Source organism: Kitasatospora sp. NPDC002040 (genome assembly GCF_040296785.1).
In the GTDB taxonomy this organism is placed as follows: domain Bacteria; phylum Actinomycetota; class Actinomycetes; order Streptomycetales; family Streptomycetaceae; genus Kitasatospora.
The window spans coordinates 114,990-157,205 of sequence record NZ_JBEOXV010000016.1 but is presented as its reverse complement, the minus strand read 5'-3'; the positions used below and the strand labels follow the sequence as shown (position 1 = coordinate 157,205).

The 42,216-nt window shown below is 73.5% G+C and carries 31 protein-coding genes and 1 rRNA gene (1 of these 32 cut by a window edge); 20 read left to right on the top strand and 12 right to left on the bottom strand.

Features of this window, described 5'->3' with window-relative positions; all coding sequences use genetic code 11:
• Both rrf and ABT118_RS27215 read left to right on the top strand, forming a co-directional pair.
• Positions 1-86: ribosomal RNA gene (gene rrf / locus ABT118_RS27220) — 5S ribosomal RNA — on the top strand; the annotation flags it as partial.
• Positions 87-149: 63 nt separating this feature from the next.
• Entirely contained in the window at positions 150-983 is an 834-nt protein-coding gene (locus ABT118_RS27215) for a phosphatase PAP2 family protein (protein ID WP_350674350.1), read from the top strand.
• A gap of 11 nt (positions 984-994) precedes the next feature.
• Here the strand turns inward: ABT118_RS27215 and ABT118_RS27210 are convergent, their stop codons facing one another.
• Together ABT118_RS27210 and ABT118_RS27205 are read right to left on the bottom strand one after the other, a co-directional pair.
• On the bottom strand, positions 995-1,696 hold the full coding sequence (locus ABT118_RS27210; RefSeq protein WP_350674347.1) for a response regulator: 702 nt from the start codon (positions 1,694-1,696) through the stop codon (positions 995-997).
• 40 nt (positions 1,697-1,736) lie between these two features.
• On the bottom strand, positions 1,737-3,380 hold the full coding sequence (locus ABT118_RS27205; protein WP_350674342.1) for a sensor histidine kinase: 1,644 nt from the start codon (positions 3,378-3,380) through the stop codon (positions 1,737-1,739).
• 142 nt (positions 3,381-3,522) lie between these two features.
• Here ABT118_RS27205 and ABT118_RS27200 point away from each other — a divergent pair, with 142 nt between their 5' ends.
• Complete coding sequence (locus tag ABT118_RS27200; protein ID WP_350674339.1) at positions 3,523-4,650, top strand: YncE family protein; 1,128 nt, start codon at positions 3,523-3,525, stop codon at positions 4,648-4,650.
• Between the two features lie 125 nt (positions 4,651-4,775).
• Here ABT118_RS27200 and ABT118_RS27195 read toward each other — a convergent pair whose 3' ends face one another.
• Both ABT118_RS27195 and ABT118_RS27190 read right to left on the bottom strand, forming a co-directional pair.
• Positions 4,776-5,330 (bottom strand): GPR1/FUN34/YaaH family transporter, encoded by a 555-nt coding sequence (locus ABT118_RS27195; protein WP_350674336.1) that lies wholly within the window; start codon positions 5,328-5,330, stop codon positions 4,776-4,778.
• Positions 5,331-5,634: 304 nt separating this feature from the next.
• Positions 5,635-8,187: a SpoIIE family protein phosphatase gene (locus ABT118_RS27190; RefSeq protein ID WP_350674333.1), complete on the bottom strand. Its 2,553-nt coding sequence runs from the start codon at positions 8,185-8,187 to the stop codon at positions 5,635-5,637.
• A gap of 508 nt (positions 8,188-8,695) precedes the next feature.
• Here ABT118_RS27190 and ABT118_RS27185 point away from each other — a divergent pair.
• The 8 genes from ABT118_RS27185 (at position 8,696) to ABT118_RS27150 (ending at position 21,121) form a co-directional block, all read left to right on the top strand.
• Positions 8,696-13,195, top strand: coding sequence for a HAMP domain-containing protein (locus ABT118_RS27185; protein ID WP_502884685.1), 4,500 nt, complete (start codon positions 8,696-8,698; stop codon positions 13,193-13,195).
• Positions 13,196-13,443: 248 nt separating this feature from the next.
• Positions 13,444-14,064, top strand: coding sequence for a response regulator (locus ABT118_RS27180; RefSeq protein ID WP_350674330.1), 621 nt, complete (start codon positions 13,444-13,446; stop codon positions 14,062-14,064).
• 134 nt (positions 14,065-14,198) lie between these two features.
• Complete coding sequence (locus tag ABT118_RS27175; protein ID WP_350674325.1) at positions 14,199-16,838, top strand: DNA translocase FtsK; 2,640 nt, start codon at positions 14,199-14,201, stop codon at positions 16,836-16,838.
• A gap of 184 nt (positions 16,839-17,022) precedes the next feature.
• A complete protein-coding gene (locus ABT118_RS27170; protein ID WP_350674321.1) occupies positions 17,023-17,883 on the top strand; it encodes a RodZ domain-containing protein in 861 nt (286 codons plus the stop codon).
• Positions 17,884-17,953: 70 nt separating this feature from the next.
• On the top strand, positions 17,954-19,408 hold the full coding sequence (gene rimO, locus ABT118_RS27165) for a 30S ribosomal protein S12 methylthiotransferase RimO (protein WP_350674317.1): 1,455 nt from the start codon (positions 17,954-17,956) through the stop codon (positions 19,406-19,408).
• On the top strand, positions 19,405-20,037 hold the full coding sequence (gene pgsA / locus ABT118_RS27160; RefSeq protein ID WP_350674311.1) for a CDP-diacylglycerol--glycerol-3-phosphate 3-phosphatidyltransferase: 633 nt from the start codon (positions 19,405-19,407) through the stop codon (positions 20,035-20,037). Before rimO ends, pgsA begins: the two co-directional genes overlap by 4 nt.
• Before the next feature lie 11 nt (positions 20,038-20,048).
• Positions 20,049-20,510 (top strand): CinA family protein, encoded by a 462-nt coding sequence (locus ABT118_RS27155; RefSeq protein WP_350674379.1) that lies wholly within the window; start codon positions 20,049-20,051, stop codon positions 20,508-20,510.
• Positions 20,511-20,749: 239 nt separating this feature from the next.
• Positions 20,750-21,121: a helix-turn-helix domain-containing protein gene (locus ABT118_RS27150; RefSeq protein WP_350674309.1), complete on the top strand. Its 372-nt coding sequence runs from the start codon at positions 20,750-20,752 to the stop codon at positions 21,119-21,121.
• A gap of 209 nt (positions 21,122-21,330) precedes the next feature.
• Here ABT118_RS27150 and ABT118_RS27145 read toward each other — a convergent pair whose 3' ends face one another.
• Complete coding sequence (locus ABT118_RS27145; protein ID WP_350674307.1) at positions 21,331-25,935, bottom strand: ATP-dependent helicase; 4,605 nt, start codon at positions 25,933-25,935, stop codon at positions 21,331-21,333.
• Between the two features lie 156 nt (positions 25,936-26,091).
• Between ABT118_RS27145 and ABT118_RS27140 the strand changes: the two genes are divergently transcribed.
• The 4 genes from ABT118_RS27140 (at position 26,092) to ABT118_RS27125 (ending at position 30,425) form a co-directional block, all read left to right on the top strand.
• Entirely contained in the window at positions 26,092-27,648 is a 1,557-nt protein-coding gene (locus ABT118_RS27140; RefSeq protein ID WP_350674302.1) for a S8 family peptidase, read from the top strand.
• Between the two features lie 41 nt (positions 27,649-27,689).
• Positions 27,690-28,886: a PucR family transcriptional regulator gene (locus ABT118_RS27135; protein ID WP_350674299.1), complete on the top strand. Its 1,197-nt coding sequence runs from the start codon at positions 27,690-27,692 to the stop codon at positions 28,884-28,886.
• A gap of 24 nt (positions 28,887-28,910) precedes the next feature.
• Positions 28,911-29,105 carry a DUF3046 domain-containing protein gene (locus tag ABT118_RS27130; protein ID WP_350674297.1) on the top strand — a complete coding sequence of 65 codons (195 nt, stop codon included), beginning with the start codon at positions 28,911-28,913 and terminating at the stop codon, positions 29,103-29,105.
• Between the two features lie 126 nt (positions 29,106-29,231).
• On the top strand, positions 29,232-30,425 hold the full coding sequence (locus ABT118_RS27125; RefSeq protein ID WP_350674293.1) for an AI-2E family transporter: 1,194 nt from the start codon (positions 29,232-29,234) through the stop codon (positions 30,423-30,425).
• A gap of 38 nt (positions 30,426-30,463) precedes the next feature.
• Here the strand turns inward: ABT118_RS27125 and ABT118_RS27120 are convergent, their stop codons facing one another.
• On the bottom strand, positions 30,464-31,114 hold the full coding sequence (locus ABT118_RS27120; RefSeq protein WP_350674290.1) for a GmrSD restriction endonuclease domain-containing protein: 651 nt from the start codon (positions 31,112-31,114) through the stop codon (positions 30,464-30,466).
• A 214-nt stretch (positions 31,115-31,328) separates the two neighbouring features.
• Between ABT118_RS27120 and recA the strand changes: the two genes are divergently transcribed.
• The 3 genes from recA (at position 31,329) to rny (ending at position 34,581) form a co-directional block, all read left to right on the top strand.
• A complete protein-coding gene (recA, locus tag ABT118_RS27115) occupies positions 31,329-32,447 on the top strand; it encodes a recombinase RecA (protein ID WP_350674287.1) in 1,119 nt (372 codons plus the stop codon).
• Positions 32,448-32,454: 7 nt separating this feature from the next.
• A complete protein-coding gene (gene recX, locus ABT118_RS27110) occupies positions 32,455-33,147 on the top strand; it encodes a recombination regulator RecX (protein WP_350674284.1) in 693 nt (230 codons plus the stop codon).
• A 108-nt stretch (positions 33,148-33,255) separates the two neighbouring features.
• Positions 33,256-34,581, top strand: coding sequence for a ribonuclease Y (rny, locus tag ABT118_RS27105; protein WP_350674281.1), 1,326 nt, complete (start codon positions 33,256-33,258; stop codon positions 34,579-34,581).
• 12 nt (positions 34,582-34,593) lie between these two features.
• Here rny and ABT118_RS27100 read toward each other — a convergent pair whose 3' ends face one another.
• The gene (locus ABT118_RS27100; RefSeq protein WP_350674278.1) at positions 34,594-35,244 is read right to left on the bottom strand and encodes a response regulator; all 651 of its coding nucleotides are present in this window, start codon (positions 35,242-35,244) and stop codon (positions 34,594-34,596) included.
• On the bottom strand, positions 35,241-36,431 hold the full coding sequence (locus ABT118_RS27095; protein WP_350674272.1) for a sensor histidine kinase: 1,191 nt from the start codon (positions 36,429-36,431) through the stop codon (positions 35,241-35,243). The genes ABT118_RS27100 and ABT118_RS27095 overlap by 4 nt, the downstream gene beginning before the upstream one ends.
• Positions 36,432-36,564: 133 nt before the next feature.
• On the opposite strand from ABT118_RS27095, the gene ABT118_RS27090 reads away from it, so the two are divergent.
• Positions 36,565-37,470 carry an ABC transporter ATP-binding protein gene (locus ABT118_RS27090; protein ID WP_350674268.1) on the top strand — a complete coding sequence of 302 codons (906 nt, stop codon included), beginning with the start codon at positions 36,565-36,567 and terminating at the stop codon, positions 37,468-37,470.
• Positions 37,467-38,285, top strand: coding sequence for an ABC transporter permease (locus ABT118_RS27085; RefSeq protein ID WP_350674265.1), 819 nt, complete (start codon positions 37,467-37,469; stop codon positions 38,283-38,285). The genes ABT118_RS27090 and ABT118_RS27085 overlap by 4 nt, the downstream gene beginning before the upstream one ends.
• A gap of 7 nt (positions 38,286-38,292) precedes the next feature.
• Here ABT118_RS27085 and ABT118_RS27080 read toward each other — a convergent pair whose 3' ends face one another.
• The 4 genes from ABT118_RS27080 to ABT118_RS27065 all read right to left on the bottom strand — a co-directional run.
• A complete protein-coding gene (locus tag ABT118_RS27080; RefSeq protein WP_350674262.1) occupies positions 38,293-39,939 on the bottom strand; it encodes an FAD-dependent monooxygenase in 1,647 nt (548 codons plus the stop codon).
• Between the two features lie 152 nt (positions 39,940-40,091).
• A complete protein-coding gene (locus tag ABT118_RS27075) occupies positions 40,092-40,922 on the bottom strand; it encodes an amino acid ABC transporter permease (protein WP_350674260.1) in 831 nt (276 codons plus the stop codon).
• On the bottom strand, positions 40,919-41,569 hold the full coding sequence (locus ABT118_RS27070; protein WP_350674258.1) for an amino acid ABC transporter permease: 651 nt from the start codon (positions 41,567-41,569) through the stop codon (positions 40,919-40,921). The genes ABT118_RS27075 and ABT118_RS27070 overlap by 4 nt, the downstream gene beginning before the upstream one ends.
• A 31-nt stretch (positions 41,570-41,600) precedes the next feature.
• On the bottom strand, positions 41,601-42,216 hold the 3' portion of the coding sequence (locus ABT118_RS27065; RefSeq protein ID WP_350674254.1) for a glutamate ABC transporter substrate-binding protein. The gene runs 278 nt beyond the window's last position; only the last 616 of its 894 coding nucleotides appear in the window; its start codon lies beyond the right edge, outside the window; its stop codon occupies positions 41,601-41,603.

The following is a 42,216-nucleotide window of genomic DNA, read 5'->3' as shown; positions in this document are numbered from 1 at the left end:
GTTACATTCCGAACCCGGAAGCTAAGCCTCATAGCGCCGATGGTACTGCAGGGGGGACCCTGTGGGAGAGTAGGACGCCGCCGAACAATCATTCAAGAAAAGCCCCCCTCCCATTCGGGAGGGGGGCTTTTCTGCGTTACCCTCTGCCAATGCAGAACCTGACCCTGACCTGGCAGACGGCCGGCGGCGCCGCGGTGGCGCTGTACGGTGCCGCGTACGCCGCCAAGCGGGTGGCGCGGCCCGGAGTGGCGCTGGCCTTCCGGGAGGCGGGGACGCTGTTGGCGCTCTTCACCTTGTGGCAGTTGGTCGGGCATCTCTCGGTGATGAGCACCGATCACGCGCTCGACCGGGCGGATTGGATCCACCGGACCGAGTTGGCCTGGGGGCTGCCGGACGAGGCGGTACTGCAGCGGTCGGCACGGGAGCATCCGTGGCTGATCTCGGCGTCCAACTACTACTACGCGGTGATGCACTTCGGAGTGATGCTGGCGCTGCTGGTGTGGGTGTTCGTCCGGCACCGGGCGCGGTACGCCTGGCTGCGGAACACCGTGGTGCTGACCACGGCGGCGTGTCTGCTGGTCCAGTTCCTGCCGGTGGCGCCGCCGCGGATGCTGCCGGGGAACGGCTTCGTCGACGTGGCTGCGGAGTACGGGCAGTCCGTCTACGGCGGCGCGGTCGGCGGGGTGGTGGCGGACCAGCTCTCCGCGATGCCCTCGGTGCACGTGGCCTGGTGCGTGATCGTGGCCGTCGCGGTGGTCGTGATCGCACCCGGGCCCTGGCGCTGGCTGGCCGTGCTCCACCCGGTGGTCACCGTCTACGTCGTGGTGGTGACGGCCAACCACTTCTGGGCCGACGGCCTGGTGGCGGTCGCCCTGCTGCTGATCGTCTACCTGGTCCAGCACGCAGCCTCCGGCTGGCGCGGCGGCAGCGGTCCGCACGCCGACGCGGGCGCTGTGCAGCAGCGGGACCGTGTGGCGAGCTGAGACCGGCGCTCCTACGCGCTCTCGGGGGTGAGGCCGGCCCGGGTGGCGAGCAGGGCGGCCTGGACGCGGGTGTCGGCGCCGGTGCGGTCGAGGATGGTGTCGATGACCGTCTTCACGCTGTCGGGGCTGATGCCGAGGCGGAGGGCGATCTCCAGGTTGGGCATGCCGGCGCCGAGCAGGGCCAGGGCCTCGCGCTCGGGTGGGGCGAGCGCGGCGATGCGGTCGGCGGCCTCGGTGGCCGGGTCGGTGGTGCCGACGGGGTCACCTTCGAGCATGCGCTTGACGACCAGTCCGGTGACGCCGGGGGAGAGGACGGCGTCTCCGGCAGCTGCGGCGCGGACGGCGCTGATGAGCTCGTGCGGGCCGTCGTCCTTGAGCAGGAAGCCGCTGGCTCCGGCGCGGAGGGCGCGGGTGACGTTCTCCTCCTCGCCGAAGGTGGTGAGCATGACGACCGCGGGCCTGGGGTCGAGCCGGACCAGCTGGTCGATCGCGGCGAGGCCGTCCAGGACGGGCATCCGGATGTCGACCAGGGCCACGTCGATCGGCGCGCGCGCCGCCTCGGCCACCGCTTCGGCGCCGTTGGCGGCCTCGGCCACCACCTGGATGTCCTCGGCATGCTGGAGCACCAGGCGCAGGCCGGCCCGGATGCCGGGCTCGTCGTCGGCCAGGAGTACCCGGATCGGTGTGGTCCGCTCACCGCTGTCGTCGGTCATGCGCAGCTCCCGGTCGGAAAGTGGCTCGGATCGGTGGTCTTCAGGGCGCCATCGGGGTGGTGAAGTGGGAGATTTCGGTCAAAACGTCGTCAGTGAAACAGTATCGGGTGATGTGCAGCCGGTCGTTCTCCGTGGTCCAGCCGGTGTACGGGTACACGCACTCGGTGGTCCTCGCCGGGCGGGCCGGTTCGCGGCCGGCGGCGGCCGAGCGGACGGGCGCGCTGTCCGGGCCGACCACCGAGACGACCTGATTCCGGCTCATCCCGGTGTGCACGGCGCTGACCGGTGGGGGGCCGTCGTACGGGCGGGTCTGCTGGACCAGGCCGAGGCCGAACAGCAGCATCACCCCGAGCCCGGCCAGGGCGAGCGCGGCCGACACCGTGCTGGCGAGTTGGCGGCGGACCCGGCCGCCGGGCTCGGGCAGGAGGGGCGGCAGGGCGGGTCCGTCCCCGGCGGCCTGTTCGGCGCGGGCGCCGGGAGCGGCCGGGTCGGTGGGGAGGATCGCGCGGACCTCGAAGTCGCCGCCCGGGACGGGGCCGACGGTGAGCCGGCCGCCCAGGACGGCGACGCGTTCGCGCAGGCCGTCGAGGCCGCGTCCGCTGCCGAGGCCGGTGGTGACCGTGGGCGGTACAGGCGGTGGGCCGTTGACCACCAGGACCTCGACGCTGCCGGGCAGCTGCGCGACCGTCACCTCGACGGTCGCGCCGACCGCGTACCGGTGCACGTTGGTGAGGGCCTCGCGGACCACCCGGTTGACGGCTCGTCGGACCTGGGGCCTGACATCGGTCAGGTCCTCGCCCTGCCAGTCGAAGGAGACCGGGATGCCGGCCGCGCGGGACTCCTCGACCAGGGCGAGGATGTCGGCCCTGGTCCCGGTGGCGTCGGTCAGCGCGTCCGTCCCGGTGTCACGGCCGAGCGGGCCGAGTACGCCGAGCACCTGGCGCAGCTCGTCCATCGCGTCGCGGCTGGCCTGCCGGAGCTGTTCGGCCTCACCGCTCAGTTGGGGGGCCTGCCGGTCGAGGGCGAGTTCGAGGCCGCCGGCGTGCAGGGAGATCAGGCTGAGCCGGTGGCCGACCAGGTCGTGCATCTCGGCGGCGATCCGGGAGCGCTCGTGGATCCGCGACTCGCTCTCGGCGGAGCGCTTGGCCCGTTCGGCGGCGGCGGTCCGCTCCCGCAGGGCGCCGACCAGCTGGTCCTGCTGGCCGGCGGCGGTGCCGACCAGACCGGGGATCAGAATCGCCACGACCGCGAGCACCCCGCCCTGGGCGAGTGCGTACTGCCAGCGTCCGCCCTGCCAGTAGTCCAGCCGGATCTCGCTGACCACGAGCGGGAGCACGGCGGCGCTGACCAGGACCAGGTCGCGGCGCCAGGGGTGCCCGACCCGGCGGGAGGCGGTGTAGCTGACGATGGCGGTGAGCATGGCCGCGCTGGGCAGGACGCCGACCAGGGCGGCCAGGCCGAGCAGGGCGGCGTTGGGGTAGCGGTGCCGGGTCAGGCTGATGGCGAGTGCCAGGGCGCCCAGCACCAGCAGGGCCTCCCGGTCGAGGGTGCCGGAGAGCCCGACACTGCGCAGCACCGTGAAGGTGATCAGCAGCACCACGCCGCCGACCGCCGCCTCCAGCAGCCACCGCCCGGGTACGGGGGTGGCCGGGCGGTCGGAGGGCAGCAACGGTACGAAGCGCATCTCCCGATTGTGCCGGAGTGGAATCCGGTATTCCGACTGGCGCAACAGCCGATCGGATGACCCGGCTGTCGGCCGATCGCGGTCCGGGCCCGGGCGCCGTCCGCCGGAGGATGGCGGTAGGGCGACGGAAGGCGGTACGGAGATGGGCGGGCGCAGGCTTGCGGTCGGGCTCGCGGCGCTGGCGGTGCTGGCCGCCTGCGGGGGTCCGGCCCCGGTGGCCGAGGAACCGCGACCGGTCCAGCAGCAGTCGCAGCAGCAGACGGAGCAGCAGCAACCGACGGACCCGGCGGGCGGAGCGCCCCGGCCCGGGAGCCTGCTGGTGGCCGACTTCGGCGGCGACAGTGTGACCTTCGTCGACCCGGCGACCGGCCCGACCGGCTCGGTGCGGGTCGGCACCGCGCCGTGGGGCGTCGCGCTCGGTCCGGACGGCCGGGCCTGGGTGGCGGCGGCCGAGGGTGTGGCGGTGGTGGACACCCGGGAGCGGCGGCTGCTGGCGCTGGTGCCGTACCGGACCGCGACCGGGCCGGCCACCACGGGCGAGTACCGGGGCGGCGGCATGGGCATCGCGCTCTCGCCGGACGGGCGGCGGGTGTACGTCGGGGTGAACGTGCCCGGTCGCTCGGGCGTGCTGGAGGTGATCGACACGGCCGGGCAGCAGGTGACCGACGTGGTGCCGGTCGGGCGGCGCCCGTTCGACGTGCTGGTCTCCCCGGACGGCCGGGAGGTCTATGCGGTCGGGCACGACTCCTTCGACGTGACGGCCGTCGGCACGGACGGTCTGCACCCGCGCCGGATGGAGGTGGCGCCGTACGGGACGGAGGGCGGGCTGGGCTCCTGGCTCAAGCCGCACTACGCCGAAGTCCGTTCGGACGGACGGCTGTTGCTGCCCTTCGAGGGGGAGCGGCTGGCGGTGCTCGACCCGGCCACGGGCGCGGTGACGGTCGAGCGGATGACCGCCGACACCCATCAGCACGGCACCGCGCTCACCCCGGACGGCACCCTGCTGGTGGTCGGCACCGGCCCGATCGGGGCCGAGGACCACGGGCCGTCGCTGACGGTCCGCAGCCCCGGCGGCGCCGAGCGGCTGATTCCGCTGGACGGCCCGCACGAGGACGTCGCGGTCTCCCGGGACGGCCGGACGGCGTACGTCACCGGGGGGTTCAGCCGCCCGGGCGGCTGGGACGGGCTCACGGTGGTCGACCTGGCCACGGGCCAGGCCAGGAAGCTGGCGGCGGGCCGGCTGCCGCTCGGCGCGGTGGTGCTCCCCTGAACCGCACGGGACCGGCCGAGTCGAAGCGACCGGACGGCCCCGGACAAGGCCGCAGCCGGGCCGCCCGGTGGGGCGGGCGGCCCGGCTGCGGTGCTGCGGTGAGTTGAACTACCCTGCGGCGAGCCTCACTTGGTCGGCAGGAGGGCCCGGCCCCAGCCGCTCTCGGTGAGCGAGGCGGTGGCGGAGTACCAGGCGGCCAGACCGGCGACGGCGGCCAGCCAGGCGCCCGCCTTGCCCAGGCCCCCGCTGCTGTTCAGCACGCCGAGCGCGCTGAGCACCAGCGAGAGGGTGAACAGGCCGTAGATGAGGCGGCCGATCAGGCCGGCCTTCCAGCCGGCCAGCGTCAGGGTCAGCGCGAGCAGGGCCCAGAGCAGCAGGAACAGTGCGGCGGCGTTCTTGCCCGCGCCACCCGCTGTCGACCAGGTCGCCCAGAAGGCGCCGAGGCCGGTGAAGGCGGTGCCGGTGAAGCCGTCGCCGCTGCGCAGCTGCCAGAGGCCGGCGACGAACAGGGTCAGCCCGCCGACCAGGTGGGCGACTGAGGCGGCGTCCTTGAGGCCGGTGCCGGAGAAGATCCCGGTGCCGAGGATGCCGTACGCGAGAAGGGTCAGACCGAGGGCCAGGTAGCCGAGGTTACCGGCATCGGCGGATCGGGCGTTCGCCCCGGAAGCTTCGTTGCTCACCGGAGGCTCCTTTCACTCTGGGCGCCGCAGACGCGGCAGGAGCGTGCGTGAAGTGGGTGCGCGGGCCGGCCGTGGGCGCACGGAACCAGGGACGGTCCCACGGTGCGGGCGGCTGCGGCTGAGTGATGAACCGGCAGGTCGGAGCTGTCGGTCGAGTCCCCTCCGGGGTGTTCCCCGGTGAGATCGGTGTACCCGGCCCGAGCGGGCTTGTACCCTTGTGAATCCCACAATTTGTCGGGTCGTCAGATGTCCGGCGACCACTGTGGGGCGACTACTGCACGCCTGGGGGCGGCCGGTGCGCGAGTCAGCCCGTGCGCTGCTCGGGAATGCGCAGGGTGAGGATGGCCATGTCGTCCGACGGCGGCTCGGGGGCGAAGCGTTCGACCGCCCGCTGCACCCGGGCGGCGACCGCGCCGGCGGTCAGCCCGGTACAGCCGCTGAGGACGGCGGCCAGGCCGTCGTCGCCCAGCATCCGCTGCCCCTCCCGGCGTTCGGTGACGCCGTCGGTGACGCAGAGCAGGACCTCGCCGGGGTGCAGGACGAACTGCTCGGCCACCAGATCGAGTTCGTCCATCACGCCGAGCAGCGGCTGCGGGGTGGCGGCGGCGTCGACCCGGCCGTCCACGGTGAGGCGCAGCGGCAGCGGGTGCCCGGCGCAGACCAGCGAGAGCTCGGTGCTGCCGTCCGCCCGGGGCGTCAACTCGCCGTAGAGCAGGGTGAGGAAGCGGCTGCGGCTGCCCTCGTCGAGGATCGCGGTGTTGAGCCGCCCGAGCAGCTGCGGGCCGTCCAGGCCCTCCCGCGCCAGCAGGCGCAGCGCGTGCCGGGCCAGGCCGGTGACCGCGGCGGCCTCGGGGCCGGTGCCGCAGACGTCGCCGATGGCGAAGCCGTAGGTGCCCTCGCGGATCGGGAAGATGTCGTAGAAGTCGCCGCCGACCTCGTTGCCCTCGCCCGCGGCCTGGTAGAAGACCTCCACCTCGACGCCCGGGATCTTGGGCAACTCCGGTGGCAGCAGAGCGCGTTGGAATGCCTGGCTGGTGGCGGTGCGCTCGGAGTAGAGCCGCGAGTTGTCCAGTGCCAGGGCGGCCCGGCGGGACAGGTCCTGGGCCAGTTCGAGCATCTCCTGGCGGAACCGCTGGCCGGTCGAGACCCCGAGCACCAGCAGGCCGATCACCCGGTTCCTGGCGGCCAGCGGGAGCACCACGGTCTCGCCGAGCAGCCCGGTCAGCCCGGGGCTGTCGGCCTGCCCGCCCTGCCGGGCGGTCTCGACCGGGGCGTTCCAGAACCGGACCCCGTTGTCGGGGCTGGCCTCGGGGGCCGGGGTCTTGTCGAGCAGTGCCCGCAGCTGGTCGATCCGGTCCTCGTCCTGGTGCAGGACGAAGGCCAGGTCGGCGCCGGAGTCGTGGGTGGTGTAGACGGCGCACCAGGTGGCCAGCGTGGGCACCGCCATCTGCGCCATCAGGGCCAGGGTCTGGCCGTGTTCGAGGGTGCCCGCGAGCAGGTCGGAGGCCTCCACCAGGAAGGAGAGCGAGCCGCGCCGCAGCCGCTCCAGCTCGGTCAGCCGGGCGCTCTCCAGCGCCAGCGCGACCCGGTCGGCGGCGAACTGCAGCCGCAGCGCGTCCTCGTTGTCGTACCGGCCCGGTGCGGCGGCGGCCACCCCGAGCGAGCCGGTGAGCCGGCCGTCCACCTTGAGCGGGACGGTGATCAGCGAGCGCAGCCCCGAACCGGCCAGCAGCGGTGCGACGTTGGGCCGCACCGCGAGGTCCTCGTGCACGGCGGGCAGCCGGGCCGAGTCGTACCGCCCGGCCCCGGAGTCGACCGGGATCGGGGCGTGCCGACGGCCCGCCCCGGGCAGGCCGGTGGCGGCGCGGAGCTCGAACTCGGTCTCGTCGTCGGTGGTCAGCAGCAGGTACGCGGCGTCGGCGTCCAGCAGGTCGCGGGCCCGCTCGACGATCCGCTGCAGCAGCCCGCCCAGGTCGTCCGGAGCGATGTGGCCGACCAGCAGGTCCAGCGGCTCGATGCCGACCGGGGCGTCCGAGCCGGTGGCGGGGGAGCGCAGCACCGCCCGGTCGGTCTCGCGCACCAGCAGGCAGAGCGTGGACGGGACGCCGTGGGTGTCCCGGACCCGGACCTGGACGGCGTACACCTCGGCCTCCGGGCCGTCGGCGCCGCCGGGCCGGATCGAGAAGCCGCCCTCCCAGCGGGCCAGCCGGAGCGTCTCCGGCAGGGCGGGGCCGTTCGCGGGCCAGTGCACGTACGAGGACCAGGGGCGGTCGAGCGCCTGCTCGGCGGGGAGCTGGAACAGCACTTCGGCGTCCGGGTTCCAGGACCGGACCAGGCCCTGCTCGTCGACCTGGACCACGGCGACCAGCACCGGGCCGTCGGCGCCGGGGAGTTCACCGCCGGGCAGGGCGGGCAGCGCGTACCGGGTGCCGATGATGTGCTCGGGGAGGGCGAGGCGGAACCAGACCGTCTTCTGTCCGGCGGAGTACTCGACGCCCCAGCAGCTGGAGATGGCCGAGCACATCAGCAGGCCGCGGCCGCCCTCGCCGTCCGGGTCGCCGTAGCGCTCGGAGCCCTGGGCGGGGACGTTGGCGAAGGAGGGGAGGCCGCGCTCGGGGTGGCGGTCCGTCACCTCGATCCGGATCGTGGTCTCCTCGCGCAGGCAGCCCACCTCGGCGGCCGTCCCGGCGTGCACCACCGCGTTCGTCACCAGCTCGCTGACCAGCACCACGGCGTCGTCGACCACCTCGGGCAGGCCCCAGCCGAGCAGGGCGTCGCGGACGAAGCCGCGGGCCGCTGCCGCGGACCGGCCGACCGGTTCGAAGGTGGCCGCTGCGCGCGCGGTGACGGTGACCACGTGCCACTTCTCCCATCAGGTCCGAGTGCTCCGGCCCGGCCTGCCTGCCCGGTCGTCGGGCGTCCTCGGGTCGGTGCAGCGTCCCACCCTACTTTCCAGCGGCACCTCCGTGGGCCACGGGAGCGGAATCCGGCACCTCCGGGTGATTTTGACCGGCCGGTTTGCGCGCAGCGGGTGCAGACCGTGTGCAACGGGACGGACACTCGACGACGGTACTGCCAGACTGGGGGGTCCGCAGCACCCGGCCGAAGGGTTACGGTCGAGGTGCGCCGGCGTCCGCCCCGAGTGCGGCGGGTCGGTGGTCATCCCGAAGGGGGTGGCGTGGAGACGGTCACAATGTGGGAGGGCCTCGTTGAGTTCGGCCACCAAGGACGTACCCGGCACCACCCCGACGACCGCCCGCCCGGGCGGCCGTCCGACGGTGCGGGCCGCCTCGGGGCGGCGCCCGAACCACAACCGGGGGGCCGAGCCCGCGGACCTGCGCAAGCTGCTCGGTGCGCTGACCGCGATGCGGGACGGCAACTTCCGGCGGCGGCTGACGGTGCCCGGCGACGGGCCGCTGGCCGAGATCGCGGCGGTCTTCAACGAGGTGGCCGAGCGGAACCAGCACCTGACCGGTGAGCTGGCCCGGGTCCGGCGGGCGGTGGGCCGGGAGGGCCGGCTGTCCGAGCGGCTGGAGAGCGGGGTCGGCGAGGGCGCCTGGATGGCGGCGGTCGACAACTGCAACGCGCTGATCGACGACCTGGCCCGCCCGATGGCCGAGGTCGGCCGGGTGCTCACCTCGATCTCCGAGGGCGACCTGGACCAGCGGATGGAGCTGCGCTCGGTCCACACCAACGGGGCCAGCCACCCGCTGCGCGGCGAGTTCCTCAAGGTCGGCCGGACGGTGAACGGCCTGGTCGACCAGCTCTCCGAGTTCACCGACGAGGTGACCCGGGTCGCCATCGAGGTGGGTACCGAGGGCAAGCTCGGCGGTCAGGCCAGGGTGCGCGGCGCGACCGGCAGTTGGAAGGACCTGGCCGACTCGGTCAACACCATGGCCGGCCGGCTCACCGCCCAGGTGCGCAACATCGCCGAGGTGACCACGGCGGTGGCCAAGGGTGACCTCTCGCACAAGGTCACGGTGGACGTGGCCGGCGAGATGCTGGAGCTGAAGAACACCGTCAACACGATGGTGGACCAGCTCAACGGCTTCTCCGTCCAGGTGACCCGGGTGGCCCGCGAGGTGGGTACCGAGGGCCGGCTGGGCGGCCAGGCCCAGGTGCCGGGCGTGGCCGGGGTCTGGCGCGACCTGACCGACTCGGTCAACTTCATGGCCAACAACCTGACCGCCCAGGTGCGCAACATCGCCGAGGTGACCACGGCGGTGGCCAAGGGCGACCTCTCGCGCAAGATCGAGGTCGACGCCCGGGGCGAGATCCTGGAGTTGAAGAACACCATCAACACGATGGTGGACCAGCTCTCCGGCTTCGCCGAGCAGGTCACCCGGGTGGCCCGCGCGGTGGGCACCGAGGGCATCCTCGGCGGCCAGGCGCAGGTGCCCGGCGTGGCCGGGGTCTGGAAGGACCTGACCGAGAACGTCAACTCGATGGCCAACAACCTCACCAGCCAGGTGCGGAACATCGCCCAGGTCACCACCGCCGTCGCCAAGGGCGACCTGTCGCAGAAGATCAAGGTCGACGCGCGCGGCGAGATCCTGGAGCTGAAGAACACCATCAACACGATGGTCGACCAGCTCGGGGCCTTCGCCGACGAGGTGACCCGGGTCGCCCGGGACGTCGGCACCGAGGGCATCCTCGGCGGGCAGGCCAGCGTGCCGGGGGTCTCCGGCACCTGGAAGGACCTGACCAACAGCGTCAACCTGATGGCCAACAACCTGACCAGCCAGGTCCGCAACATCGCCGAGGTGACCACCGCGGTGGCGCGCGGCGACGTCTCCAAGAAGATCACCGTCGACGCCCGCGGCGAGATCCGCGAGCTGGTGCTCACCGTCAACACCATGGTCGACCAGCTCTCCGCCTTCGCGGACGAGGTGACCCGGGTGGCCCGCGAGGTCGGTACCGAGGGCATCCTGGGCGGCCAGGCCAGGGTCAGCGGCGTGTCCGGCATCTGGCGGGACCTGACCGACAACGTCAACTTCATGGCCTCCAACCTGACTTCGCAGGTCCGCAACATCGCCGAGGTCGCCACCGCGGTGGCGCGCGGCGACCTGTCGAAGAAGATCACCATCGAGGCGCAGGGCGAAGTCGCCGCCCTGGCCGGCACCTTGAACACGATGGTGGACCAGCTGAGCGCCTTCGCGGTCGAAGTGACCCGAGTGGCGCGCGAGGTGGGCACCGACGGCATCCTGGGCGGCCAGGCCGGCGTACCCGGGGTCGCGGGCATCTGGAAGGACCTGACCGACAACGTCAACCAGATGGCCAACAACCTGACCGGGCAGGTCCGCAACATCGCCCTGGTCATCACGGCGGTCGCCAGGGGCGACCTGTCGCAGAAGATCGACGTGGACGCACGCGGCGAGATCCTGGAGCTCAAGACCAGCATCAACATCATGGTGGACCAGCTCGGCGCCTTCGCCGACGAGGTCACCCGGGTCGCCCGCGAGGTCGGCACCGACGGCCGCCTCGGCGGCCAGGCCCGGGTGCCCGGCGTGGACGGCACCTGGCAGGACCTGACCGTCTCGGTGAACGAACTCGCCGACAACCTGACCCGCCAGGTCCGCGCGATCGCCCAGGTCGCCACCGCCGTGACCCGGGGCGACCTCAGCCTGCGGATCGACGTGGACGCGTCCGGAGAGCTCGACGAGCTCAAGGACAACATCAACCAGATGATCGCCAACCTGCGCGAGACCACCAGGACCAACCAGGAACAGGACTGGCTCAAGACCAACCTGGCCCGGATCTCCGGCCTGCTCCAGGGCCGCCGCGACCTGGAGGCGGTCGCCGCCCTGATCATGACCGAGCTCACCCCGGTGGTCTCGGCCCAGCACGGCGCCTTCTTCCTGGCCCAGCCGGCCGGCCGGACCGCCGAGCTGATCACCGAGGACGACGACGAGAACGACACCGTGCTGCGCCTGATCGGCAGCTACGGCTACCAGCGCCGCTCGATGCCGACCACCTTCCGCCCGGGCGAGGGCCTGGTCGGCCAGGCGGCGGTTGAGAAGCGCTCGATCATGCTCAAGGAGACCCCGCCCGGCTACCTGAAGATCGCCTCCGGCCTGGGCGAGGCCAGCCCGGCCCACGTGGTGGTGCTGCCGGTGCTGTTCGAGGGGCGGCTGCTCGGTGTGATCGAGCTGGCCACCTTCTCCTCCTTCACCACCGTCGCGATCGACTTCCTGAACCAGATCGCCGACCTGATCGGCGTCACCGTCAACACCATCAGCGTCAACACCAAGACCGAGGGCCTGCTGCTGGAGTCCCAGCGGCTCACCGCCGAACTCTCGATGCGGTCGGCCGAGTTGGAGGCCCGCCAGGAGGAGCTGGAGCGCACCAACGAGGAGCTCCAGGAGAAGGCCGAGCAACTCGCCCAGCAGAACCGGGACATCGAGATCAAGAACAGCGAGATCGAGGAGGCCCGGCAGATCCTGGAGGAGCGCGCCGAGCAGCTCGCGCTCGCCTCGCGCTACAAGAGCGAGTTCCTCGCCAACATGTCGCACGAGCTACGCACCCCGCTCAACTCGCTGCTGATCCTGGCCAAGCTGCTCTCCGACAACAACGAGGGCAACCTCTCCTCCAAGCAGGTCGAGTTCGCCGAGACCATCCACGGCGCGGGCTCCGACCTGCTCCAGCTGATCAACGACATCCTCGACCTGTCCAAGGTCGAGGCGGGCAAGATGGACGTCCGCCCGGCCAAGATCGCCCTGGTCCAGCTGGTCGACTACGTCGAGGCGGCGTTCCGCCCGCTCACCGCGGACAAGAACCTGGACTTCGCGGTGGTGGTCTCGCCCGACCTCCCGGTCACCCTGCACACCGACGAGCAGCGGCTCCAGCAGGTGCTGCGCAACCTGCTCTCCAACGCGGTCAAGTTCACCGACAGCGGCGCGGTCGAGCTGCGGATCCGCCGCGCCGACGGTGCCGTCCCGCAGCACGTCCGGGAACAGCTGCTGGAGAACGGCGCGATCGCCGACCCGGACGAGCCGCTGATCGCCTTCTCGGTCTCCGACACCGGGATCGGCATCCCCGGCAACAAGCTGCGGGAGATCTTCGAGGCGTTCAAGCAGGCCGACGGCGGCACCAGCCGCAAGTACGGCGGCACCGGCCTGGGGCTGTCGATCAGCCGTGAGATCGCCCGCCTGCTCGGCGGCGAGATCCACGCCGAGAGCGAGCTCGGCGAGGGCTCCGCCTTCACCCTCTACCTGCCGCTGCGCAGCGAGGCCCCGGACGCCCCCGGCCAGGACCGGCTGCTGCTGCCCGCGGTCCGCGCCACCATCGCGGTCACCCCGGTCGGCACGCCCGTCCCGATCGGCGAGAACCCGGCCGAGCACTGGGCCCAGGAGGTGCGGGAGCTGGCCGAGGTACGCCGCCGGGGCGCGGCCGAACGCCGCCGCGCCGCCGCCGAGGAGTCCGCCCCGACGCCCCGTCAGGAGCTGGCCGGCACCGTGCCCGCCCAGTTCCAGGGCCGGTTCGACGGGGAGCAGGTGCTGATCGTCGACGACGACATCCGCAACGTCTTCGCGCTCACCAGCGTGCTGGAGCAGTACGGCCTGACCGTGCTCTACGCCGAGAACGGGCGCGAGGGCATCGAGGTGCTGGAGCAGCACGAGGACGTGGCCCTGGTGCTGATGGACATCATGATGCCGGAGATGGACGGCTACGCGACCACCGAGGCGATCCGGCGGATGCCGCAGTACGCCGGGCTGCCGATCATCGCGCTCACCGCCAAGGCGATGAAGGGCGACAAGGAGAAGAGCCTGGAGGCCGGCGCGACCGACCACGTCACCAAGCCGGTGGAGACCGATCACCTGTTGGCGGTGATGCGCCACTGGCTGCCAGCCGCCAAGGGCAGGTAGTCGCCGGGGGTGCGCTCTCCCGCTGCACTGGCGGGTTCGCGCGGGAACGGGGTAAGGTCGCGCATCGTTGCGAACAGTGACCGAATGGTGACGTGGTGCTCCGGCGCCGCTGTGGGCTTCGGCACTGTCGCGCTGCCGATCGCCGGGAGCGACGTGGCGGGCGAGGGGGTGCGGCTAGCATGACCGGGGCAGTGGTGGGCGGCGCGAAGGCCGCCGCTATCGGCAGACAACCGGCAGGAGGGCGGGTCGTGGTGCAGAAAGCGAAGATCCTCCTGGTCGACGACCGGCCGGAGAACCTGCTGGCACTGGAGGCGATCCTCTCCGCGCTGGACCAGACACTGGTCCGGGCCGCGTCCGGCGAGGAGGCGCTCAAGGCGCTGCTCACCGACGACTTCGCGGTGATCCTGCTGGACGTCCAGATGCCCGGCATGGACGGCTTCGAGACCGCCTCGCACATCAAGCGCCGGGAGCGGACGCGGGACATCCCGATCATCTTCCTGACCGCGATCAACCACGGTCCGCACCACACCTTCCGCGGCTACGCGGCCGGCGCGGTCGACTACATCTCCAAGCCCTTCGACCCGTGGGTGCTCCGGGCCAAGGTCTCGGTCTTCGTGGACCTGTACGTGAAGAACTGTCAGCTCAAGGAGCAGGCGGCGCTGTTGCGGCTGCAGCTGGAGGCCGGCGAGACGCCGGTGCTCGGCGAGCTGTCGGCGCGGCTGGCGGCGGTCGAGGAGCAGGCGGAGGCGCTGGTCAAGCAGCTCGACAGCTCTCCGGACCAGGCGGCGGCCGCCACCGCGGCGCACCTGGAGCGGAAGCTGGCGGGGCTGCGGAAGGCGCTCGACGCGCTGCGGCCCGGAGCCGGCTAGCACCGCCGTTCCCCGGTTCCTCGGCCGCAACTGCCTTGGGACGCAGGCACAGCTGGGGGCGTGCGAAAAATGGTGTGCGCCCTGAGTGTGCGTCACCTGCCCGGCGGGCGCGGCCCCCGGTAGGCTGCTGTCCCATGGCCACACGTACGCCCGGCGCGGCAGCGCGCGCCCCGAAGCCCGGGCCGGCCAAGAAGGCTCCGGCCAAGAAGGCGCCCGCGAAGAAGGCGGCGGCTCCGGCCGCCAAGAAGGCGGTTCCGGCGAAGAAGGCGGCCGCCGCCGCCCCGAGGCCGGCTCCGCCGAAGCCGATACTGTTCCGCGCCGTACGCGCCGTCTGGCTGGGCGTGGCGCACGCCGTCGGCGCCACCTTCCGCGGCTTCGGCGACGGCGCGAAGAACCTGCCCCCGGCGCACCGCAAGGACGGGGTCGCGCTCCTGCTGCTGGCCCTGGCGCTGGTGACCGCCGCCGGGACGTGGTTCAGCCCGCAGGGGTGGCTCGGCGAGGCGGCCACGGCCGTGGTGTCGGGCCTGTTCGGCCGGCTGGACGTGCTGGTGCCGTTCCTGCTCGCGGCGGTCTCGGTCCGGCTGATGCGGCACCCCGAGCTGCCGGAGGCCAACGGCCGGATCGCGGTCGGGCTGAGCGCGCTGGTGGTCGGCGTGCTCGGGCTGGTGCACATCGGCTGCGGGGCGCCCGCGATGGGCAGCGGGGCGACCCGGATACGGTCCGCCGGCGGGATCTTCGGCTGGGCCGCGTCCACCCCGATGATGGCCGCCGCCGGGCCGCCGCTGGCGGTCCCGCTGCTGCTGCTGGTCGCCTTCTTCGGGCTGCTGGTGGTCACCGCGACCCCGGTCAACAAGATCCCCGAGCGGCTGCGCGCGCTGGGCGAGAAGCTCGGCGTGGTCGAGGCCCCCGAGCGGGCTGACGCCCTGGAGCAGGAGCGCGAGTACTCCACCGCCCCGCCCGAGGACGCCGACCCGGACGCGCTGCCGTACACCGTGGAGGGCCCCGAGGACGAGATCGGCGCCCGGCGCCGCCGCCGGCGCAGGAAGTCCGACGAGCCCGCGCCGGAGCCGCTGACGGAGGACCAGGACCCGTACCAGACCAGGGACATCGCGGCCGGGGTGGCCGCCGACCTGGACGGTGCGCTGCTCTACGGGGTGCCCGCCTCCCCGGCGGTGGCGAGCATGCTGCACCAGGTCAAGGACAACACCGCCCCGCCCGAGGAGGCGGCCGTCCCGGCCGCCCGCGCCTCCGACGCCCCGGACGGGCACGGCGAGGCCCCGGTCCGGATGGAGCAGCTGCAGCTGGCCGGGGACATCACGTACGCGCTGCCCTCGCTGGACCTGCTGGAGCGCGGCGCCCCGGGCAAGGCCCGCAGCGCGCTGAACGACGAGGTGGTGGCCCAGCTCAGCGGCGTGTTCAGCGAGTTCAAGGTGGACGCCAAGGTCACCGGCTTCACCCGCGGCCCGACGGTCACCCGGTACGAGGTCGAGCTCGGCCCGGCCGTGAAGGTGGAGCGGATCACCGCGCTGGGCAAGAACATCGCCTATGCGGTGGCCAGCGCGGACGTCCGGATCATCAGCCCGATCCCCGGCAAGTCGGCGGTCGGCGTGGAGATCCCGAACCGGGACCGCGAGATGGTCAACCTGGGCGACCTGCTGCGCTCGCGCACGGCCGCCGAGGACACCCACCCGCTGATGGTCGGGATGGGCAAGGACGTCGAGGGCCACACCGTGATGGCCAACCTGGCGAAGATGCCGCACATCCTGGTCGCCGGCGCCACCGGCGCGGGCAAGTCCTCCTGCATCAACTGCCTGATCACCTCGGTGCTGGTGCGCTCCACCCCGGACGAGGTGCGGATGGTGCTGGTCGACCCCAAGCGGGTCGAGCTGACCGCGTACGAGGGCATCCCGCACCTGATCACGCCGATCATCACCAACCCGAAGAAGGCCGCCGAGGCGCTCCAGTGGGTCGTGCGCGAGATGGACATGCGCTACGACGACCTGGCGGCGTTCGGCTTCCGGCACGTGGACGACTTCAACGCGGCGGTGAAGGCCGGCACCCTGAAGCCGCCGCTGGGCAGCGAGCGGGAGCTGACGCCCTATCCGTACCTGCTGGTGATCGTCGACGAGCTGGCCGACCTGATGATGGTCGCCCCGCGCGACGTCGAGGACTCGGTGGTCCGGATCACCCAGCTGGCCCGGGCCGCCGGTATCCACCTGGTGCTGGCCACCCAGCGGCCCTCGGTGGACGTGGTGACCGGTCTGATCAAGGCCAACGTCCCGTCCCGGCTGGCCTTCGCGACCTCCGCGATGATGGACTCCCGGGTCATCCTGGACCAGCCGGGCGCCGAGAAGCTGATCGGCAAGGGCGACGCGCTGTTCCTGCCGATGGGCGCCTCCAAGCCGGTCCGGATGCAGGGCGCCTTCGTCACCGAGGCGGAGATCGCCCGGGTGGTGCAGCACTGCAAGGACCAGCTGACGGCCCGATACCGCGAGGACGTGGTGGTCGGCGGCGGCCCGAAGAAGGAGATCGACGAGGAGATCGGCGACGACCTCGACCTGCTGATCCAGGCGGCCGAGCTGGTGGTCTCGACCCAGTTCGGCTCCACCTCGATGCTCCAGCGCAAGCTGCGGGTCGGCTTCGCCAAGGCCGGCCGGCTGATGGACCTGATGGAGTCGCGCGGCATCGTCGGCCCGAGCGAGGGCTCGAAGGCCCGCGACGTGCTGATCACCCCGGACGAACTCGACGCCGTACTCATCACCATCCGCGGATGACCTCACTCGTTCGGGGGAGGGGAACCGGGGACGGGCCGGGTACGTCCCATCGAGCACCGCCCGCTGATCCGGTGTCAGTCCCGGCGGGTCCCGCACGTTCGGGCCTACTCCGCTTGAGAAAGCCTCCGGGCCCGCCCATAGACTGTTCATTCAGCAGGTGGCCAACGCTCGAAAGGCGCGCCCAGTGACCATCGGCAAGTCCTCGCCCCGCGACAACCGCCGGTCCTCCGCCCCCGACTCCGCGACCGTGCCCCCGGCCGCTCCGGAGCCGGTCGCCGACCTGCCCGAGATCGGCCGGGTGCTGGCCGACGCCCGTCGGCAGGCCGGGTTGACGATCGATCAGATCAGCGCCGACACCCGGGTCCGGGTACCGATCCTGCACGCCATCGAGGAGGACGACTACTCCCGCTGCGGCGGCGACTTCTACGCCCGGGGCCACATCAGGGCCTTCGCCAAGGCGGTCGGGGTGGACGGCGAGGCGCTGGTCGCCCGCTTCGACGCCGCGCACGGCGGCTCGCCCGCGGCGCAGCGGCCGGCCCAGCTGCTGGACACCGGTCCGATCAAGATCACCGATCACCGCCGTCCGAACTGGACCGCCGCCATGGTGGCCGCGATCGTCGCGGTGGTCGCACTGATCGGCTTCAACCTGGCCTCCGGCGAGAAGACCGCCACCACCGCAGGCTCGGCCAGCGCCCCGCTGCCCAGCACCCCGCCCTCCGCCCCGGCCACCGTCCAGCCGCCGGCCCCCGCGCCGAGCGTCCAGGCGATCGCGGCCGCCCCGGCCGACAAGGTCACCGTGAAGCTGGTCGCCGAGGGCGGCACCAGCTGGGTCTCCGCCAGCGACGGCAAGGGCAAGTCGCTGTTCCAGAACAACCTGGAGCAGGGCACCGACCAGACCTTCACCGATCCCAAGCAGGTCAAGCTGGTGATCGGCAACGCGGGTGCCGTGCACGTGTACGTCAACGGCAAGGACCTCGGCCCGGCCGGCCAGGAGGGCCAGGTCAAGCACCTGACCTACACCCCCGGCGACCCGCAGGCGGGCTGAACCGCAACAAAACAGGGCGCGCGGACTCCGGGGCGAACGGCACCGGGGGCCGCGCGTTAACCTTGTCCCTATGCCTGAACGCCGTACTGTCGCCCTTGTCACGCTCGGATGCGCCCGCAACGAGGTGGACTCCGAGGAACTCGCCGGGCGACTGGAGGCGGACGGCTGGCTGCTGGTCGAGGACGCCGCCGACGCCGATGTCGCCGTGGTCAACACCTGCGGGTTCGTCGAAGCCGCCAAGAAGGACTCCGTCGACGCCCTGCTGGAGGCCAACGACCTCAAGGGTCACGGCCGCACCCAGGCCGTGGTCGCGGTCGGCTGCATGGCCGAGCGCTACGGCAAGGAGCTCGCCGACGCCCTGCCCGAGGCGGACGGTGTGCTCGGCTTCGACGACTACACCGACATCTCCAGCCGCCTCCAGACCATCCTCTCCGGCGGCAACATCGAGGCCCACAAGCCCCGTGACCGCCGCACCCTGCTCCCGCTCACCCCGGTGGCCCGCCAGGCGGCCGCCGCCGAGGTGGCGCTGCCCGGCCACGGCGCCCCGGCGGACCTGCCGGACGGCGTCGCCCCCGCCTCCGGCCCGCGCACCCTGCGCAAGCGCCTGGACGACAACCCGGTCGCCTCGGTCAAGCTGGCCTCCGGCTGCGACCGGCGCTGTTCGTTCTGCGCGATCCCGGCCTTCCGCGGCTCGTTCATCTCCCGCCGCCCCTCCGACGTGCTGGGCGAGGCCCAGTGGCTGGCCGAGCAGGGCGTCACCGAGGCGGTGCTGGTCAGCGAGAACAACACCTCGTACGGCAAGGACCTGGGCGACATCCGCCTGCTGGAGACCCTGCTGAGCGAGATCGCCGCCGTCGACGGCATCCGCCGGGTCCGGGTCAGCTACCTGCAGCCCGCCGAGATGCGGCCCGGCCTGATCGACGTGATGACCGGCACCGCGGGCGTGGTCCCGTACTTCGACCTGTCGTTCCAGCACTCGGCCCCGGCCGTGCTGCGCCGGATGCGCCGCTTCGGCAACACCGACCAGTTCCTCCAGCTGCTCTCCACCATCCGCTCCAAGGCCCCGCAGGCCGGTGCCCGGTCCAACTTCATCGTCGGCTTCCCGGGCGAGACCGAGGAGGACTTCGCCGAGCTGGAGCGCTTCGTCACCGAGGCCGGCCTGGACGCGATCGGCGTCTTCGGCTACTCCGACGAGGACGGCACCGAGGCGGCGACCTTCGACAGCAAGCTGTCCGAGGACGTGGTCGCGGACCGGCTGGCCAAGCTCACCAAGCTGGCCGAGGAGATGACCGCGCAGCGCGCCGAGCAGCGGATCGGCACCGAGGTCGAGGTGCTGGTCGAGTCGGTCGAGGACGGCGTGGTCGAGGGCCGGTCGGCCCACCAGGCCCCGGAGACCGACGGCCTGACCACGCTGCTGGGCGCCGACGACGCCGTGGTCGGCGAGTACTACCGCGCCACCGTGGTCGGCACCGAGGGCGTCGACCTGGTGGCGGAGGCGCTGGAGCGCGTGGGAGCCGAGGCATGAGCAGAGGGCCAGGCGCCTCCGCCCCGGCCCAGCCGACGGGCGCCGGGACCACGCCGCCCGTCCCCTCCCTGTGGAACATCGCCAACGTGCTGACCATGGTCCGGCTGCTGCTGGTCCCGGTCTTCGTGCTGCTGCTGTTCGCCGACGGGGGCCACGACCCCAAGTGGCGCTCGGTGGCCTGGGCCTCGTTCGCGATCGCGATGATCACCGACCTGTTCGACGGCGAGCTGGCCCGGCGGATGGGCCTGGTCACCGACTTCGGCAAGATCGCCGACCCGATCGCCGACAAGGCGATCATGGGTGCCGCCCTGATCGGCCTGTCGATCCTGGGCGACCTGCCCTGGTGGGTCACCGCGGTGATCCTGGCCCGTGAGCTCGGCATCACCGTGATGCGGTTCTGGGTGATCCACTACGGCGTCATCCCGGCCAGCCGGGGCGGCAAGATCAAGACCCTGACCCAGGGCATCGCGGTCGGCATGTACGTGCTGGAGCTGACCGGCTGGCTGGCCACCGCCCGGGCGGTGCTGATGGGGGCGGCCGTGCTGCTCACCGTCGGGACCGGCCTGGACTACGTCCGGCAGGCGATCGTGCTGCGCCGGTCCGGGCGGGCGAAGGCGGCCGCGGAGTGACCGACCGTCAGCTGGCCGCCGAGGTCCACCTCGCCCTGCGCGAGCGCGGTGCCACGCTGGCCGTGGCCGAGTCGCTGACCGGCGGCCTGCTGTCGGCCGCCCTGGTCGACGTACCGGGCGCCTCCGCCACCTACCGGGGCGGCGTGACGGCGTACGCCACCGGGCTGAAGGCGGAGCTGCTGGGCGTGGACGAGGGCCTGCTGGCCGTGCACGGCCCGGTCCACCCCGTGGTGGCCCGTCAGATGGCCGAGGGCGTCCGGCGGCTGCTGGGCGCCACCTACGGCCTGGCCACCACCGGGGTGGCGGGCCCGCAGGAACAGGACGGCCGCCCGGTCGGGACCGTCCATATCGGACTTTCCGGACCCGACGGAGCCGTGACGGATTCCCTTCACTTGTCAGGAGCACGTGAAAGAATCCGTCAGGAGACCGTGGACGCCGCCCTGCGGCTCATGCTGGATCGCGTAGCGCGTTGAGCCCGTCCCGTGCCGGGCTTTGCCGAAAAGCCGTTGAACGACCGCCGGCGGCAGCAGGATCGTGTTACATCGGATACCCCGAATGGGCAGTAGTCAGGTAGTCGGGCGGGGAACAAACAGGGGAGGGGGCAGCATTGCAGCCCAGAGTGAACACGACCATGGTCCCCGCACGCGATGCGGACAAGGCGGTACGGTGGGGGCGTGACATCTCGATCCGCAGTCCGAGGAGGGAGGCACCGATGATCCTGCTCCGTCGCCTACTGGGCGATGTACTGCGTCGGCAGCGCCAGCGCCAGGGCCGCACACTTCGCGAGGTGTCGGCAGCCGCCAGGGTTTCGCTCGGTTACCTCTCCGAGGTCGAGCGCGGGCAGAAGGAGGCCTCCTCGGAGCTGCTCTCCGCCATCTGCGACGCACTCGACGTCCGGATGTCCGAGGTGATGCGCGAGGTCAGCGACGAGCTGTCGCTCGCCGAACTTGCGGCGATGGCCACTCTCTCGGAGGGTGACATGCTGAGGCCGGTTCTCGAACCGGTACAGCTGCCGGCTCCCGGCGTCGACCGGATGAGCTCGATCTCGCCCAAGGCCGCCGCCGTGGACGTCGTGGCAGCCTGACCCCGGCCTCCCGAGGGAGGCTGTGATGAAGAACGTACGGTCCCTGCGGGCCACTGCCGGACGGTGGTGGCCCGCGGTGCTGCTCGCGGCCCTCTGCCTGGCCGCACTGCTCGGCACCGGCCTGCACGCGGGCAGCGCCGCGCTGGGCCTGCTGGCCGGCGGCTGGAGCCTCAGCCTGATCCCCGTGCACAGCAACCGGGAGCTCCCCGTCACCCCCGCAGCCGGAACCCCCGCGGCGTCGGATGGAACCCCGCCTCCTCCAGCAGCGCCCCCAGCGGTGCCGTCAGCGCCGCCTCCCCGTTGACCCGCTCGACCGTGACGCTGCTGCCCAGTGCCCCGGCCCGGACCGCGGCCGCCAGCGCGCCCACCGCCTCCGGCCGGTCGCTCCAGGCCAGCAGCGACTTCCCGCCCCGCTCCACGTACAGCGCGGGCTCCCCGTCCACCAGCACCACCAGTGCGCCCGCCTTCCGGCCCGGCCGGTGCTGCTGCGCCGCCTCCGGCAGCTCCGGCCAGGGCAGCGCCGCCCCGTACGCGTTCGCCGGGTCGGCCGCCGCCAGCACCAGGGCCTGCGGGGCCTCGGCCACCGGCGCGGCGGCCCACTCCGCGCCGCCCGCACGCTCCAGCCGCCCGCTGACCGAGCGCAGCCGGTCCGCCGCCCCGTCCATGGCGAACTGCGCCCCGCCCAGGCCCTCGACGAAGTAGCCCCGCCTGGCCCGGCCGCGCTCCTCGAAGGCGCTGAGTACCCGGTACACCCCGGCGAAGCCGCCCGGGACGCGCTCGGCGGCCACCGCGCCCCTGGTCAGCACGCCGTGCCGGTCGAGCAGCGCCTGGGCCTGGGCGGTGGCGCGCACGGTCGGCTCGGTGGCCGGATCCGGCAGCAGCGACCAGCGGCCCGCCACCGTCGGCGAGCCGGCCCGGGCGGCCGGGCGGGCCAGTCCGCGCGATCCGCCGCCGTAGCGGCCGCGCGGGGCGGCCCGGGGCGCCCGGTGCGCGGTGGCCCCGGCCGTCCGGCCGGAGCCGAGCAGGGCCCGCAGCGGGGCGAGTGTGTCGTTCGTCACATATCCGGCCCAGGTCAGGTCCCAGAGCGCCTCGGTCAACTCGGGCTCGGGGACCTCCGGCAGCCGCTCCGTCAGCTGACGGAAGAACAGGCCGTACCCGCCCGCCAGCGCCGCCAGCAGGGCGCTGTGCACGGGGGTGAGGGCGGGTGGGACGGGCTCGGGCCGCAGCAGGTGGGCCGCCTCGGGCAGGTGCAGGCCGATCCAGCCGTCCTTGCCAGGCAGCGCGCCCGCGCCGGACCAGCCGATCTCGCCGGCGGCCATCAGCTCGTCCAGCATCGCGGGCGCGTAGTCCTGGAGCCGGGCGGGCAGCACCAGCTTCTCCAGCGCGGAGGCGGGCAGGGCCGTCCCCTGGAGCTGCTCGACCACCCGGAGCAGGCCGTCGAGACCGCGCAGCCGGTGCCCGGCGAGGTGCTGCCACTGCGGCAGGAAGGCGGCCAGCGCGCGCGGCGGCACCGCCTCGACCTCCTGCCGGAGGGCGGCCAGCGAGCGGCGGCGGAGCCGGCGCAGCACCTCGGCGTCGCACCACTCGACCGTGCCGGTGTGCCCCTCGCCGGGCCGGAACTCGCCCTGCACCAGGCGGCCCCCGGCCGTCAGCCGGTGCAGGGTGCCGCTGACCACGGCGGTGCCCAGGCCGAACCGGGCCGCCGCCTCGGCGGCCGTGAACGGGCCGTGGGTGCGGGCGTACCGGGCCAGCAAGTCCCCGAGCGGGTCCTTGACCGGCTCGGTGAACGCCTCCGGGACGCCGACCGGCAGCGGGGTGCCGAGTGCGTCCCGCAGCCGGCCGGCGTCCTCGATCGCGGCCCAGCGCTGCTCGCCGCCGATCCGGACCAGGATGGCGCGGCGGGCCGCCTGGAGCTCGAACGCCCAGCCCTGCTCGGCCCCACGGACCGTCAGCTCGGCCTCGTCCAGCGGCCCGAGCAGCCGCAGCGCGTCCGCGACGCCCTCGGCGTCCTTGATCCGGCGCTCCGGGGTGAGGCGCTGCAGCTCCGCCTCCAGCTCGGCCAGCACGGCCGGGTCGAGCAGCTCGCGCAGCTCCGCCTGCCCGAGCAGCTCGGAGAGCAGCCGGGAGTCCAGCGCGAGCGCGGCGGCCCGGCGCTCGGCCAGCGGGGAGTCGCCCTCGTACAGGAACTGGGCGACGTAGCCGAACAGCAGCGAGCGGGCGAACGGCGAGGGCTCGGGGGTGGTGACCTCCACCAGCCGGACCGCGCGCGACTCCAGATCACCCATCAGCTCGACCAGGCCCGGTACGTCGAAGACGTCCTGCAGGCACTCCCGGACGGCCTCCAGCACGATCGGGAACGAGCCGTACTCGCTCGCCACCTCCAGCAGCTGGGAGGCGCGCTGGCGCTGCTGCCAGAGCGGGGTGCGCCGGCCGGGGCTGCGGCGGGGCAGCAGCAGGGCCCGGCCCGCGCATTCGCGGAACCGGGCCGCGAACAGGGCCGAGCCGCCGACCTGGTCGGTCACCAGCTGCTCGATCTCGCCCCGGTCGAAGAGCGCGGCATCGGCACCGACCGGGGCCTCGGCGGTGACCGGCCGGTCGGACGGGAAGTCGAGCAGGTCGGCGTCGGGGAGGCGGAGCACGATGCCGTCGTCGGCGTGCATCACCTGCGGGTCGAGGCCGTGCTTCTCCCGCAGCCGGGCGCCGAGGGCGAGCGCCCAGGGGGCGTGCACCTGGGCGCCGAAGGGGGAGTGGATGACGATCCGCCAGTCGCCCAGCTCGTCCCGGAACCGCTCGACCACGATGGTGCGGTCGTCCGGCAGGTGGCCGGTGGCGGTGCGCTGCTCGGCCAGGTAGGTGAGCAGGTTGGACGCCGCCCAGTCGTCGAGACCGGCGGCCTTCAGCCGGGCCGTCGCCTGATCGGGCGTCAGGGCGCCGAGCTCGCGGACGAAGGCGCCGACCGCGCGGCCGAGCTCCAGCGGGCGGCCCAGGCTGTCGCCCTTCCAGAACGGGAGCCGCCCGGGGACGCCGGGGGCGGGGGTGACCAGCACCTTGTCGTGGGTGATCTCCTGGATCCGCCAGGAGGTGGTGCCCAGGGTGAAGACGTCGCCGACCCTGGACTCGTACACCATCTCCTCGTCGAGCTCCCCGACCCTCCCACCGCCCTTCTTCGGGTCGGCCCCGGCGATGAAGACGCCGAACAGCCCGCGGTCGGGGATGGTGCCGCCGGAGGTGACCGCGAGGCGCTGGGCGCCGGGGCGGCCGGTGACGGTGCCCGCGACCCGGTCCCAGACCAGACGGGGCCTCAGCTCGGCGAAGGCGTCCGAGGGGTAACGGCCCGCCAGCATGTCCAGCACGCCGTCGAAGGCGGACTGCGGGAGGGTGGCGAACGGCGCGGCCCGGCGGACCAGGGCGAGCAGCTCGTCCACCGCCCAGGTGTCCAGCGCGGTGATCGCGACCAGCTGCTGGGCCAGCACGTCCAGCGGGTTGCGCGGCACCCGGAGCGCCTCGATCGCGCCCGAGCGCATCCGCTCGGTGACCACGGCGGACTGCACCAGGTCGCCGCGGTACTTGGGGAAGACCACGCCGGTGGAGACCGCGCCGACCTGGTGCCCGGCCCGGCCGACCCGCTGCAGCCCGGACGCGACCGAGGGCGGCGACTCGACCTGGACCACCAGGTCGACCGCGCCCATGTCGATGCCCAGCTCCAGGCTGGAGGTGGCCACCACGGCGGGCAGCCGGCCGGCCTTCAGCTCCTCCTCCACCAGGGCGCGCTGCTCCTTGGAGACCGAGCCGTGGTGCGCCCGGGCGATCACGGCGGGCGCCCCGCCGGCGGCGCCGGAGCCGCCCATCAGCTGGGCCGGGGAGTGCGCCGCGGGCAGGGCCGCACCGGTGGCGCGCTCGTGCGCGATCTCGTTCAGCCGGTTGCAGAGCCGCTCGGCCAGGCGGCGGGAGTTGGCGAACACGATGGTCGAGCGGTGCGCCTGCACCAGGTCGACGATCCGCTCCTCCACGTGCGGCCAGATCGACGCCTGCCGGGACGGGTCGTCGGTGTCGGCGGGCAGCTCGCCCAGATCGGCGACCGGGACCACCACCGAGAGGTCGAACTCCTTGGCGGCGGGCGGCTGGACCACCGCCGCCCCGCGCTGCGGGCTGAGGTAGCGGGCCACCTCGTCCACCGGGCGGACGGTGGCGGAGAGGCCGATCCGGCGGGCCGGGCGGTCCAGCAGCTCGTCCAGGCGCTCCAGGCTGAGCGCCAGGTGCGCGCCGCGCTTGGTGCCGGCGACCGCGTGCACCTCGTCCAGGATCACCGTGTCGATGCCGCGCAGGGCGTCCCGGGCGGCGGAGGTGAGCAGCAGGAACAGGGACTCGGGGGTGGTGATCAGGATGTCCGGCGGGTGGGTGGCGAACCGGCGGCGGTCGGCGGCGGGGGTGTCGCCCGAGCGGATGCCGACCTGCACCTCCGGCTCCGGCAGCCCGAGCCGGACGGCGGCCTGCCGCAGCCCGGCCAGCGGGGCCCGCAGGTTGCGCTCGACGTCGACGGCCAGCGCCTTGATCGGCGAGATGTAGAGGACCCGGCAGCGGCGCTTCGGGTCGGTCGGCGGCGGGGTGTGGCTGAGCCGGTCGAGCGCGGACAGGAAGGCGGCCAGGGTCTTGCCGGAGCCGGTGGGGGCGACCACCAGGACGTCCGTCCCCCGGCCGATCGCCGCCCAGGCCTGGGCCTGGGCGGGGGTGGGCGCGGTGAACGCCCCGGTGAACCACGCCTTGGTGGCCGGCGCGAAGCCGTCCAGGGAATCCGTCAGGTCGTGTTCCGCCATGCCCCCATGGTGCCCGGCGCCACCGACAGTCCGCCGGAGCCGCCCCCGGTGCCCCGTCTGCCCTAGCCTGATCGGGCAGATCGGAAAACCCGCTCATATGGTGATGTATCGGACCCGTGACCTTCGGCGGGCGCACCGACGAGCGGAGGTCGCGCGATGGAACGGCTGGGTCTCGCCATGCGGATGGGCCTGGGGGACGCGGCACGGCCGGGCCGGCCGGGGGCGCACCGGACCAGGATCCGGATCCTGCTCGGAGTCCTGATGACGGCCCTGCTGATCGGCGGAGCGGTGCCGTACGTGGCCGGCCCCGGCCGTTCCTACCTCAGCTACCTGGTGCTGGCGGACCGTCAGGACGCCCGGGGCTCCGCCGACGCCGCCCGGCAGGCCACCGCGGCGGGCGGCCGGGTGGTCCAGGAGTACCCGCAGATCGGGGTGGTGCTCGCCTACGCCACCGGCGGCTTCGCCGACCGGCTGCGCGGCCGCCCCGGGATAGCGGCCGTCGGCGCCAGCCGCACCACCGGCGTGCCGGGCCCGCCCGCGACGCTCGACGGGGCGGGGGCCTTCCGGGACACCAGGAGCGACGCCCTCGACGGCGGGGACGACTCGGACGCGCTCACCCCCGACCCGGGGGAGTCCGCCGACTGGAACCTGGCGATGATCGGCGCCGCGGGCGCGGCCGGCCCGTCCGGGCAGTCAGGGGGGCCGCGCCCGGCCGCGCTGCTCCGCACCACCGCCGACGCCCCGTCCGCCCAGGCGCTCCGCCGGGTCCTGGTCGCGGTGCTGGACTCCGGGGTGGACGACACCCACCCCGACCTCCGGGCCGCGGTCGACCCCGGGGCCTCGGTCTCCTGCGCCGACGGCCGCCCCGACCCCCGGTACGGCGCCTGGCGCCCCGACCGGGGCGTGACGGAGAGCGGGCACGGCACCCACGTGGCCGGGATCGTCGGCGCCGCCCAGGACGGCAAGGGCGTCACCGGGGTGGCGCCCGGCGTCCGGATCGCCGCCGTCCGGCTGCTCGGCCCGCTCGGGCAGTACTACACCGAGAACATCATCTGCGGGATGCTCTGGTCCGCCGACCACGGTGCCAGGGCCATCAACGACAGCTACTTCGCCGACCCGTGGAAGTACAACTGCGCCAGCGACCCCGACCAGGCCGCCCTGGTCCAGGCCGTCGGCCGCGCCGTCGGCTACGCCCAGCGGCAGGGCGCGGTGGTGGTCGCCTCGGCCGGCAACGACGGCCAGGACCTCGGCGCCGTCCGCCGCGACCAGCGCAGCCCCAACGACCGGCTCTCCGGCCCCGCGCACAACCGGCTGCTCGGGACGGACTGCATCCGCCTCCCGGGCGAGCTGCCCGGCGTCCTGACGGTCAGTGCGCTCGACCGCTTCGGCCTGCCCACCTCGTACAGCAACTACGGCCGGGGCCGGATCTCGATCGCCGCACCCGGCGGGGAGCCCGACGGCGGGCCGCTCGGCGCGGTCGTCTCCGACTGGCCCGGCGGGCAGTACGCGGCGCTGGCGGGGACCTCGATGGCCGCCGCACACGTCACCGGGGCGGTGGCGGTGGCCGCCGCCGCGCACCCCGACTGGCGGCCCGACCGGCTGGTCGGGCTGCTCGCCGACGCGGCGGGCAGCAACTGCCCGTACGGGACCGGGGCGTGCGTGGAGCGGCAGTTCTTCGGCGCCGGTGTGCTGGCGCTCCCCGGCGGCGGCTAGCTTTCCCCGGAGTGCTGTGCGGGAGAGGAGGGGGAGCTGCGGTGGAGCTGTCGGCGGCCGCGTTGGCGGTGGCGGGGCGGTGCGAGGGGCGGGTGAACGAGCTGGCCCGGCGGATGACGCGGGAGGCGTTCGAGCGGCTGCCGGCGTACCAGGAGCTGCCGGGGGAGGTGAAGGACGTGGAGATGGCGGCCACCGCGCGGCACGCCGTCCGGCTGTTCCTGCGGCGGGTCGGGGGCCGGGCCGAGGAGGGCGACCTGGAGTTCCGGTACTTCCGGGAGCGGGCCGCCCAGCGGGCCGAGGAGGGGGTGCCGCTGCACCTGCTGCTCGGCACCCACCTGCTCGGGCAGCACGTGCTCTGGCAGGCGCTCCGGGACAGCGCCGAGCCGGGCGAGGAGGCCGCGCTGAACGAGCTGGCCGGCTGGCTGCTGGAGGCGCAGGCGCGGATGGTCCCGGCCCTGGCCGAGAGCTACCTGGACGAGCGGGCGGCGCTGGAGGCGGAGGCGCGGGAGGAGCGGCGGACGCTGGTCCGGGCCCTGGTCGAGGGCTCCCCGCTGACCCCGGAGCGGTACGGGCGGCTCGGGGTGGCGGACGGCGGGCTGGTGCTCCGGATCGGGGTCGAGACGCCGGGCGGCGGGCCGCCGGAGCAGGTGGCCGCCCGGCGGCTGGCCCGGCGGCTGGGGACCGCGGTGAACCGGCTGTTCGGCCCGGAGCCGCTGGCCTGGCTGGAGGCGGACGGCGGCGTACTGGTGCTGCCCCGGGACGGGGCGGGCGGACTCCCGGCGCTGCCGGGCGGGCTGACCGGGCAGCTGGAGCGGGCGGCCGGCGCCCCGGTCCGGGTCGCGGCGCTGCCCGCCGACAGCGGGCCCGGCGTCGCGGCGGCGGCCCGGACGGCGGCCGAGGTGCTGCGGCTGGTCCGGGCCCTGGGCCGCCCGCCGGGCCTGCACCGGCTGGAGGACGTGCTGCTGGAGTACCACCTGTCCCGGCCGGACGAGAGCAGCGCCGGCCTGGTCGCGCTGCTCGACCCGGTCTACGAGCGGCCCGAGCTGCTGGCCACCCTGCGGGCGCACCTGGCCGAGCGGCAGGACCGGCGGCGGACGGCCAGGGCGCTCGGGCTGCACCCCAACACCGTCGACAACCGGCTGGCCAGGATCGGCGAGCTGACCGGGGCAGAGGTGGGGACGGCGCACGGTTTCGCGCTGCTGCTCACCGCGTACACCCAGCGCGAGCTCCGGCCCTGAGCGGCGGTTCGGGATACTGGGAGCATGAGGCTGACCGAGTTCTGGCGACGGATGTACGAGCACTTCGGCGAGGCGTACGCGGAGTCGTTCGCCACGGACCACCTGATGTCCGAGCTGGGCGGACGGACGGTCCGTCAGGCGCTGGACGCGGGTTGGGAGGCCAAGGAGGTCTGGCGGGTGGTCTGCCTGACCCAGGGGGTGTCGGCGCTGCTGCGCTGAGCTTTGGGTAAGACTGGTCGGGTGGCCAGTACCTCTGATCCCCAGAATCCCGAACATCCGTCCGAAGAGCGCACCACCCCGAGCGCGAGAATGGTGGCCAGAGGGGGCTCCCTCTGGGGGCAGGGGATGCCGAAGTGGCTGCCCCGGGCGATGGTGCTGGCGCTGCTGCTGGTCGGTGCGTTCCAGCTGGTCGACTGGGCGTTCCGGCAGCTGGTCGACCTGCTGGTGATGCTGCTGGTGGCGTTCTTCCTGTCGCTGGCGATGGAGCCGGCCGTGGACCGGATGGCGGCCCGGGGTGTGCGCCGGGGGCTCGGCACCTTCCTGGTCTTCATCGGCCTCGCGGTCGCCATCGCCGGGTTCCTCACCGCGCTCGGCACGCTGCTGGTCGACCAGGTCGCGAAGATCGCCGGTGATCTGCCGCACCTGGTGGACAACCTGATCGTCTGGATCAACCGGACGTTCCATCAGAACCTGTCGCTGGACCAGCTGCAGGAGAAGCTGCTCAAGGACAAGGGCAGCATCGAGAAGTACGCCCAGCAGGCCGCCGACAACATCTGGGGCGTCTCCAGCACCCTGATCGGCGGGCTGTTCCAGGCCTTCACGGTCGGCCTGTTCACCTTCTACTTCACCGCCGACGGGCCCCGGGTGCGGCGTACGGTCTGCTCGCTGCTGCCGCCGGCCAAGCAGGCCGAGGTGCTGCGGGCCTGGGAGATCGCGCTGGCCAAGACCGGCGGCTACCTCTACTCCCGGGCACTGCTGGCGATCGCCTCGACCATCGCGCACTGGATCATGTTCACCGTGCTGGGCCTGCCGTACGCGGCCGCGCTGGCGGTCTGGGTCGGCGTCATGTCGCAGTTCGTGCCGACCATCGGGACCTATCTGGCCGGGGCGCTGCCGGTGCTGGTGGCGCTGACGGTGGAGCCGACCGACGCGCTCTGGGTGCTCGTCTTCGTGATCGTCTACCAGCAGATCGAGAACTACCTGCTGCACCCGAGGATCACCGCCAGGACGGTGGACGTGCACCCGGCGGTGGCCTTCGGCTCGGTGATCGCCGGGGCGGCGCTGCTCGGCGCGGTCGGCGCGCTGATCGCGATCCCGGTGGCGGCCACCCTGCAGGGGTTCGTCGGGACGTACGTGCGGCGCTACGAGGTGGCCACCGACCCCCGGATCGACCGGGGCGCGGACCGCAAGGGCCGGCGCGAGCGGCGGCGGCAGGCGGCCAGGCGGCTGCGGCAGATGATGCGCGGGTCCTCGACGGACCGTCACGACAGGCCGGACGGGCCGGACAAGACGGACGGGCCGGGCCAGGACGGAAGCTGACGGGCGGTCACCCCCACGGGGGGTGGCCGCCTTCGCGGTCACTGCGGACAGGTGTCGAGCATCTCGTTCAGGCTGTCCGCCTCGGGGGCGGTGACGTTCAGCGCGTACAGGTGCTTGATGTGCGTCCAGGCCCGGGCGTAGGTGCACCAGTAGGCGGTGTCGGAGGGGCGCCACTGGTCCGGCGCCTTGTCGGCCTTGGCGCGGTTGGAGGCGGCCGAGACCGCGATCAGCTGGGAGTGTTCGAGGTCGTTGGCGAAGGTCCGGCGCATCGCGGTGCTCCAGCCGTCGGCGCCCGAGCGCCAGGCGTTGGCCAGCGGGACCACGTGGTCGATGTCCACCTGGGCGGCGGCGGTGAGCAGTTGGCCGTCGTACGCGCTGCGCCAGGTGCCCGAGGAGGCCCGGCAGAGGGCGTCCTGGGTGACGTTCTCGCCGTCCCGGGCCAGCACCACCTCGCGGGTGTCGCAGGCGTCGTACTGCCGGACCCAGTGCGGGAACCTGGCCCGGCTGTAGCCGTCCATGGAGTGCGGGGGCTCGACGGCGAGCCCGGCCAGCTCGGTCCTGGCGGTCGCGGCGGCGGGCGGCTCGGGGAGGGCGCGGTCGGCGGCGTCCGCCGGGATCGCGGGGAACAGCAGCGCGGCCAGGGCGAGGAGGACGGCGGCGGTCCGGCGCCGTCCGATGGTGGTGATCATGGACCCAGAGGTAGCGGCCCGGGCGGCCGCCGGGCCGGTATCACCCGGGGGAGGGCGTGGCGGGCGGGTCGCTTGACGGTAATCGAACTGGCGTTCGCTATGCTGGGGTACGGCGAGTTTTCCACAGGCTGGTCCCCTTGGGGAGGATTGTCGGTGGGACGCGCTAGCGTCGTGGACGATGAAGCGCACAGGACAGAACCCGAGGGTGGAACCCATGGCAGGTACGGACCGCGAGAAGGCCCTTGAGACCGCACTCGCCCAGATTGAGCGGCAGTTCGGCAAGGGCTCGGTGATGCGCCTCGGCGAGAAGGCGAACGAGCCGATCGAGGTGATCCCGACCGGCTCGACCGCGCTGGACGTGGCGCTCGGCGTCGGCGGTCTGCCGCGCGGCCGGGTGATCGAGATCTACGGTCCCGAGTCCTCCGGCAAGACCACGCTGACCCTGCACGCCGCGGCCAGCGCCCAGAAGCTCGGCGGCACGGTGGCCTTCGTGGACGCCGAGCACGCCCTCGACCCCGAGTACGCCAAGAAGCTCGGCGTCGACACCGACGCCCTGCTGGTCAGCCAGCCCGACACCGGCGAGCAGGCGCTCGAGATCACCGACATGCTGATCCGCTCCGGCGCGGTCGACCTGATCATCATCGACTCGGTCGCGGCGCTCGTGCCGCGGGCCGAGATCGAGGGTGAGATGGGCGACTCGCACGTCGGCCTGCAGGCCCGGCTGATGAGCCAGGCCCTGCGCAAGATCGCCGGTGCGCTGAACCAGTCGAACACCACCGCGATCTTCATCAACCAGCTCCGCGAGAAGATCGGCGTGATGTTCGGCTCGCCGGAGACCACCACCGGTGGCCGCGCGCTGAAGTTCTACGCCTCCGTCCGGCTGGACATCCGCCGGATCGAGACCCTGAAGGACGGCACCGAGGCGGTCGGCAACCGCACCCGCGTCAAGGTGGTCAAGAACAAGGTCGCCGCCCCGTTCAAGCAGGCCGAGTTCGACATCCTCTACGGCCACGGCATCAGCTGGGAGGGCGGCCTGATCGACATGGGTGTCGAGCACGGCTTCATCCGCAAGGCCGGTGCCTGGTACACCTACGAGGGTGACCAGCTCGGCCAGGGCAAGGAGAACGCGCGGAACTTCCTCCGGGACAACCCGCAGCTGGCGGACGAGATCGAGCTGAAGATCAAGCAGAAGCTCGGCATCGGCCCGAAGGTCGCCGACCCGGCCGCCCCGGCGGCCGAGGGCGCGGACGCCGTCGCCGCCGGCCCGGACGAGGAGGCCAAGCCGGCCGCCAAGACCGCGGCCGCGAAGAAGGCCGCGGCGGCGAAGAGCTGAGCCGACGTTGACGCACGAGAGCGACGCCCCGGTGCCTGGTTCGGACGAACCCGGCACCGAGGCGTTTCCGGGTCTGCTGCGGGCCTCCGACCTGTCCGGCGGCCGCCGGCGCCGCCGGACGGCGCTGGAGCCCGACCTGGCCGGGGAGCCGCCGGAGCTGACGGAGCTGCCGCCCGAGCGGCCGGGGCCCGGGCGCGGGCCCAAGCGGGAGCGGAAGCGGGCGGAGCCGCCCACCGACCCGGCGGGCCGGGCCCGGGACATCTGCCTGCGCCTGCTGACCGGCACCGCGAAGACCCGCAAGCAGCTGGCCGACGCGTTGCGGAAGAAGGAGATCCCCGACGAGGTCGCGGCCGAGGTGCTGGACCGCTACGAGGAGGTCGGGCTGATCGACGACGGGGCGTTCGCGGCGGCCTGGGTCGAGTCCCGGCACGCCGTCCGGGGCCTCGGGCGCCGCGCTCTCGCCCAGGAGCTGCGCCAGCGGGGGGTGGCCGGCGAGCTGGTCGAGCAGGCGCTGGCGCAGGTCGACACCGAGGACGAGGAGGAGGCCGCCCGCGAGCTGGTGCGTCGCAAGCTGCGCACGGTGCGGGCCCTCGACCCCCAGGTCAGGACGCGGCGGCTGGTCGGGATGCTGGCCCGGCGGGGCTACTCCGAGGGGCTGGCGTTCCGAGCGGTGAAGGACGTGCTGGCGGAGGAGGGTTGATGGATGTTCAGCGTCCGGTTGTGATGGATCACAGACGCATCTTGACCGTTTCGTGACCCGCGCTTAGCCTCACAGAAATATGTGCTGAGCAGGACGGAGCGGTGCCCGATGTGGATCGCGATGGGGTGCGTCGGGGCGTTGCTGCTGCTGGGCTGGGCGGTGTTCCGCTGGGTGCGGGTGACCGAGCGGAGGGCCGCCGGGGCGGTGGAGTTCGCCGCGGCCGAGGCGGCCCGGCGGCGGGCCGAGCTGGAGCGGCGTGAGGCCGCCGTCGCGGAGCTGGAGGCCGGGCACCACCGCGAGCTGGAGCGCCTGGCCGGCCTGACCACGGTCCAGGCCAAGGCGGAGGTGCTGCGCGCCGCCGAGGCGCTGGCCCGCCGGGAGGCCGCCGTCACCGTCCGGGAGATCGAGCGGCAGGCGCACGAGGACGGCGAGGCCCGGGCCCGGGAGATCGTCGCGGGCGCGGTGCAGCGGCTGGCCAGCGAGCAGACCGCGGAGACCGTGGTCGCGGTCTTCCCCCTGCCGAGCGAGGAGTTGAAGGGCCGGATCATCGGCAAGGAGGGCCGCAACATCCGCGCCTTCGAGGCCGTCACCGGCGTCAACCTGGTGGTGGACGAGACCCCGGGCGTGGTCCAGCTCTCCTGCTTCGACCCGGTCCGGCGGGAGGCGGCCCGGCTCACCCTGGAGGTGCTGGTCTCGGACGGCCGGATCCAGCCGGCCCGGATCGAGACGGTGCACGCGCGCAGCCTGCGCGAGGTCGAGCGGCTCTGCACCAGGGCCGGCGAGGACGCGCTGCTGGCCGCCGGGGTGGGCGGGATGGAGCCGGAGCTGGTCCGGATGCTGGGGCGGCTGCGGTACCGGACCTCGTACGGGCAGAACGTGCTCGGGCACCTGGTGGAGAGCGCCAACCTGGGCGGGCTGATGGCGGCCGAGCTGGGCGCGGACGCGGTGCTGGTGCGGCGGGCCGCCCTGCTGCACGACATCGGCAAGGCGCTGAGCCACGAGGTGACGGGCAGTCATGCGGCGGTCGGGGCCGAGTACGCCCGGCGCTGGGGCGAGTCGGCGGAGGTGGTGCACGCGATCGAGGCGCACCACGGCGAGGTCGAGCCGCAGACGGTGGAGGCGGTGCTGACCCAGGCCGCCGACGCCTGCTCGGGCGGGCGGCCCGGGGCCAGGAAGGAGTCGGTGGAGGTGCACGTCCGGCGGCTGGAGCGGCTGGAGGAGATCGCCCGGGAGTTCGAGGGCGTGGCCAAGGTGTACGCGATGCAGGCCGGACGCGAGGTCCGGGTGATGGTCCAGCCCGAGCTGGTCGACGACCTCGGCGCCCAGGTGATCGCCCGCGAGGTGGCCCGGCGGGTGGCCGAGGAGCTCACCTTCCCGGGCCGGATCCGGATCACCGTGGTCCGGGAGAGCCGCGCGGTGGAGTTCGCCCGGTAGGCCGTCGGGCGGTCAGGCCGTCACGAGCCCGGCCTCGTAGGCGATGATCACCAGCTGGACCCGGTCGCGGGCGTCCAGCTTGGCCAGCAGCCGGGACAGGTAGGTCTTCACGGTGGCGGTGCTGAGGCGGAGCCGTTCGGCGATCTCGGTGTTGGACAGTCCGCCGCCGACCAGCACGAGCACCTCGCGCTCCCGGTCGGTGATCCCGCTGACGGTCCGTCGGGCCGGGCCGGCGGCCGGGCGTTCGGCGAACTCGGTGATCAGGCGGCGGGTGACGGCCGGTGCGATCAGGGCGTCCCCGGCGGCGACCACCCGGACGGCGGCGAGGATCTCCTCCAGCGCCATGTCCTTGACCAGGAAGCCGGCCGCCCCGGCCCGCAGCGCGCCGTGGACGTGGTCGTCCTCGTCGAAGGTGGTCAGCACGATCACCTGGCTGCTGCCGGGCCCGGCGGTGATCTGCCGGGTGGCCTCGATGCCGTCCAGTCCGGGCATCCGGATGTCCATCACCACCACGTCGGGCGCCAGTTCGGCGGTCAGCCGGACGGCGTCGGTGCCCGTCCCGGCCTCACCGACCAGCTCCAGGTCCTCGGCGTCGGTGATCACCATCCGGAGGGCGGCACGGACCAGTGGTTGGTCGTCGGCGAGCAGAACGCGGATCGTCATCGGACTCCGGTCGGGGCAGGGATCGGAAGGCGGGCGGTGACCCGGAAGCCACCGCCGGGACGGGCCCCGGCGGCGAACTCGCCGTGCAGCAGGGCGGCCCGTTCGCGCATGCCGAGCAGGCCGTAGCCGGACTCGCTGCGCCGGCCGGGACCGCGCCCGTGGTCGGTGACCTCGATGGCCAGCTCCCGCCCCCGGTGGTCGACGGTCACCCGGCAGGAGTCGGTGGCGGCGTGCCGGACCACGTTGGTGACCGCCTCCTGGACGATCCGGTAGGCGGCGACGTCGAGCTCCGGCGGCAGCGGGTGCGGCTCGCCCAGCCGGCTGAGCTCGACCCGAACCCCGGCGGCGGTGATGGCGGCAGCCAGCCGGTCGAGGTCGGCCAGCCCGAGCTCGGGGTGCGGCTCGGGGCCGTTCGACCTGAGGGCGCCGAGCATCCGGCGCAGCCCGGCCAGGGTCTCCCGGCCGGTGCTCTCGATGGTGCCCAGGGCCTCCCGGGCGGCGGTCGGCTGACTCTCGATCACCCGCTTCGCGGCACCGGCCTGGAGGGCGATCACGCCGATGCTGTGCGCCACCATGTCGTGCAGCTCCCGGGCGATCCGCAGCCGCTCGGCGGTGACCGCCTGCGCCTCGGTCTGCGCCCTGACCCGGTCGGCGTGCGCCCGCGACTGGTGCACCGAGTTGCCCAGCAGCCAGGTGATCACGGCGGTCAGGGCGACCGTCAGCTCGGTGGAGGTGCCGACGCCCCAGCCGAGGGCCAGCCGGACCGCCACGTACCCGGTCAGCACGCCGAGCGCGAGGACGGTGGCGGTGAGCGAGGTCCGCCGGGAGCGGTCGGCCGCGACGAAGTACAGCGCGAGGTCGACTGCCAGGAACTGCGGCAGCGGGATCTCCCCGGCGCCGAGCGGGGTGGTCCCGATCACGGCGGCGGTGAGCACCAGGGCGACCGCGACCAGCGGCCTGCGGGGCAGCTGCCGGGCACCGAGCAGGGTGACCAGGGCGGCCAGGGCGATCGTGGCCAGCCCGTCCCAGCGCTGGATCAGCACCCCGGGCGGGACGGCCGCCGCGCTCTCGCCGGGCAGCCGGAGCCGGACCAGGAAGGTCAGCACCGTCCCCGCGCACCAGGCCAGCACCGTCCAGTCGCTCGGCGCCATCCGCCTGAGCAGCGGGAGTCGTGGTGTCTCGGACATGCGGCCGATGCTAGCCACAAGATCACCGCCGGGCATCAGCCCTGGGTCGTAGTCCCCGGGACGACAGCCGGCGGCCGAGGTGTCGCCGCCGGGCCGATGCCCGGTCGGGGCGCCACTGGGCAGGGTTGGCCCCGTGATCGAAGCGAACGAACTGACGAAGCGTTACGGCAGCACCACGGCCGTCCGGAACCTGACCTTCACCGTGAAGCCGGGGCGGGTCACCGGCTTCCTCGGCCCGAACGGGGCCGGCAAGAGCACCACCCTGCGGATGATCCTCGGCCTGCACGCACCCACCGGCGGGACGGTCACGGTCGACGGCCGTCCGTTCCGCGACCACGCCCGCGGGCTGCGCCACCTCGGCGCGCTGCTGGACGCGAGCGAGGTGCACGGCGGCCGGAGCGGGCGGTCCCACCTGGCCGCGCTGGCCCGGAGCAACGGCATCCCGCGCGGCCGGGTGGACGAGGTGCTGGGCGAGGTCGGGCTGGCCGGCGCGGCGAAGCGCCGGATCGGCGGGTACTCGCTGGGGATGCGCCAACGGCTGGGGATCGCCGGTGCGCTGCTGGGCGACCCGCCGGTGCTGGTCTTCGACGAGCCGCTGAACGGCCTCGATCCGGAAGGCGTGCGCTGGGTGCGCGGCCTGTTCCGGCGGCTCGCGGCCGAGGGACGAACGGTCTTCGTCTCCAGCCATCTGATGACCGAGATGGAGCACACCGCCGACGACCTGGTGGTGGTCGGCCGGGGCGAGCTGATCGCGGCCGAGAGCCTGGCCGACTTCGCGGCCAGGAGCGGCAGCAGCGTGACCGTACGCACCACCGAGGCAGCGCTGCTGGCCAGGCTGCTGACCGAGCAGGGGGCCGGGGTGCGCCCGGTCGGCGAGGCGCTGGAGGTGACCGGGATGGCGGCCGCCCGGATCGGTGACCTCGCGTTCGCCCAGCGGCTGCCGCTGCACGAACTGACCCCCAGGACGGCCTCCTTGGAGGCCGCCTTCATGGAGCTGACCGCCGACCGCGCCGACCACCACGCAGGAGCGACCCGATGACCCCCACCACCGCCCGGGCCAGGTTCACCGATCTGCTCGCCGCCGAGTGGATCAAGCTCTGGTCGCTGCGCTCGACCGGCTGGTCGCTGCTGGCCGGCGCCCTGGCCGTGCTCGGCATCAACGTGGGAACGGCGTACGACCACTACAAGTACTGGGACCAGTACGACGAGAGCTCCCGGGCCGCCTTCCTGCGCAACGACATCGGGCTGGTGGACGCCTTCACCGCGAACTCCGGCATGGTGCTGGTGCTGGTCCTCGGCGCGATCGGCGCGGTGGCGGTCACCGGGGAGTACGGCTCCGGGCTGATCCGGACCACCCTCGCGGCGGTCCCGGCCCGGCGGTCGGTGATGGCGGCCAAGGCGCTGGTGGTCACGGCCGTCACCGCCGTCTTCGGTACGGCCCTCGCCCTGGTCTCGTTCCTGCTCACCCAGGTGGTGCTGGACGGCCGGGACGCCGGGCTGACGCTCGGTCACCCCGGCGCGCTGCGGCTGGTGCTGGCCTCCGGGCTGCTGGCTCCGGTGGCCGCGCTGGTGGGCATGGCGCTGGGGGCGGTGGCCCGGCACAGCGCCGCGTCGGTGGTCGCCGCCACCGGGCTGCTGCTGATGGTGCCGCTGTTCCTGAGCGAGGACCGCTACCTCACCGCCGTGCTCCGGCACGCCCAGCCCTTCACGGCCTGGCAGCGGCTGGCCGACTTCGGCCGGTTCGGCGAGGTCGCCCACCCGTGGACCACCGGGGGCGCCTGGCTGGTCTACCTGGTCTGGGCGCTGGGGGCGGCCGCCCTGGCCGTGACGGTGGTGCACCGCCGCGACCAGTGACGGGCCGTCAGGGGCTGGCGATCGGGGCCGGGCCGCCGCGGGCGTGCTGGGCCAGGGCCTGGAGCGCCTCGGGTTCGGCCCCGTGGGTGGAGCCGACCAGGTGGCCGTCGGGGCGGATCAGCAGGACGGTGTGCGGGTCGGCGGCCGGGTAGTGGTCGGTGACCAGGACCTCGGTGGGGATGGGCAGGGCGGCGGCCAGCGTGGTGAGCCGGGGCATCAGCCCGGCGGACAGCCAGTGCTGGGAGGACCAGACCGTGGTGCCTGGGGCGACCAGCAGCAGCAGGAAGCCGGCCCCGAGCCGGGCGTGCAGCCGGTCGGTGGAGCCGTCGGTGGTGGTGACCGGCAGGTCGGGGGCGAGCACCCCGGGGGCGGTGGGGGAGAGCTGCTCGGTCAGCGAGGTGCCCCGGGCGCCGCGCTGCGGCGGGACCCGGCCGGGGATGCCGGACGGGGCCTCCGGGTAGGCGGGTGCGCCGCCGAACCGGCCGGTGCCGAGCTGACCGTCCGCCAGCAGCGGGGCGTGCTTGCGGAACGAGCCGGTGAGCAGCGAGCGCCGGGTCTGCTGCCAGCCGCGCAGCGGGCGGAGCAGCGGCATCGCCTGGTCCACGGCCCGCAGCCGGGCGCCGACCGCACCGCGCCGTTCGGTCTCGTAGCCGTCCAGCAGGGTGGAGCCGGACTGCAGGTGCCAGGCCAGCGCGAGCCGCCAGGACAGGTTGTCGGCGTCCCGCAGGCCGTCGGCGAGGTTCTGCATGCCGAGGGCGCCGTGCAGGTGGGCGGCGTCCCCGGCCAGGAAGCAGCGGCCGACCCGGAACCGGGCGGCCAGCCGCTGCTGGGCGGTGTGGTCGGCGGCGGCCAGCAGTTCGTACGGGGGGAGTTCGCCGCACCAGCCGGTCAGGGTGGCCTTCACCCGGGCCAGCAGGGTGTCGCCGGTGACGATGCCGGGCCAGGTGGCGTGCGGGTCGACCGGGGCGGAGGCGGCCGGGCGGCCGGGGGGCAGCCGCCAGTCGAGCCGCCAGAGGCCGTCCGGGAGCGGGCGGGCGGAGGCCTCGCGGTCGCCCCGCCACGGGGGTTCGCGGTGCAGCCGGGCCTCGCCGGTGAACGGCAGGTCCACCCGGATGGTGGCGACCGCGTGCCGGTCGACGGCGGGGCGGCCGGGGAAGCGCACCTTGAGCAGCTTGCGGACGGTGGAGCGGGCCCCGTCGCAACCGACCAGGTGACTTCCGCGCCACCAGGTGACGGTGTTGGTCTGCGAGTTGACGGTCCGTGCGCTGACGCCGTCCTTGTCCTGCTCCAGCTCGACCAGCCGGGTCAGCGGGGAGAGCTGGATCAGCGGGGTGGCGGTGACCGCGTCGCGCAGGCCGCGGTGCAGCCGGTGCTGCGGCAGGTGGGTGATCCCCTCCAGCGGGAGCCGGAGCGCCTCGGTGCGGCGGCGCCAGATGGTGAAGGCGTCCCAGCCCGCGGCGTCGGAACCGGCCCGCTGGTACCCGAGCCTGGTCAGGAAGGCGGTGGTCTCCTGGGTGAGCACGACGCTGCGGGGGCCTTCGGAGCAGACCCCGGCGCCCTCGTCCAGGACGATGCTGGGCACGTCCTGCCGGGCCAGGGCGAGGGCGAGGGCGAGGCCCACCGGCCCGGCCCCCACGATGATCACCGGGTCCACGACGGGACCTCACAGGCGCTGGCGGCGGCCGGAAAGGCGGCGGAGCCCGACCGCGGGTCCGGACCGGGCGTGCGGTCAGGAGGTGCGGTCGGGCTCTCGGAGGTGCCGGGTGGTGTCACGAAGAGCAATGCAACAGATCACCTGCGTGTCCGTCAAGCAGCGGCAGATGTACGCCGGTTCGCGCCGCGGCGGCTCCGGCCCTCGATCCACTTGGCGAGCGCGGTGAGCAGCAGGCACAGGATGATGTAGATCGAGCCGATCACGATGGTGACCGGGATGTACGGGTAGCCGTCCGGGGTGGAGCTGTTGCTGGCGATCCACTTCCCGACGTAGAGCAGCTCGGGGAAGGTGATGATCAGGCCGAGCGAGGTGTCCTTGAGGGTGACGACCAGCTGGCCGATGATGGCCGGCAGCATCGAGCGGACCGCCTGCGGCACCAGCACGGTGCCCATCACCTGGCTCTTGCGCAGGCCGAGCGCGTAGCCCGCCTCGCCCTGGCCGCGCGGCACCGCGTTGATGCCGGAGCGGATGATCTCGGCCTGGACCGAGCCGTTGTACAGCGTCAGACCGATCACCAGGCCCCAGAACGGTGCGGTGGTGAAGAGCGACTGGTACAGCGCGAAGATCATGATCAGCAGCGGCATCGCGCGGAAGAACTGCACCACCGCGGTGCAGACCGCCCGGACCGGCTTGTGGTCGGAGAGCCGGCCCGCCGCGAGCAGCGCGCCGAACACCAGCGAGAGCACGGCCGCCGTGGCGAAGGCCCGCAGGGTGTCCAACAGGCCGGTGAGGATGCGCTCCTGGACGTTCTTGTACAGGAACGGGTCCCACATCGCGGCGGAGAACTGGTTCGCGTCGTCCAGGCTCCGGTACACGTACCAGAGCAGTCCGAGCAGACCGGCCCCGGCGAGCACGCCGAGGATCAGGTTGCGCGCCCGGGCCCGGGGGCCGGGGACGTCGTACAGGACGCTGCTGCCGCTCATCGGGCCACCGCCAGTCGGGTCTCCAGGAAGCGGAAGAACAGGGCCACGCAGGCGCTCAGGAAGAGATAGGCGAGCGCCACCCAGAAGAAGATCAAGAAGATGCCGTACCCGAGGTCCGTCATGGTCTGCTGGAAGTGGTACAGCTCCGAGACGCTGAACGCGCCCGCGATCGCCGAGTTGCGGGGGAGCGCGATGAAGACGCTGCTCATCGGCCCCAGCACCGTCCGCCCGGCCTGCGGGAGCACCACCTGGGTCAGGGTCTGACCGAACGTCATGCCCAGGCTGCGGGCCGCCTCGGCCTGGCCGACCGGGACGGTGTTGATGCCCGCGCGCAGCACCTCGCAGACGAACGAGGCGGTGTAGGCGGAGAGTGCGATCACCGCGAGCGTGGTGCTCGCGAAGTGCACGCCCAGGCGCGGCAGTCCGAAGGTCACCGCGAAGAACAGCACGGTCAGCGGGGTGTTGCGGAACAGGTTCACCCAGACGGTGCCGAAGACTCGCAGCACCGGGACCGGGGAGACCCGGAAGGCCGCCAGCAGGGTGCCCAGCAGCAGGGCGAACAGCGCACTCAGCGCGCTGATCTCGACCGTCTGCAGGAAGCCGTCCCGGAACAGCGCCAAGTTGCCGTTCTCGAACAGTCTGCCCATACCGGCGGCCCTCCTTTCGTTACGGGACGGGTCAGTTGGTGAGGGCCGGGATCTCCGGGGCCGCAGCGCCCGAGAGACCGAGGGTGGCGTCGTACGCCTTCTTCCAGTCGCCGTTGTCCTCGTGCGCCTTCAGCGCGGCGGCGACGGCCTTCTGGAAGGCCGCGTCGTCCTTGGAGACGCCGATGCCGTAGGGCTCCTGGGAGAAGGTCTTGCCGACCACCTTGAGCTTGCCGGGGTTCTTCGCCGCGAAGCCCTTGAGGATCGCGTCGTCGGTGGTGACCGCGTCGATCTCGTCGCTCAGCAGCTTCTCCACGCACGCGGCGTAGGTGTCGTACTGGGTGACCGGCATGACCGGTGCGAACTTCTCGATCTGCTTCACCGAGGTGGAGCCGGTGGCGGAGCAGACCTTCTTGCCCTTGATGGACTCCGGGCCGGTGTACTCGGCCTTGTCCTTGAGCACCAGCAGGTCCTGGCCGGCCACGTAGTACGGGCCGGCGAACGAGACCTTCTCCTTGCGGGCCGGGGTGATGCTGTAGGTGCCGACGTAGTAGTCGATCTGACCGTTGGAGATCGAGGTCTCACGGTTGGCCGACACGATGGTCTTGAACTCGATCTTGTCGGGCCCGAAGCCCAGGTCGGCCGCGACC

Excerpts from the sequence above, each read along its gene's own strand:
- ABT118_RS27205 (WP_350674342.1), bottom strand. The coding sequence starts at position 3,380 with ATGCGCTTCGTACCGTTGCTGCCCTCCGACCGCCCGGCCACCCCCGTA.
- ABT118_RS27150 (WP_350674309.1), top strand. The coding sequence starts at position 20,750 with ATGATCCTGCTCCGTCGCCTACTGGGCGATGTACTGCGTCGGCAGCGC.
- ABT118_RS27075 (WP_350674260.1), bottom strand. The coding sequence starts at position 40,922 with ATGAGCGGCAGCAGCGTCCTGTACGACGTCCCCGGCCCCCGGGCCCGG.
- recA (WP_350674287.1), top strand. The coding sequence starts at position 31,329 with ATGGCAGGTACGGACCGCGAGAAGGCCCTTGAGACCGCACTCGCCCAG.
- ABT118_RS27125 (WP_350674293.1), top strand. The coding sequence starts at position 29,232 with ATGCCGAAGTGGCTGCCCCGGGCGATGGTGCTGGCGCTGCTGCTGGTC.
- ABT118_RS27185 (WP_502884685.1), top strand. The coding sequence starts at position 8,696 with ATGCGGGACGGCAACTTCCGGCGGCGGCTGACGGTGCCCGGCGACGGG.
- rimO (WP_350674317.1), top strand. The coding sequence starts at position 17,954 with ATGCCTGAACGCCGTACTGTCGCCCTTGTCACGCTCGGATGCGCCCGC.
- ABT118_RS27145 (WP_350674307.1), bottom strand. The coding sequence starts at position 25,935 with ATGGCGGAACACGACCTGACGGATTCCCTGGACGGCTTCGCGCCGGCC.
- rny (WP_350674281.1), top strand. The coding sequence starts at position 33,256 with ATGTGGATCGCGATGGGGTGCGTCGGGGCGTTGCTGCTGCTGGGCTGG.
- ABT118_RS27200 (WP_350674339.1), top strand. The coding sequence starts at position 3,523 with ATGGGCGGGCGCAGGCTTGCGGTCGGGCTCGCGGCGCTGGCGGTGCTG.
- ABT118_RS27130 (WP_350674297.1), top strand. The coding sequence starts at position 28,911 with ATGAGGCTGACCGAGTTCTGGCGACGGATGTACGAGCACTTCGGCGAG.
- ABT118_RS27095 (WP_350674272.1), bottom strand. The coding sequence starts at position 36,431 with ATGTCCGAGACACCACGACTCCCGCTGCTCAGGCGGATGGCGCCGAGC.
- ABT118_RS27215 (WP_350674350.1), top strand. The coding sequence starts at position 150 with ATGCAGAACCTGACCCTGACCTGGCAGACGGCCGGCGGCGCCGCGGTG.
- ABT118_RS27085 (WP_350674265.1), top strand. The coding sequence starts at position 37,467 with ATGACCCCCACCACCGCCCGGGCCAGGTTCACCGATCTGCTCGCCGCC.
- ABT118_RS27100 (WP_350674278.1), bottom strand. The coding sequence starts at position 35,244 with ATGACGATCCGCGTTCTGCTCGCCGACGACCAACCACTGGTCCGTGCC.
- ABT118_RS27175 (WP_350674325.1), top strand. The coding sequence starts at position 14,199 with ATGGCCACACGTACGCCCGGCGCGGCAGCGCGCGCCCCGAAGCCCGGG.
- ABT118_RS27120 (WP_350674290.1), bottom strand. The coding sequence starts at position 31,114 with ATGATCACCACCATCGGACGGCGCCGGACCGCCGCCGTCCTCCTCGCC.
- ABT118_RS27070 (WP_350674258.1), bottom strand. The coding sequence starts at position 41,569 with ATGGGCAGACTGTTCGAGAACGGCAACTTGGCGCTGTTCCGGGACGGC.
- ABT118_RS27140 (WP_350674302.1), top strand. The coding sequence starts at position 26,092 with ATGGAACGGCTGGGTCTCGCCATGCGGATGGGCCTGGGGGACGCGGCA.
- ABT118_RS27210 (WP_350674347.1), bottom strand. The coding sequence starts at position 1,696 with ATGACCGACGACAGCGGTGAGCGGACCACACCGATCCGGGTACTCCTG.
- pgsA (WP_350674311.1), top strand. The coding sequence starts at position 19,405 with ATGAGCAGAGGGCCAGGCGCCTCCGCCCCGGCCCAGCCGACGGGCGCC.